We start from the raw sequence: 42,079 nt of genomic DNA on the forward strand, positions 1-42,079 counted from the left end.
CGCCAAATTGCTGCAACACGAGCCGGCCTCCGTCGTCCTGCAGAATGGCGAGGTCCGCGGCGTCAACGGCAGCGTCAGCCTGCAGGCGATCGCCCACACCTGGTATCGCCGCCCGCAGGATCTGCCTGTTGACGTCGATCCCGGCGGCCTGGAAGTGACGCAGGGCTACAAGCCCGTGCGCGACAGCGGCACGTTCAGCTATGCCGCGCATGCCGCTGTCGTCGCCGTCGACCCTGAAGTCGGCGAGGTCGAGATCCTCGATTACGTGATCGTCGAGGACGGCGGCGTGCTGGTCAATCCGATGGTCGTCGACGGCCAGATCTATGGCGGTCTCGCCCAAGGCATCGGCACGGCGCTCTACGAGGAAATGCCGTTCGACAATTCCGGCCAGCCGCTGGCGACGACGCTGGCCGATTATCTGCTGCCCGGCGCGACCGAGGTTCCCGCCGCGCGGCTCGATCACATGGAGACGCCGTCGCCCTATACGCAGTTTGGCGTGAAAGGCATCGGCGAGGGCGGTGCGATCGCGCCGCCCGCCGCAATCGCCAACGCCGTCAACGATGCGCTGCGCCCGCTCGGTGTCGAGCTGATGCAGTCACCGATCACGCCGCATCGCGTCGTCGCGGCCGTGCTGGCCGCGCGCACTTCCGGAAGGAGCGCGGCATGAAGCCAGTGCCTTTCAGCTACGAACGTCCACGCGACCTCAATTCGGCGCTGTCGATGCTCGCAGCAAGCCGCGGATCGGCGAAGATCATCGCGGGCGGCCAATCGCTCGGTCCCATGCTCAATCTGCGGCTGGTCCAGCCGGAGCTGGTGGTCGACATTTCCGGCCTTGCCGAGCTCAAGCGGGCGGAAATTCGCGGCGGCGAACTCGTGCTCGGGGCCCTCGTCACGCATGCCGACATCGAGGACGGGCGCACGGCCGATGTGACGCGCGGCGCCATGCCTGGAGTCGCGGCCAACATCGCCTATCGCGCGGTGCGCAACCGCGGCACGATCGGCGGCTCGCTCAGCCATGCCGATCCCGCGGCGGATTGGATTTCGGCACTTGCCGCGTTGGGCGCGCGGGTGACGCTGCGCAGCCTTGCCGGCGTACGCAGCATGGCCATCGAGGCCTTCGTCGTCGGTGCGCTGGAATCGGCGCTTGATGCCGGTGAGATCGTCGAGGCCGTCCATGTCCCGGCCCGTGCGACCTCGGCGCATTGGGGCTACGCCAAGAGCTGCCGCAAGACCGGCGAGTTCGCCCACGCGATCGGAGCCCTCCTGGTCGATCCGGCCGCTGCCGCTGCCCGCGTGGTGATCGGTGCGATCGACACGGCCCCGATCGTCGTGACCGATGCCGCCGAGCTGTTCGGCGGACGGATTGCGGCGGACTTCAAGCAGCGTTTCGACGCTCGTGCCGCCGACGCGCTGCTGGTAAAGGCCGGCATCGACGACGCCGCGCAGCGCCACATCCATGTCAGCGTGTTGAAGCGCGCCGTTTTCGAGGCCGCCGCATGACCGCGATCGTCCTCAACGTCAACCGCCGCGCGGTGGAGGTGCAGGCCGAGCCGCGCACCAGCCTTGCCGATTTCGTGCGCGACAAGCTCGACCTGACCGGCACGCATCTCGGCTGCGAGCACGGCGTCTGCGGTGCCTGCACCGTGCTGCTCGACGGCGTGCCGGCGCGGTCCTGCATCACTTATGCAGTGGCCTGCGAGGGCGCGGATGTCACCACGATCGAAGGGCTGGACGAGGACGAGGTCATGGCCGAGTTGCGCGCCGCCTTCACCCGGGAGCATGCGCTGCAATGCGGCTATTGCACGCCGGGAATGCTGGTCTCTGCGCGCGACCTCGTCCTGCGCCTGCCCGACGCAGACGAGCGCCGGATCCGTGTCGGTCTCAGCGGCAATCTCTGCCGCTGCACCGGCTATGTCGGGATCGTGCGGGCGGTGCAGTCGGTGATCGCGGCGCGACGAGGGCGCAATATCGGGCCACAGGCAGACGGTGGTCGGATCCACCTTGGGCCGGCTGGATCAGGGCGGGCCATGTCCGGCCACGACGACCAGCCGCTGCCGACTGCCGGGCTGGAGTTGGCGGCGGCATCGGACAGTGTCGCGCCGGACGTCATTCCGGACTTCACCCCTGCGAACGTTCTCGATCAGAGTTTCACGCTGCCATATATGCCGGCGAAAGTCTTTGCGATGTTCGCCGATATCAAGGGTATCGCAGCCTGCCTTCCCGGCGTGTCGCTGACGGCGCCGCCGAGCCCGGAGCGCGTCGAAGGTGCGATCCGCGTCAGGCTCGGGCCGATCGTGGCGGCCTTCGAGGGCGCCGCGCGCGTCGAGCGTGATCCCGCGGCGCTCACAGGCCGCATCATTGGCATCGGCACCGACCGGCGCAGCCACTCGGCGACGCAAGGCGATATCCGTTATCGTCTGGTCCCGCTCGATGGCGGCGAGGCGACCGCCGTCGAACTGTCGATTGGATACACGCTCACCGGGATGCTGGCCCAGATCGGCCGTCCCGGCCTGGTGCGAGATCTCGCCAAGCGGCTGGTCGCGGACTTCGCCGGCAATCTCGATCGCCAGATGTCGGGCGCGCCGCCACGAGAGGTGGCCCCGGCGGAACTCAGCGGCTTGTCGATCATCTCCGACGTGTTGCGCGCCCGGGTCGCGCGCATCCTGGGCCGCGTCTTCGCCGGACGAGGTGGAGCGGAATGATCGGCGCGCTCGCGCCGCAGAGTGACGAAGTCTGGACTGCCATGAAGATCAACCGCGTGGGATTTGGAGAGACAACATGAAACGCACATTCGGACTTGTTCCGGCCATCGCGCTGGCGACCGTCTTGTTCGGTGGCGCAGCAGAGGCGCAGACCATCAAGATCGGCGTCAACGAGCCGCTCACCGGCGCATTCGCGGCGTCCGGCACCTATGTCGTCAACGGCGCCAGGATCGCCGCCGACGAGATCAACGCGAAGGGCGGCATTCTGGGCAAGAAGATCGAGCTCGTGATCGAGGATAACAAGAGCAACCCGACGGAAGCTGCCGCCGTCGCCGAAAAACTCATTACCAGCGACAAGGTGCCGGTCCTGATGGGCGCCTGGGGCTCGAGCCTGACGCTCGCCGTGATGCCCAAGCTGATGGAATACGAGACGGCGATGGTGGTGGAGACCTCGTCCTCGGGCAAGATCACCACGACCGGCAATCCCTTCATCTTCCGCATCTCGCCGCCCTCGGCGGTCGAGGCCGCGGCGTTCAAGGGGATCGTCGACAAGCTCGCCTTGAAGAAGGTCGACTTCCTCGTCATCAACAACGACTGGGGCCGCGGCACCGCCGAGGATTTCAGCAAGATGATGAAGGACAAGGGGATCAGTGTCGGCCTGGTCGAGACCATGGACCAGGGCGCGCAGGACATGAGCGCACAGCTGTCCAAGATCAAGAGCTCCGAGTCCGAGACGGTCATCGTTACGACCGCGGTCGACCAGCTGACGCTGATCTTCAAGCAGGCCGCCGCGCTGGGGCTGAAGAAGCGCATCATCACCACCGGCGGTTCGCAAAACCCCGACCAGATCATCGCCCAGGCGGGAGCAGCCGCCAACGGCACCATGCATCTGACGACGTTCCTGCCGTGGTTTCCCGACAAGACGCCGAACCCGGAGGCGACCAACTATTTCATCTCGGAATGGAAGAAGCGCGGCTTCGAATTCGCCGGTTGCACCGAGAGCTTCCGCGGCTATGACGGCATCCGCACCGTCGCGGCCGCGATCGAGAAGGCGGGCAAGGCCGAACCCGCGGCGATCAAGGCGGCATTCTGGGACATCAAGGTGAAGGGGCTCAACGGCGACATCGTGTTCCGCAAATCCGGTCCCGAGGGCAAGGAAAGTGGACAGAGCCAGCCGAACGTCTATCTCATCGAGATCAACGACGGCAAGGTCGAGATGAAGACGCTCTGAGGTCGGTCAATCCTGGGCGAGGGCGGCGCTTCGCGGCCCTCGCCGACATCTGGGGCATTCGGGAATAGCTCTTGAACGAGTTTCTGCAGCATCTGGTCAACATGCTCGTGCTCGGTGGCACCTATGCGCTGCTGGGCATCGGGCTGACGCTGATCTTCGGCATCATGAACGTCGTGAATTTCACGCATGGCGTGCTTTACACGTTCGGCGCCTACGTGATGTTCATCGTGGTGCAGCAGCTCGGGCTGAACTTCTTTCTCGCGCTCCCCGTCGCCGTGCTGGCCGGATGGCTGCTTGGCGCGCTCATCGAGCTGACATTGCTGCGGCCGCTGCGCGGCTCCGACATCGACACGACGATGCTGGTGATGATCGGCGCCTGGATCGCGATGCAGTCGGGCACGCTGTGGATCTGGGGCGGCGTCGCCAAATCGGTGGCCACGCCGTTTCCCGACGCGCCGCTGGTGCTCGGGCCGGTGTCCGTGTCCTGGCTGCGCCTGTTCGTCCTCGCCGCCGCGGCGCTGCTGATCCTGGTGACGTACCTGCTGATCAACCGCACGAGCCTCGGCCGCGCGATGCGGGCAACGTTCCAGGACCAGGACACCGCGTCGCTGATGGGCGTCAATGTCGATCTGATCTACACCTCCACCTTCGCGATCGGCTCCAGCCTCGCGGCTGCCGCGGGCGCTCTGCTCGGGCCGGTCTACGTGATCTTCCCGCAGATGGGCGATCTCGCCGCCGTCAAGGCTTTTGCCATCGTCATTCTCGGCGGCCTCGGCAACATCACCGGCGCGGTGATCGGCGGTTTCATCCTGGCGCTCGCCGAGGAGCTAGGCGCCGGCTACGTCTCGTCCGGCTATCGCGACGCGATGGGCTTTCTGATCATCATCGCGGTTCTGATTTTTCGCCCGACCGGGCTGTTCGCGCGGGCGGAGCGTGTCGGATGAGAATAGTCGTCACCATTCTCGCGGTCGCAGCACTCGCCTCGGTGCCGCTCTGGCTCCGCGATCCCTATCTCCTCAACGCGTTGATCACGACCGGCATCTTCGTCATCGGCGCAATGAGCCTCAATCTCCTGCTCGGTTTCACGGGCCAGCTCAGCCTCGGTCACATCGCCTTCTTCGGCATCGGCGCCTATGTCAGCGCGCTGACATCGCTCGGCTTCGACATCGGCCTGCCCGGAGGCTGGCGCCTGGTTCACGAGCCCTGGCCGCCTATTGTGGGCCTGGCGCTCGCAATCCTCATCGCCGGATTATGCGGCTATTTCGTCGGGCTGCTCTCGTTCCGTGTACGCGGCGCCTATTTCGTCATCGTGACCATCTCCTTCGCCGAGGTGGTCCGGCTGGTTGCGCTGAACTGGGTCGAGCTGACGCAGGGGCCGCTGGCATTGACCAATATTCCGTCCATCGTGCTGCCGTTGCCCGGCTTCGGCGAGATGACGTTGCGCACCAAGCTGCAGAATTATTATCTCGTGCTGGTTGTGGCTTTCATCGCTTATCTGCTGATTGCGCGCCTCGTTCACTCGCATTTCGGCCGCGCGATGCGTGGGCTGATGGAGAACGAGACGCTTGCCGTCTCCGTCGGTATCGACGTCACCAAGACGCTGACGCTGGCGGCGGTGATCTCGGCTGCGATCGCCGGTGCGGCCGGCAGCCTCTATGCGCATTACATCCGGATCATCGACCCCGAAGTGTTTGCCTTCATCAACACCGTCACCATGGTGATCATGGTCATCAGCGGCGGCAAGGGCTCGCTCGCCGGACCCGTCGTCGGTGGCCTGATCTTCGGGCTGCTGCCGGTCGCGCTGCGTCCGATCATGGCGCCGGAGGCGCAGTGGATCGCCTATGGCGGTGTGCTGATCGCGATTCTGTTCGTGCTGCCGCGCGGCATCGTACCCTCGCTCGTGCAGCGATTTGTCCGACGGCGGAGCGGGACGAATTCGCTATCGCCCGTCGCTCTCGCCGAGACCGGCGCCAAGGAGCCGGCGTAGTGACGGCGCGCGCCATTGCCATGACGATCGAGCAGGTAGCGGTGCGTTTCGGCGGCTTGGTCGCGATCTCCGACATGAGTTTCACCGTGGGCGAGGGCGAGATCGTCAGCCTGATCGGTCCGAACGGCGCCGGCAAGACCACTGCCTTCAACGTCATGACCGGCTTCCTGGCGCCGAGCGCGGGCCGCGTCACCTATCAGGGCGCCACGCTGACCGGATTGAAGCCACATCAGATCGCCGATCTCGGCCTGATCCGCACGTTCCAGCGCACCAGCGTGTTTCCCAACGACACCGTCTACGACAATCTCCTGATCGGCCTGCACCGGCAGGGCCGGGTCCGTCTGCTTGACGCCATCCTGGGCCTGCCGGGGGCGCGCGCCTCGGAGCGCAAGCTGCGGCAGCGGGCGAGCGAGCTGGTCGAATGGGTCGGCCTTGGACGCCGTAGCCACGATGCAGCCGGTTCGCTCTCCTATGGCGAGCAGCGTCTGGTCGGCGTCGCGCTGGCGCTCGCGGCGGAGCCCTCGATGCTGCTGCTCGATGAGCCGGTCTCGGGCATGAACGCTTCGGAAACACACCGGTTCGTCGAGCTCATCCGCAGCATTCGTGACCGCGGCATCACGATACTGCTGGTCGAGCACGACATGCCGATGGTGATGACGGTCTCGGACCGCATCGTCGTGCTCAATTACGGCCGCATCATCGCGGAGGGAACGCCAGACGTGATCCGCAACGATCCGGCCGTGATCGAGGCCTATCTCGGACATGGGGCCCCGCGTGCTTGAGATCCGCGACATGGTGTGCGGCTATGGCGGCGTCACCGCGCTGCGCGGCATCTCGCTGGATGTGAAGGCCGGACAATTGGTCGCGCTGATCGGCGCCAACGGCGCCGGCAAGAGCACGACGCTGCGCGCCATTTCCGGACTGGTGCCACCGCGCTCCGGACAAATGCGGTTTGAGGGCGTCGACATCACCGGAGCGAAGCCGCCGCGCGTGCTGGCGAGCGGGATAGCGCATTGCCCGGAAGGGCGCCGGGTGTTTCCGCACATGAGCGTCGAGGAGAATCTCGACATGGGGGCTTACCTCCGGAGCGGTTCGGGTGAGATCGCGGCCGATCGCGACCGCATCTACACGGAATTTCCGCGGCTCGCCGAGCGGCGCAGGCAAGCGGCGGGCACGCTGTCCGGTGGCGAGCAGCAGATGCTCGCGATCGGGCGCGCGCTGATGTCGCGGCCGCGGCTGATCATGTTCGACGAACCGTCGCTCGGGCTCGCTCCGAACATCGTCGAGCGCACCTTTGCGATCATCCGTGGCATTCGCGATGCCGGCACCACGGTGCTGCTGGTCGAGCAGAACGCGTATGCGGCCCTCGACATGTGCGACCATGCCTATCTGCTCGAGAACGGCCGTATCGTGCTGTCCGGGGCCGGCGCCGAGCTGATCGAGAACGAGCACGTGCGGAAGGCCTATCTCGGTGGATGATGCGGATGTCCGCGCGGACGAGCCCGGATGGATTGCGGTCTGCGACCTCGCCCGGCTGAAGGCAGAGGGCATTGTCCGCGTCGCAGGTCGCGACGTGCTCGTGATCTGGAACGAGGGCGCTGTCGTCGCCTGCGAACGTGCGTGCCCGCACGAGCAGGCCGATCTCGGTCTTGGGCATGTCGCGGAGAAGCGCCTGTTCTGCCCACGCCATGCGGCATCGTTCGATTTGCGTAATGGGGCGATCACTGCGGGATGGCCGAGTCCACCGTTACGGCTTTATCCGGTGCTGATCAGGGAAGAGCAGGTGTGGATTGAGGCATCGGAGCGACGATCACCGCGATGATGGCATCATGCCCCCTGTGTTGCTCGAAGAGTCAAAGCCATCCGCAACGTGGATTTTGCCTTTAGAAACAAGGGCATTCTACTTTGCATGGGGTTGTTTTCGCGTTTTTAATTCAGCAACCGCCTGATGGCGTCGACCAGAACGCCGTCCGGCCGCCGCAATGCCTCGAGGATGGTGAAATGGTCGGCGCCTTCGACCGGAATGAGTTTGCCGGGCGCCTGCGCGGCCATGCGCTTGTCGTGGAAATCGATTGAATCGCACATGAGGGCCGGGAGCTCGCTGGTGCCATAGGCGATCTCGAGCCGCTTGGGCGTCACGGAGAGGCGAAGCGGCGAGAGAGCGGCAATCTCTTCGTCCGTCAGCTTCAGCGCGTTGTTCAGCCCTGTATCGCGGATCGGCGCGAGATCGTAGACGCCTGATATCGCCAGTCCCGCATGGACGCGCGGATGGCCCAGCGCCATCGCAACGAGGTGGGCGCCCGCGGACCAGCCCGACAGCACCACCCGACCGGCGACGCCATAGGACGCGCCGTGTGCGGCGAGCCAGTCGAGCGCACGTGGGATTTCGGCAACGATATCGGTCAGCGACACTTCGGGCGCCAGCGAATAGCCGGGAATGGCGACCGACCAGCCATGCGCGGCAACGCCTTCGACCAGCATGGCGAACAGCTCGCGCGAATTGCGCTGCCAATAGCCGCCATGCAAGAACACCAGGCAGGGAGCATCGGGCCTGGTGGCCGGGTAGAGATCGATCTTGTTGTTCGCCCGCTCGCCGTAAGGCAGATCGAGATGGGACTTCAACGTGCCTCGCAGTCGCCCCGACGCTTCGTTGCGCGCGGCGATCAGGGCCGCGCTGTTCTTGACGGCCGCGTTGTTGTCATAGGCGGCGTCACGTTCTGCCTGGGAAAGCTCGGACCACCTGGCACGGGGGGCAAGCGACCGAACTGTCGAATGAGCATTCTCAACCATAAACTCTCCGATCGGCTCCTGGATGGCACGCTCGTCAATTTGGGCCGGCTATTCACCGTCTATGGAGGCCTTGGATCAGCCGTGTCCAGATCGGACAAGGCTGCTGGGTCTTATGCCACGCGCGATCATTGTTACTTTCTCTTGTCCGCAGCACTTTTTATAGCGGTTGAACGAGACGCCATTCAGGCAAAGCCCTCGATCTGGATCTTGGCCGCCTTGGACTTTGACCCCGAAAGATGGTTGAGGACGCGAGGGCCGACGAGACCCAGGATAGCGGTCACGACGAGCGCAAAGCCGTCCTGCTGCAAACAAAAGGCGGTGCAGGGAGCGTTTTCGGCGATTGAAGCTATGCAGACGGTTGCGCAGCATTCAATCTGACATTGCGTTTCCTGTCGTATCTTCAAAACACGGAACGACCAAGATGCCATCTGTGCAATCCGGCCGATAGTTGTGGAAAAAGATAGGCCCAACCACGCGGTGTGATAGGGCTCAGCTATAGTTTCGTTGGACCAAACCCAAGCGCTATCGTTGCCTCTGGTTTTGTGTGGGCGGGAGCCGTTGACTTCAGTGATCGTCGCGAACGTTCGGAGCATCCCCTCTGCGCGCAACCGAGGACAGATCGCGAAGCCGCTGGCGTTTTTGGAGTCAGCGGAGTTGTCAGTGTCAGTATTCTGTCACAAACGTCTGGGTAGATTGGCCGCTCTCGGTCTTCTGGTGGGGCTTACCGCCTGTCAGACTGCCCAGATCGAAGATGCTTCGGAGAGTGTGAGGGAAGCCTGGAATGCGCCGCCGCCTGCGACGCGAACGGCCGCCGTCAGCAGCTACAGCAATCAGCCTATACCGTCTCCACTCGGGCCCAAAGCGGCGGGAGAGCCGGCTTTCTTCAACGGTTCCGGACGATTTCTCGGAAGCAAGCCCACCGGCTCAACGGGAGCGGCGCCGGAGGAGGCCGGGGATGGCGTCACACTGAACCTGCTCAATGCATCCGTAGCGCAGGCGGCGAAAACGGTGCTCGGTGACTTGCTTGCCGCAAAATATACGATCGATCCGGGCATCGACGGGAAGATCACGCTCCAGACCCCTGGTCCGGTCGCAAAGGCGGCCGCCCTCAATCTGTTCCAGACAGCGCTCCGGTCGAACAACGCCGCGATGATCTATTCGGGCGGTGCCTACAAGATCGTGTCGCTCGACCAGGCTGCGGTGGGTGCGAACATCCAGATCGACGGAGATATCGACAGCACCGGCGGCATCGCGTCCAGCTTGCGCGTCGTGCAGCTCAAATATGTCAGCGCCTCGGAGATCCGCCGTGTGCTGGAGCCGATCTCCCCGCGCGGTACGATCGTGCGCACCGATGATGCACGGAACACCATCACGCTGTCGGGCAACGATCGAGACATTGGCGGTGTTCTTGATGCCATCAGTGTTTTCGACGTCGACGTGATGAAGGGCATGTCCTTCGGCATCGTGCCTGTCAAAGCCAGCGATCCGGCCGCCATCAGCGATGAACTCCGCAAGGTCTTTGACTCGGACCGGGAGGGCCCGATGGGAGGCATGGTCCGATTTCTTCCCAACAAGCGAATGGGAGCCATTCTCGTCATCACGCCGCAAGCCCAATATCTGTCGCGGGCAACGACTTGGATCCGCCGGCTTGACAATCGCGGGGAGGGAACCGAGAAACAATTCTATACCTACGTCGTGCAAAATCGGCGTGCCTCGGAACTGGTCGGCGTCCTGCAAACGATGTTTGTCCAAGGCAAGGACGGCGGCAGCGACGCCGGCAGCAGTCGCAGCGTCGCGCCGCAATATTCCGAAGTTAGCGCCCAGACCTCGGGAATGAAGCAACAGTCGGGTACGTCCATGCAATCTGGCGGCATGGGCGGTTCTCAGTCCTCCACGCCGCCGGCCACAAAAGCTGCGGATACCGGGCCCGAAACAACATCTTCCATTCAGCTCGGTAAGGACGACAGCACGGGCGGACCGCGCATCAAGGTCGTTGCCGACGAGGCCAAGAATACGGTTCTGATCGAGGCATCGGCCGCCGACTATCGGCGTGTCGTCCGCGTGATCGGCACGCTCGATGTCATTCCGAACCAGGTCCTGATCGAGGCGATGATCGCCGAGGTCACCCTGAAGGACGAATTGCGCTTCGGCCTGCGCTGGTTCCTGAGCAACAAGAACCAGAGCGGCACATTTTCCGACGATCTTTCAGGCTCGATCGGCTCGGTATTCCCTGGCTTCTCGTATGCGCTGCGGGCCTCCAACATCTCTGCGACATTGACGGCGCTCAATCAGATCACCGATGTCAATGTGATCTCCTCTCCTTCGCTCACCGTCGCCGATAACAAGACCGCGGCCCTTCAGGTCGGTGACCAGGTGCCAATTACCACGCAATCGGCCGTCAGCGTGTTGACGCCGGGGGCTCCCGTCGTGAACTCGGTCAGCTACAAAGACACCGGCGTCATTCTCTCGATCACGCCGCGGATCAGCGAAAGCGGGCGGGTCATGCTGGATATCGAACAGGAGGTATCGACCGTTTCCGAGACGACCTCGTCATCGATCAATTCCCCGACCATCAGCCAACGGCGGGTGAGGACGACGGTTGTCGTCAACGACGGCGAGGCCTTCGCGTTGGGGGGGCTCATTCAGGACAAGCGAACCAAGACGAGGGCGCAGATCCCTGTGCTTGGGGATATCCCGATCCTCGGGAATGCGTTGAGAATGAAGGACGATCTGATCGGCAAGACGGAGCTCGTCATCATGATTGCTCCTCATGTCATCCGGAACCTGAACGAAGCCCGGCAGATGACCGATGAATTCAGGCGCGAGCTTGCGATCATCATGCCTTATGGCCCACGGCCGGTACCACCTCGAACGCCCGAACAGAAACTGCGTCGGACCCTGGAGTGAGGCGGCATGCCGTCGTTTCTCTATAAGGCTTACGGAAGCGGCGGGGAGCTCGCGGAAGGGCGTGTCCAGGCGCTCACCGCCGATGCGGCCGATGCCATTCTTGGCCGGCGCGGTCTGACGGCATTCAAGCTGATCGAAGTGTCACAGCATATGCAGCCTTGGTGGCAACGGGATTTGTTGTCGAAGGCCGGTCCAAATCCGACCTATCTGGCGGCGTTTGCCCGCGAATTTGCGGATCTTTACAAGTCAGGCGTGGCGCTGGACGATTGTCTGCGCATCCTTGCCGAACAATCGACTGCCCGGGAACTTCGGCAGGCCTGCGACGGCCTGCTGGAGGACATTCTGAACGGAGCAACGCTGTCGGGAGCGATGGCCGAGCGGCCGTCGACCTATCCCAGCGATTTCATCAATATCGTCCGAGCCGGCGAAACCAGCGGAACATTGGGTTCGGCATTCGACGAGCTCGCTCGCCTGCTCGAACGGCGGCAAGAACTTCGTGCCAAGATCAAGTCGGCTCTGACCTATCCGGCAATCCTGCTCGTGCTGGCGACGGTCTCGATCGGCATCGTCGTCGGAGCCCTGGTGCCGAGCATTGCGCCTATCTTTCAGGAGGGAGGCAAGCCCATGCCTGGAGCTCTTCTGTTGTTGGTGGCATTGGCTGACAACTGGGGCATCGTCGCGGTTGGGATGATTGCGCTGGCCGGCGCGGCTCTCGCGTTCTGGGCGAGCATTCGACGTTCGCCGGCGCGTCGCCTCATCTTCGATGCGTATCGGTTGAGATTGCCGGTTATCGGCATGATCTCGCTCAGCCAGGACACAGCCAACTTTCAACGGACACTCGGAACCCTGCTGCGGGCTGGCGTCTCGCTACTCGAGGCGTCCATGTCGGCGCAGGCCGTGATCCGCAACAGCCTGCTGGCAAGTAAGGTCGAAAGAGCCGTCGGCTTCATCCGCGAAGGAAGACCGCTCGCCGTCGCATTGCGGGATGAAGGCGTGTTTCCGCCCGCCGCGATCCGGATGATGGCGATCGGCGAGGAGACCGGCAAGCTCGATCAGATGCTGCTCCGGTCGGCAGCCGTCTTCGAGGATCGGGCGCTGAAGGGCATCGACCGTGCGATGGCACTCTTGACGCCGGCGCTCACCCTGAGCGTTGCTGTCGTCGTCGGCGGATTGGTGCTGACGGTCATGATGGCGATCCTCAGCATCAACGACGTTGTTGGACGCTGATGCGCTCATGGTCACATGAAGATGACGGCTTTACCATTTTGGAGCTGCTCGTCGTGCTGGCCATCATGGCGCTGGCGCTTGCGCTGGCCCAACCTCTCATCGGCAAGACGGCCGATCGCCTCCGGTTGGAGTCTGCCCAGACTGCGCTTCTCAACGCGCTCAAGACGACACGCGCAGCAGCCATCATCAGGGCCACGGAAGCATCATTGGTGATCGACCTGAACGCGCGGACGTTTCAATCGCCGGCGCTTCCCAAGACGATGCTGCCGGCAAAGGTCGAGCTCGCGCTGAAGGTGGCGGGACTTGAAACCACGGACCGGTCCCACGCCGAGATACGCTTCTATCCGGATGGCTCGTCGACCGGCGGCGACCTGACCCTCAAACTTGAAGATCAGATCGCGCGCCTCTGCGTTCACTGGCTAACGGGGCTTCCGCGTGATGACTGCGATTAGGCTGCCTGCCGCGATAGCGCGACGATGTCTGGCGAACGAGGGCTTCACCCTGCTCGAAGTCGTCGTGTCGTTGGCAATCCTATCTCTCTCGCTCGGTGCGATCTATCATGTCTTGACCAATGCACTCGGGAACGAAAGCTATGCCGAAACGGTCAATCGGGCTCGGCTGGTCGCGCAAGGATTGCTCGCGCGCGTAGGGGCCGACATCCCGGCGAATATCGGCGAAATGTCAGGCGTGGATGGTCATGACCTGCGCTGGCGTCTGAGCCGCAAGGCCTTCACGCGCGGACCCGATAACGGGCGCGCGGGGCTCACGGCGATCGAGGTCTCGGCCGAAGTTTTCTGGGGTGAGGGGCGAACCGAGAAGTCGATCCGTCTCACGACACTTCGTCTCGCCGAAGGCATTCGACCGCGATGACAGATGGTTTGCCGAGTGAGAGGAACGCCTCGGAGGCGGGGTTCACCCTGGTCGAAATGCTGGTCGGGCTTGTACTGACCAGTTTGCTAGCCGTCATGCTGCTCGGCGCGATCCGTTCCGGTCTGACTATTCGCGAGCGAACCGCGCTCCGGGCCACAGCCTTCGACAAGGTCGTCGCCGTTCAGGATTTCCTGCGCAACAGTCTCACGCTGGCCTATCCCCGGCTCATTGGTGAGGCCAACGGAACGGGACGTCTGGAGTTCGAAGGGACGCCGACCTCGGTCCGCTTTGTGGCACCCGCCATGCAGTCCGGCGGCCGCGGCGGCCGGTCCAACTTCACAATTGCAATGAGCAAGTCGAGCCCGCCGGCTTTTGTGGTCGATATCGACGATCCCCGTGCAGGCGCGAATGGCCGCAAGGACATGCTGCTCACAAACGTTGCCAACGTTTCGTTCTCCTACCTTCCGAAGGTCGTATCCGGTGAGGCCCGCTGGGCCGATCATTGGGACCCGGGGGCAACGCTGCCCGCGGCCATTCGAGTCAACGTTCAATTTCCGCCGGGTGACCAGCGTGTATGGCCGGAGTTGCTGATCGTGCCTCGCATCGACGTCGATGTGGGGTGCGTGCTCGACGACCTCACCAAGCGCTGCCGCGGCCGCTAGAAAAGGAGAGTTAAGGCATGCCTCTGCTCTCGGTCCTGTGGGGAATAGCGCTTCTCGCTGTCATCGCGACAACCGTCATGGATGCGACCGGAACATCACGGAAGCTTGCCGACAATGGCCTTTACGCTGCCCAGGCCGACGCCATGGCGGAGGCCGCAATCGTGTGGGCAGCTATCGGCCTGTCCGATCCTACGGGCAGGACCGGCTGGCGCGCCGATGGCCGCACCCTGCAATTCGAGCTTTCGAAATGGCACGCCGTCGTTCGGATCCAGGACGAGCTCGGCCGAATTGACCTCAATTTCGCGGATCAGGATCTGCTGTTCGGGCTCCTTCGTTCTGTCGGCACCGAGCCGCAGAAGGCCACCGCTCTTGCTCTATCGATCACGGAGTGGCGGATGACGCCGATCCCTGGCGCAAGCGCAAGCGGCCAGCCGCAACGGCGCCTGTTTCACGCCGTCAACGAATTGCTGCTGCTTCCCGGCATGTCGCAAGATCTGTTCACCAAGATTGAGCCGGCCCTTACGGTTTATTCGCAGCGCCCAACATTCGACCCTCAACTCGCGCCGCCCGAAGCCCTTCTCGCGTTGCCCGGCGCAACGAGCGATCAGGTAGCCCAAACTCTGGCCCGTCGTTCGCAGGATACGCTCGTGCCCCAGGGGCCATCCTTGAAAGGGCGCGCCTTCTCACTCGCGATCGAGGCCACCGACGGCATCCACAAGCGGGCTTATCGTGCGGCCATCCGTTTTACCGATGACCCGGTCAAGCCTTACTGGCTGCTGGATTACCAGATTGTGTCGAAAAGCTGAGCTGAACACGGGCGCCAATGCCGTGCTAGGGCGCCGGATACATCTTGACGTCCATTTTCGAGGTGTTCTGCCGCAGGGTCACACCGGCCGCCGTGATGGCTTCCACCTTCCAGCCCATGACCTGGTCGCCTTCGCTCAGCCACGTCCCGTTGTTATCGGTTGGGCTGAGCAGCAATGCTTTCTTGACGCGTTTGTCGATGACGATACCGGCGATAGTGACAGTGGGCGGCGGAGCGGCGGGAGCTACCGCCGCTGGAGCAACGATCGTGGGAGCCGGTGGCACGTAAGGAGAGCGCGACTTGAAGAACGCTGGTGTTGCCAAGGTCCGGTCAAGAGCCGCGACCCGCTTTATGGGGACTTCCGGCACCTTCTTCTCACCGGCGCCACCGAGAGCGCCGGTCGGCATCTCGGACCATTCGATGGGGCGTAGGCCGGACTTGATAATTGCGCCAAGAAGACTTGCGTCGAGGAGGCCAAAGACCAGCAGGCAGATCGCTGCAAGAGGTGGGGGCAGCCGCGGTTTCATGGCTGGCCGACATTCTTCGGCAAGGTGCCGGTGATGTCGAGATGCGCCTCGAGCACCGGTTCGGTGGAAGCGCCGTTCGCACCCGCTGTCAGCTTGAGACTCGCATTTCGTATGAAGAGATAGGGCTTGTCGGCTTCCATCTCAAAGATCACTCTTTGAAGCTGCTGATGAGTTCCAACGAGGGAGATTTTCGCACCGATATAGCGCAAGACATCATCCGCCGGGAGCGTCAGGCCCTGCATGGTCAGGACACGTGCGCCATTGCGGTCGGCTACGTTCTTGAGGCGGATCTGGAGTTCGGCTGCAATAACGCCCTCGTTGGCGCCTTTCAGGAAATCGCCCTCGGTCAATTGAGTCTTGATGCGGTCGTTGGCTGCGCGCACTTCACCTTCGCGGGCGAGGATCGCCTCCAGACGGCTGAGTATCTGCTGCTTTTGCGCGATTTCGTCGTCCTGGTTTTGGACTTGGTCGGCCAGCACAGCGGCCAGTCCAACGACGGCCAGAAGAGCCAACGCGTTGAAGCCTATGAAGAGCATCCGCCCGCCGTTGCGGGGCAGTTGGAAAAACCGCTTCATTGCGGCGCCCTCTTTTCGAATGGTTGAGTTCTCACCTTCATCTGCAGGGCGAACCGCTCCCGTTTTTCCGTCGGATCGACGCTGACTGGAGCCGTCAATGCCGCCTCCGCAAAACTGCCGGCGTTTTCAAACAACGTGACGAGCTCTGCCGCCGATGGGGAAAAACCTGTCAGTCGCAAAGTCTGCCCGTCGCCGCCGCTCGTGCCGGCCTGCGTCAGCTGGAGCTCGGTCAGCCAGGACTGGGTGGGCAAGGTCGTCGTGACCCTTTCCCAGACATCCGAGAGGGGAGGTCTCAGGATCTTGTCGCCGCGCACGCGCGTCACTGCGCCCTGGCGCTTGTCCAGATCATCCATCTGGGTCCGGATCAATTGCGCCTTGCCGCGGCTGGCCTCGATCCTGTCCGCAAGCTCGGTGATCATCGCCTGCTTGCGCCAGGTCGCAAGACCGAATGCAGCAGAAGCGAGCACCAGGGCTCCCAGTGCGAGCACGCGCACGGCGTTCCAATACCAGGGCCTTCGGCCCGCCGCTGCCGAATTGAGGACAAGACGCGGGTGGGAAGCCGAACCAAATCCCTCGATCCGTGCGACATCTGCCTGACCGAGATGCAGTTCGCTGAGCGATTCCGCGATGAAGGACCGGCGAATGATCCAGTGGTGGACCGTAATCTTGCCGGAAGCCGATCCGCGTTCGACCTCGTAACTATCGCGGACGTCTTCGGGCTTGAATGTTGTCTTTCGTGCCAGATCCTTGGCGATGATCTGCTCCAGATCCGACAGTGTCTGTTCAGGCAGGTGCAAAGTCCGGCCGAAAAACCTCTCTGTGGGCACCAGGACGACGATGTCGACGTCGTGTCTCGAAAGGAATTTTCCCGACAGAAACTGATTCAATGTCTCGGCGGCGTAACTGGAATAGCGTTCCGTCGTATCCGGCTCGCTCCCATCCCCGGTCATACGAAGCTCGATCGCGCCTCCACCGGTGTCCTTCAGATAGAGTGTCCGTCGGCGTGGACCGAGAAGCCGCCGGCCGACCGGATTCTCGAACAGGCCGAAGAATTCCCTTTGCCACCAGGCCCACAGCGAGTTGAACGATCTTGAGGCAACACGCCAGAACTGGGCCACGCGCCCCCGGCCGAGGAGGCTGCTGGTCGGGCTGGGGACGGCGAGGAGAGGCATCTCGTTAGTGGCTCCGGGTCGCGCGCACGACTTCTTCAAGCGTCGTCTGGCCGTGCCACACCTTCTCGAGACCATCCTCGTACATGGTGGTCATGCCAGCCTCCCGCGCTGCGGCTTCGATCTCCGTCTCGGGTGCGGTCGCCAGGACGAGACGTTGGATTGCCTGGTCGAGGAACAAAAATTCGGAAATTGTCGATCGTCCCCAGAAGCCCGTGCCGCCACATAGGTCGCAGCCATGTTTCTGGCGAATGTCGGGAACGGCGCCCGACGAAAGCCTTTTGAGCTTCCTTCGGATGTCATCAGCGAGGTAGCCGGCGTTGGGATGAGGGACCGAGCAGTGTGGGCAGAGACGCCGCGTCAGGCGTTGAGCGGTCACCGCTTTCACCGTCGACACCAGGAGGTAGTTCTCAATTCCCATATCCGTCAGTCGCGTCATTGTCGAAACGGCGCTGTTGGTATGAAGAGTTGAGAATACGAGATGCCCGGTGAGCGACGCCTGGACGGCAATACGCGCCGTCTCGAGGTCGCGGATTTCGCCGATCATGATGATGTCGGGGTCTTGCCGCAGGATCGAACGCAACGCCGTCGGAAAAGTGAGCCCGATGCTGGACTGAACCTGCACCTGGTTGATGCCCTTGAGCTGGTATTCGATCGGGTCCTCCACGGTGAACAGCTTGCGCTCGGCGGTGTTGAGCGTTTGAAGGGCCGTATAAAGCGTCGTCGTCTTGCCGCTGCCGGTCGGACCCGTGACGAGAATGACACCGTCGGGTTGCTTGAGAAGATCGTCAAAATAGCCGATGCGGGTCTGATCGAAGCCGAGTTCGGTGAAGTCCAGCCGGATGCGCGAGCGGTCGAGGATGCGCATGACCACGCTTTCGCCGAACGCCGTCGGGATCGTCGAGACGCGAAAGTCGATGTCGATGCCGCGGACGGCGACCTTGGTGCGTCCGTCCTGCGGAAGGCGGCGCTCGGCGATGTCGAGCCGCGACATGATCTTGATGCGGGACGTGACCGCAGCCCGGGTCTCCATGCCGAGGCTCTTTACGAGGCGCAGAACACCATCGATCCGGTAGCGGACGAGAACGGCGTCGGCCGTCGGCTCGACGTGAATGTCGCTGGCTCGCTGTTCCACGGCCTCGGTGATGATCTGGTTGACGAGACGGATCGTCGGCGCCTCGCTGGCGAGATCCCGCAGCCGTTGCAGATCGTGCTCGCTGGCATCGGTGCCGCCAACTTCCGCCGAACCGTCCGGCCTCGTCCCGCCATAGACGGCGTCCAGAGCTCGGTCGAAATCCGCCGGCAGGAACAGTTGCACCGAGACGGTGAGATCCGTGGCGTAACTGAGGGCGCGTAATGGCTCGTCGGACAGCGGGTCGGTTGTTCCGACCTCGAGACGGCTTCCATCCACTCTGAGCGGAAGAACCCTGTTGAAACGTACGAAATCCGCATCGATCACCTCAGGCAGGACGGGCGCCTGCGGAATCGAGGACAAATTGGCGATGGGAATATTTAGGAATGCCGCCAGCGAAAGGGCGAGGTCGGTGTCGGATAACAGGCCAAGCTTGCCAAGCACCCGGTCGATCCGGTCCCCGCTCGACATCGCCGCACGGCGCGCGCGCTCAAGCGCCTGGCTGTCGAGTTTCTTGCCTTCAAGAAGGAAGGCGCTGAAGGCATCAACGAAGCTGACGGCCGCCGGCTGATCGATTGGCTGCTTGGATCCTGCGACCGGTGGGACGGAATATGGTCTGATGGCTGATGCGGCTCGCATGGCTCAATACAAATGTCCTGAAACCCAACTCGCCAGAACGCCGGCGCTTGGAAACGGGCCAGAGGCCGTTCTCTCGAGCCTGTCGAGGCCGCGAAAATCGGCGATCAAGAGCGCAAGGAGAATTGCCGCGAGAACGAGGCCGCAAAAAACATCCTCAGGAACAAATCGCGGGATTGTCATTCGGGCACCTCGCACAGCCTGCCGCATGATCAATGCGCTACGGCGTTTCGACTTGCAAGGCGAAGGTCAACGACAGATTGCGCAGCTGTGGACAATCGCGCTGGACCATCGATGCTTCATGCGGTCTTCACGCCCGCGTCACGCTCAACGCGAACTCTGTCGACTCTTGCCGGGCATCTGGCAGCCGAAGGGATGCCTACGACAGGCGCTGCAATGACGAGTTTCCGTGCAGTCCGATACTTCGCGCACGAGGTTGTGGAGAAGTCGCTCATCGTATTGACGTTGACACAACTGAAAGTTTTATTTGCTGCGCTGGAATGGGAAATTTGGGGGCGATCGAATGGCTAGCTTGGAGAGACAATCCGCAACGGGTATCTCGGCGGCCTACTGTTCAGGACGGCTCGGCTACACAGGAAGCTCCTGAAAGTTGCTGGACGAGGTCTCCCGCCGTCGCATCCACAGGACCGCGCGCCGACCCGTCATAGACCCACAGCTCCACCGAAATGATTCAGGCCTGCGCGAGTGAGCGTCAGGGAGCGCGGACGTGTTCGCGCTCGTTCCCGATCAAGCCTTCCGTCTTGGAAGGAACGCACATGATCGAGAGCAACTGCTCGAACGTTGCGCCCTGATGCCTGGGAGTGGGCGCTAGCTTTGTTTGGGGGGCAGTGTTCGCGCAGCGTAATGTTAGTCCCAAGCAAGCTTCCTTGGATAACCTCGTCGCGCGGGCTTCACTTTGTCATGAAGATCAATTTAAGATCGTATACTCGTTGAAATGCACACCATGCGGGAATCGAACATGAGCCTCAAATTGTTGCAATGTCCGTCGCGGCCGTTTCGATGCGCATGGGTCGTGTTGCTCTCGATGGCGCTTGCAGGGGCGGGCTCGGGCCCCGCTTTTTCGGGGACGATGTCGCTGCCGGGAAGCTTTGCGGTCAGCCCGACGGGCGGCGCGACCTATTCGATTCCCATCGCATTGCCGCCGGGAACGGCCGGCATGGCGCCGAGCCTCTCGCTCGAATACGGCAGCCAGGGGCCGAATGGTCTCTTAGGAGTAGGGTGGTCGCTCTCGGGTCTGCCGGTGATCACGCGTTGTCCGCAAACGAAAGTGCAGGACGGCGTCGTGGGGGGTGTCAACTTCGACGCCAACGATCGCTATTGCATGGACGGCCAGCGACTCACTGCTCTGTCCGGTGCTTATGGTGCCGACGGTACGCAGTACCGGACCGAGGTTGAAAGCTACTCCAAGATCATTTCGCACGGCACGTCCGGCAATGGGCCGGCTTGGTTCGAGGTGCACACGAAGTCCGGGCAGACCATGGAGTTCGGCAACACGACCGATTCGCGCGTGCTGGCTCAGGGCAAGGCCTCTGCGCGGGTTTGGGCTCTCAATAAGGTCAGCGATACGAAGACGAATTACTACACGGTCAGCTACGTTCTCGATCCCACGAAGAGCGAGTTCTATCCCGTGCGGATCGACTATACGGGCAATGCCACGGCTGGCTTGAGCGCATACAATTCCGTGCAGTTTATTTACGCGAGCCGCTCCGACAACCCGCCACGATATGAAGCCGGCTCTCTGATTCAGACCGATGGGCGTCTGACGAATGTGAAGACCTACTCAGGCTCTTCGCTCGTCACGAATTATCAGCTTGCCTACCAATTGAGTTCCTCGACCGGCCGTTCCGAGATCATCTCCGTGACAGCTTGCGCTGCCGATGGTTCTTGCTTGCCAGCAACGACATTCCAATGGACCGGCAGCGGCTCCGTCGCATTTTCCGGAGGTGGTGGGCTCAATCCGAGCAGTTGGGATTTTGGGACGCCGCCCGCTTCGTTGCGCGCGCCTCTCTCCGGAGATTTCAATGGTGACGGCAAACTAGACGTCATGATGTTCAGCAACGACGGCTACTACCTCATGCTGGCAAATGGCGATGGAAGCTTTTCGGGCCAATTTAGTGGGATGCCGAACGGCTGGGATTTCGGCACGCCTCCGCAGTCGATGCGGACGCCGTTGACCGGTGATTTCAACGGCGACGGCAAGACCGACATCATCATGTTGAGCAACGATGCCTATTACATGATGTTGAACAATGGAAATGGCACATTTTCAGGCACGGTGGCCGCATATCCCACCGGCAGCAACTTCGGCAGCAAGATTCCCAATTCCAACTTTTTCATGTTTCCGGGTGACTATAATGGCGACGGCTGTGCGGATTTCTCAGTGATCGGAGGGACCAGCTTCTGGACGTTCCTCAGCAAGTGCGATGGAACGTTTACCGGGTCCATTGGAGCGCTCCCCAATAGCTGGAACTTCGGCGCTCCCGTTTTCCCCTCAAGTGGCTCGGTGGTCAGTAATGCGCTTCAGGGGATGTCCTATCGGCTTTACTCCTCGTCGCAATGGGCGAGCTTCCCCGGTGATTTCGACGGCGACGGGATCACCGACATCGCGTTCTTCGGTGGCACAGGTTATGCTGTGCTGCTGAGCAAGGGAGACGGTACCTTCAAGAGCGGTGTGAGCGGCACATACGCCCTGGGCTCGAATTTCGGCGCTCAGCCGACATCCACCTACACGCCGTTCATCGGGGATTTCAACGGAGACGGCAAAACTGACCTCGTCTTCATGAGCGGATCATACCAGTGGGTCTTCATGTGCAAGGGTGACGGGACGTTCGGAGAGAACGTCAATGCCACCCCGAACAGCTGGAATTTTGGAGCACCTGTCAGCAACAACTTTGTCATCGATGCGGGCGACTTCAATGGCGACGGAATGAGCGATCTCCTTCTGGCCGGCGATTCCTTCTATTACGTCTTGACCAGTAACGGGAATGGGACGTTCACCGCTGGTGCCTCCAACGCATATCCGTACGGGCAGATCTTCAGCGCTCCTCCGAGCCAGTCTTGGGCGGTCTTCTCCGGTGATTTCACGGGAAGCGGCAAGAGTGGTCTTGTCTTGTTTCGCGACCATTCGAATTCGGTGTTTACCGTCCCTGGACCGGCCGGAGACAAGATCACCTCGATAACGGCCGGCCTCGGTGCGACAGTGACCGTCACATATGACACGCTGACTCATTCGGCCGTCTACACTAAGGGCACCGGTGCGACCTATCCGGTGCAAGAGCTGCAAGCGCCGATCTACGTGGTCTCGCGAGTCGACACATCCAACGGCGTCGGCGGAGTTTACAGCTCGTCCTACACCTATTCGTCTGCAAGACTGCATGCGCAGGGCCGCGGCTTTCTCGGCTTTGCCCAGACGTCGGTGAAGGACCTTCAGACCGGCATCGCGGATACGACGACCTACCGGCAGGATTTCCCCTTCATCGGCTTGGTGTCGTCCACGAAACGCGCACTGGGGACCCAGACGCTCGGGCAATCGACCAATACGTATCAATCCTACGATACGGGCGGCACCGCGCCATATCACGTCTACCTGACGCAGAACGTCTCGAGCGGCGCCGATCTGGATGGCTCGGTGCTGCCGACGGTGACGACGTCGAACCAGTACGACGCCTATCTCAATGCGACGCAGGTGACGGTGTCGACGCCGGACGGGTTCAGCAAGACCACGAACAACACCTACACCAATGATCCGAGCCTTTGGTATCTCGGCCGGTTGACGCGAGCCACGGTGACGAATGTCGCACCATAGCAGTTGATCGGGGACGTGTGGGCGGAGGGGAGGGTCCTCCGTCCTGGACGAGGCGTTGTGTGCGTAAGTGCTTGTGTGGGTGCCGCTTCGCGCAACCGCGTTTGGTTTTCTCTGCGTGTTGCCGTTGCGTTGCGTCATCTGGCGTTGGTCCGCGTGCGTATCTGATCGACTTGACCTGTTGGAATCCGGGGCTTGGGGAATAAGCAATGTTGAAGATCGCGAAGTCGTCGGTTGCGGCTGCCGTCATCCTGCTGTCGTCGAGCCCGCTCTGGGCCGCCAGCACCATCACGCGAACCTCCTCGTTCGCCTATGACGCGCAAGGCGTGCTGAACCAGGAGGTGGTCGAGCCCGATACGCCGGCGCTGCGGCTCCAGACCGATTACGGCTATGACAGCTTCGGCAACAAGATTTCGGTGCAGGTCAGCGGCGCCGATATCGCGACGCGGTCATCGACCAGCGCCTTTGATGCCAAGGGCCAGTTCAACGGCGCCAACACCAACGCGATGAGCCAAAGCGAGAGCATCCAGTATGACGCCCGCTTCGGCAAGCCGACCAGCCACACCGGCCCCAACGGCCTGACCACGATTTTCAGCTATGACGGCTTCGGCCGCAAGATCCAGGAAGTCCGTGCCGATGGCACGATGACCAAATGGTTCTACCGGTTCTGCAGCGGATTCAACGGCGGCACCGACACTTGTCTCTCGGGTGCGGTTTATCTAGTCGTGGAGCGGCCCTATGCGGCCGACGGCAGCACTGCCATCGGGCCGACCGTCACCGTCTATATGGACGCGCTCGACCGCGAGCTCGGCCGTGAGACGCAAGGGTTTGACGGCTCGACGGTGCGCGCGACCCGGACCTATGACGCGCTCGGCCGCTTGGCGCAGACCAGCCGGCCATACTTTGCGAACGGTGGCACGCCGCAATACACCGCCTACACCTACGACACGCTCGGCCGCGTCCTGACCGAGACCAAACCCGACGGCAGCGTCTCGCAGACTGCCTATCACGGACTCACCGTCATCGCGACCAACGCGCTCAGCCAGACCCGCACGGTGACCAAGAACAGCCAGGGCAAGGTGGTCTCGATCACCGACGCCCTGAGCGGCGTCATGACCTACGCCTATGACGCGGTCGGCAATCTGCTTTCGACCACGGATGCCGCCGGCAACGTCGTGACCGCGACCTACGATCTGCGTGGTCGCAAGATCGCCAGCAACGATCCCGATCTCGGTCATTGGACCTATTCCTACAACACGCTCGGCCTCCTGGTCAGCCAGACCGACGCCAAGAGCCAGGTCACCACACTCACCTACGACAAGCTCGACCGCGTCGTGCAGCGGGTCGAAGCCGACGTCACCAGTGTCTGGACCTATGACACCGCCGCGCACGGCATCGGCAAGCTGGCCTCCTCGGGTATCACAGCAGGTCTTGGCAACGGCTTTGGCCGCAGCGTGACCTACGACACGCTCGGCCGAGCCTCGCAGGTCTCGACCATCGTCGACGGCGCGACCTATGTGATGGGAGCGACCTATGATGCCCAAAGCCGCATCAGCAAGGTCAGCTATCCCTCCGGCTTCACCGCGCGCTATGGCTACAACACGCTCGGCTTCGCCAATCAGCTCTCCGACGATGCGACCAGCCAGTCCTATTGGACCGCGAACGCGATGGATGCCGAGGGGCATCTGACCCAGCTCACCTCGGGCAACGGCCTCGTCACCAACCGCAGCTTCGAAGCGACGACCGGCCGCCTGAGCGGCCTCACCACCGGCAGCGGCGCCGGCACCGCGGTGCAGAACCTCGGCTACACCTATGATCGGCTCGGCAACCCGCTGTCGCGCACCGACGCCAACACCAATTTGTCCGAGACCTTCAGCTACGATACGCTCAACCGGCTGACCTCCTCGACGGTCAATTTGACGCCGACCCCGCTGGCCAAGACCTTCAGCTACAGCGCGATCGGCAACATGCTGACGAAGTCCGACGTCGGCACCTACAACTATCCGACGGCAGGCCAGGCGCTGCCGCATGCGGTCGCGAGCATCACCAACGGCCTGATCAGCACGACGTTCACCTACGACCTCAACGGCAACCAGACCTCGGGCCTCAACCGCACCATCGCCTGGACCTCCTACAACAAGCCGGCGTCGATCACGCAGGGCACCCGCACCATCAGCTTCCAGGACGATACCGAGCACCAGCGCTTCAAGCACGTGACGCCGGAGGGGACCACGCTCTATATCGCCGGCTTCGGTGTGCTGGCGGAGGTCACCAATCCCGGCACGGCCTCGCAAAAATGGACCGACTATCTCGGGGTCGGCAATGCCAAGGTCGGCATGCGCACGCTGCAGACCGCGTCCGCGACGCTGACAACACGCTACTTCCACGTCGACCATCTCGGCTCGATCTCTGTCGTCACCGACGAGAACGCGATGGTGGTCGAGCGCCTCAGCTACGACGCCTGGGGCAAGCGGCGCAACCCGAACGGGACCGACGACACCACGGGCAGCATCACCAGCCAGTCGACGCGCGGCTTCACCGGCGAGGAGCAACTCTCGATCGACGGCCTCGTCCATCTCAATGGGCGCGTCTACGATCCCCTGCTCGCCAGGTTCACATCGGCCGATCCGACGGTAACCGACCCCATGAACATGCAGGGTTGGAACCGGTACTCTTATGTCGGCAACGATCCGCTGGCGTTCACCGATCCCAACGGGTTCTCCTGGTTCTCCAACTGGTTCGGCTGGATCGGTAAAGCATTCACCGCGGTTGGAAACTTCATCAAGAACAACATCATGGCGATCGCGCAAATTGCGATCACCGTAGCCCTGACGCCACTGATTGGCCCATACTTTGCGGCCTTTGCCGGATCTGCGATCGTAACAGGCATATCGGGAGGCAGTCTAAGTCAGGCGCTCAAGGCGGGATTAATCGCTGGAGCGACGGCCTTTGCCTTCGCTGTGGTGGGCGGATTGACCAACGTTGTCGCGACCGGGAATCCGGACTCCTTCAGCCTCTTCGATCACGTTCAGCCAAAGTTTGGAACGGCCGAATACGCATTCAACGTGGCGGGTCACGCAGCAGTCGGATGCGGCTCTTCGGTTGCGTCTGGTGGAAGCTGTCAGTCGGGAGCATTGGCAGGCGGAGTCAGCGCTGCGGCTGCTCCGGCAATGATCGGTATGAGTGGTGCCCAGCGGCTGGTCGCGAGCACTGTGATCGGCGGTGCGGCCTCTGTCGCCGGTGGCGGCAAGTTCGCCAATGGCGCAGTCACCGGTGCATTCGGATATCTGTTTAATGAATGTGGCGGTCAGTGCTTCAGGCGCGCTCTTGGAACTATGAGCGGAATGTTTTTCGACTGGGTCGCGGGAACCGGACCATCCGATCGGTATTTTGGCCCAGGTACCGATCAGGTAAACGATCTGATGGACTCTCCAGGCGTAGAACGAGCACGCGAATTCTATTACAACAAGAATGGGGGAGGCGGCGCACCACAAGACGTAACAAACTATAGATCGTCATTTGGTTTGGCCGGCTTGTATGCAGCAGGTTCGTCACCGACTGCACAGTTTGCTGGAAGCTTTCGAGTAGACATCGCTACCATCCCATCTGAAGATGCCAATTATCTGCAATTCACGGTGACGAACAATACGAGTATGAAGTCCTTCGCTTATGGAATTGGACCAGCATACGAACGAAGTTTTATTGGCCCTGGAGGCAATATGCGCCAAACATATTCTTGGATCGAGAGAGCTAAGTGAAGTTGCCTCTTCTCGTGTTCATCCCGTTCTGTCTTGTTTGTTGCTCGGCAGCGGTGCCTGAGACAGAACTGATAGGCAATTACACGGCAAGTTATGGAAGCGAGACTGCGACCTTGTCACTCATGGCTGACCATACTTACAGTCACACAGTCTGGGTGGCGGGTCGACAAGTCGCCGGCGCGGCATCGACTTGGAAGGTATCGACGGTGACGGCTTCCGGAGTACAAGCAACAGCAGTCGATCTTGCGAAATTTGTTGCAATTCCTTCCTTTAGGAACGAGAGCGTCGGACCAGGGTGGGTTCCAGAGGTCGACAGAACTTGGCTTGGACGAATTCGGCTCTGCTTCGACTCAGATGTTGGTTATTGCTATGTAAAGCAGTAAGCTCGTCGAATTGCGGTGCCAGTGCATGGTGAACCGCCCCGGGTTTGCCGGAGGCTCCTGAGAGGATGGAGCGATGACAAGCAAGACGAACAAGTTTTCACACGAGGTCCGGGCCCGTGCGGTTCGGGTGGTTCTGGATCACGCGAGCGAGCATCCCTCGCGCTGGGCGGCAGTGACGTCGATCGCCACCAAGATCGGCTGCACGCCGCAGACGCTGCATGACTGGGTCAAGAAGGCCGAGATCGACAGCGGGCAGCGGGTCGAGTTAGGGCGACAGTTCTGGACTGCACCCCTCCAGTGAGACACGATAATTACAGTGACAATGGGGTTGCCACGATGCGTTACCGTGGCTTGTTTTGCGCGAACATGGTTTCGAGCTCAAGGTGATTGGTATCCAAGCGCCGAGTGCAGGTGCTCCTTGTTGTAGACCCGCGATGAAGCTAATGCCAGTCGCGAGGTATCGTCGATCGCGACGTGGACGAACTCGTGGCCGGCGCCGCGGCTTTGGCGCAAACTTTGAAGGCAGGATTGATCGCAGGCGTCACAGCCGCCGCGTTCTTTGGCGTCGGTGAAGCGACGAACGCGCTTGCGCACTACAACCCTGTTGGCGATATGCCTGCTCATATCCGACCGGCGTTCGGAACAGATGTTTGTGCGTTCAATGTAGCCGGTCACGCGGCCGCCGGGTGTCTCTCGTCGGTCGCGTCGGGAGGCGGATGTGGCACAGGAGCTTTGTCCGGTGCTGTTGGCTCGGCGCTGAGCCCGCTCACTACCAAAGTCTTTCAGAATCCGCAGGAGAATTTTGGGGATCGTATTGGCGGCACAATCGTCTCTGGAGTTGCTGGAGGCTTGGCTTCGGTTGCGGGGGGTGGAAAGTTTGCAAATGGAGCCGTAACTGTCGCCTTTGGCTATCTGTTTAACCAGTCAATTGGGGGGCAGAGACCGCGCTTTCCTCAGTCAGGTGATCCAGTCGGTGTTTTCAATGCTTGGCACCAAGCCTGGGTCGATTTTCAAGTCGCTGGCCTGACTGCTATGGGCTATGACGTATATACCCAAGTATATTTCTACAACTCGACCGTGACGGTCTATGCCATAATGGATATCGTAGCCTCCAAGGACGGGGTTCCCCATTTGGAATGGAAATCAAGACGTTACCGTTCGATACAAGCGTGGGCAATCCGAACTTCGACGAACTTTACACGTCCAATCAGAAGATCGTGTCCCCTCAGATTCGGTCCGGAACAGCAATTCCTTTCGGAATAAATGCTGCCGCTGCTGGCTTTCAGACTGGCCAACCGATGGGGAAAGGCATGCCGATTTTTGATGTTGCGGTAAAAGGAATGGGGATGCACTAAAGACAATGAGCGAGCGGAACATGCAGCGTAAGCTCAGGGAAACTTTCAAGGCTACGCTGAGCGATCAATTGACTGCAATCGGCTTCGACATGAGCTCGGAGACTGTGTTCGCCAAGAAAATATCCTCGGATGTGCTTGGGTGCATAGGGTATTTGGAATCGACAAATGCCGTTCGTCCATTTTTGGGCGTGCGGTTCGAGCAGGTAGAGAAAATCTATCGAGAGGTTGCCAGCGTCGATCTCGTTATTGCGCAGAGTGTTCCGCGCTATTTTCCGACATTGCTTCGGAGTCTCCATCACATCAAAGAAGATGACGCGTCCAATTCGGTGTTGGTCCGGAGAGACACGGGCTATTTGCACGTCGAGTACGATACGGTTTCTCATATCTGCGATCAGATACTTGCGGACGTGCGCGAAGTTGGCCTTAAGTTTATTGAAACGAATCTTTCTCTGAGCGCGGCCGCGAAAACCATGGCCGAGGGGCGGGGAGGAGGGATAGGATCGATTGCGTATCGTCTACCGATTATCTATTGGCTTCTCGGGCAGGAGGACGAAGCCCTTTCATACCTGGGTATGATCTCCTCCAAGGATTATCCGATAGGTGACTACGATAGCTATGCGCGGCGGCTAGTTCAGAGAATGAACTCGAAATCGCGGTGACGTGCCGAACTTTACCTCCTGACGCGAGAGTTATGCTGACACCCATGGACTGCACCCCTTAGCCGACCGGTCGTCAAGGGCGCAGAGCATTTTTTGGCAGGGCGTGAGCGGAGTTGTGGTGACAGTGCTGGACTGCACCCCCGAACGACGGTGACCGCACACCAAATATCGGATCATCCGTCGTTCTCCCCGGTGCAAGCCCTAACGCGAACCCGGCCCCTGGAGCCGTCCGCCGCCGTCGGCTCGGCGCTGTCGCCGCTCACTAATTCAATGTTTCCGAACGCGCAAACGAACCTTGGGGACCGGATTGGAGGAACAATTGTTTCGGCGGTCGCGGGTGGTCTTGGTTCTGTCGCTGGCGGCGGAAAAGCGCCGTTGGTCCGCACACGACCTGGAAGGAGGACGGAAGCGGCAAAATTACGCGCACTGAGACTTGGGTCCCGAATCCTCAAAATCCGAGTGGCTGGGATTCGCAGCAGGCCACCGATGTCACGGGAAGGGGTCACACGGTTAATGGCGTCAATATCCCAACTCCGTGTACACATATAGACGGATCTGTTCGGCCGGCGGCGCCTGATGAAATACCTGGAAGGTGAAGTCCGATGCAGGACGCAGAGATAGAGTTATTTAGACGATTGGAACGGTGGTACGCCGCCCAGTGCAACGGAGATTGGGAGCACACGTATGGCATTACCCTAGAAACCGTCGACAATCCCGGATGGAGCTTCAAAGTAGAGATCTCGGATACGTATCTGTCTGATCGCGCTTTTGAAGAAATCCATGAAAATCAGGGGAATGATCGGAACGAATTTCTATGCAGGGTCAAAGATCGCGTATTTATTGGTCAAAGCCCGCCTGACAGGCTCCATGAAATTATTTCGATCTTTTTGTGCTGGGCAGAGAGTCCTTGAACTGGGAGTTACGGTGATAGCGTGGACGGTACCTCCCTCGGCACCGGTTGTGCCATGATGTGTCGTTGTCAGAATTACGGTGACAGTGCACTAAATGCCGGATCATCCCCTCTGCGTAGGGTCCATAGCGCTTCCAACGGATTTTCCGAATGTTGATATAATGCCCCTGTTTTGCCCGACGAGTCAAACGGCACGTATCGCGCGCGTAAGTCATTGATCCCGCAAGCCGCGGCTACTGTGCATGGGGTTGTTTTCAACATTTTTTGCCGGACGCTCGCTCATCCTGCGCCTGGTAGCTGCTCGGGAGGAACGGCTCTCGCGGGATGGGGAGGACTGTGTCGCGAAGCCCATCATCTCGGCGGCGTGGTCGCAAGCTCGCAATTCCCGGTCCCAGTGTCAGCCATCCAGTCGCGAAGATCATTCCGCATCAGAGCTGCGACGCTGCTGCAAGAGCCAAGCGTGGCGGAAGATCTCAATCGTCTGCAAATCTCCGCGTCCATTCGCACCATCTTCCGTCTTCAAAACGTCACGTTGTGGAGAAGTAACACTTCACGTTGACGGTTGAGCTCATTCCACGTTTCCATGCTCTACCTGTGGGTGAACGCTTGGGGCGAGCGAATGTCGGGGAATGGGTTGGGAATTTGCGCGGAGCGTCGATCTGCGATCCGCATTGTTGCATCTGTTGCAAGCGTTGCATCTGTTCTTCTCATCGTTGGCGCGACGTCGACTTTCTCCGGGACGATGTCGCTGCCGGGGCAGTTTTCGGTGAGCGCGACGGGCGCGGCCACCTACGCGATCCCGATTGCGATCCCGCCGGGCACATCGGGCATGACGCCCTCGTTGTCGCTCGAGTACAGCAGCCAGGGCGGCGATGGCGTTCTCGGGATGGGCTGGACGCTGTCCGGCCTGCCGTCGATGGCGCGCTGTCCGCGAACCACCGTGCAGGATGGTGCTTCGGGCACTGTCAACTTCGACGCCAATGACCGCTTCTGCCTCGACGGGCAGCGATTGGTGCAGTTGAGCGGTGGCACTTACGGCGCGGACGGAATGCAGTACCGGACCGAGGTCGAGAGTTTTTCCAAGATCATCTCGCACGGCACGACCGGGACGGGTCCGGCGTGGTTCGAGGTGCACACGAAATCCGGCCAGACCATGGAGTTCGGCAATGGTGCGAACTCGCAAGTGCTCGCGCAGGGCAAGGGCTCGGTCCGGGTCTGGGCGCTGAACAAGATCAGCGACACCAAGAGCAACTATTACACGGTCACCTACACCAACGATGCGGCCAACGGCCAGTTCTATCCGGCCAGGATGGACTATACCGGCAACAGCGCGGCCTCGGTCGCTGCCTACAATTCGGTGCAGTTCACCTACGCGGCGCGGCCCGATGTCAGTCCGCAGTACCAGGCGGGCTCGCTCAGCAAGACCACCGTGCGGCTCACCAACATCAAGACGTTCACCGGCTCGACGGCGGTCTCCGATTATCGCCTGAGCTATCAGACCTCGCCGGGAACGGGCCGTTCCCGCCTGATCAATGTCCAGACCTGCGACGGTGCGGCCACGCCCAACTGCTTTCCCGCCACGAGTTTCAACTGGCAGGACACCGCTGTCGGTTTCAACCCCTCCTATTACGCGACGGGGCAGGGCTTCAACAGCACGTCCATCAGCACTGTGCCGGGCGGCTGCGGCCAAAGGTGCGGAACCTATGGCGTCGTAACAGGAGGGCCGGGCCTGATCGCCGCCGATTTCGACGGCGATGGAAGGACCGACCTGATCCAGCCATGGAATCACGCCGGCTATGTCAATCTGATGACCTACCGGTCGAACGGCGACGGCACCTTCACGTTCCGCAGTCAGGAGTTTTCCGGCTTCGGTTTCGACTCGATTGGAAGCGGGGGTGGACCAGGCCTAATTCCGCTGGACCTCAATGGCGACGGAAAGACGGACCTGATTCAACAATGGAATAATGGTCCAGGCACTCTCTATCTCTTCACGTATATCTCGAACGGAGACGGTACCTTCACGGCCGGGATTCAGAACATGGGCCAGGGGTTCAACTCCACCGGTCAAGGCGGGCCCGGGCTGATCGCGGTCGATTTGAACGGCGACGGAAGAACCGATCTCGTTCAGCAATACAACAACGGCGGGTATTTCGCTGTCTTCACCTATCTGTCCAATGGCGACGGCACCTTCTCGACCCACTATCAGACTTTTCCGGGTTACGGATACAACTCGACCGGAAACGGTCCTGGACTATTTCCGGCAGATCTGAACGGTGACGGCAAAGGCGACCTCATCGCACAGTGGAATAATGGTGGCGTACTCGCCCTCCTCACCTACATCTCCAACGGCGATGGCACGTTCACCGCCGGCTCTCAGAACCTCGGCCAAGGCTATGATTCAACGGGGCTCGGTGGACCCGGGCTCGTGCCTCTCGATGTCAATGGCGATGGCAAGACCGACCTCATTCAGCAGTACAACAACGGCGGCACTTTCGCCGCCTTCGTTCACATCTCTAAAGGAGATGGGACGTTCACGACGAGCTATCAGACCTTCCCCGGCTACGGCTTCAATTCGACGGGCACCGGCGGGCCGGACCTGATCGCGCTTGACCTGAACGGCGACGGGAAGGGCGACCTGATCGCGCAGTGGAATAACAGCGGAACGCTCGCCATCTTGACCTATCTCTCGAACGGTGACGGTACCTTCACGGTCGGCTCGCAAAGCATGGGCCAAGGCTACAACTCGAATGGTTCAGGCTCGCCCGGCCTGATCCCGGCCGATCTTGCGGGAGTCGGCAAGTCGGGCCTGATCCAGCAATATATGGATGGCAGCGGAAGGCTCGGCCTGCTCATCCACCAGCCAAGCACGCCTTATCCGGATCTGCTGACGAAGGTCACCGGCGGTCTCGGAACCACAACATCGATCACCTACGCCTCCTTGAGCAGCGGCGTCGCCTATACAAAGGACGCGTCGGCAGTCTTCCCGCAACTCGACGTGCAGTCGCCGTTGTACACGGCTTCGCGCGTCGACACTTCCAACGGTGTCGGCGGCACCTATAGCTCGACCTACAGCTACGCCGGTGCCAAGGTCGATCTGAGCGGCCGCGGCTTCCTCGGCTTCCGCAAGACCGGCATCACGGATGTGCAGACCGGAATCTCCGACACGACAAACTATCGTCAGGACTTTCCGTATCTCGGTCTGGTGGCCTCGACATCGCGGACGGTCGGATCGCAGACGCTCGGCCAGTCCACCAACACCTATCAGTTCAGCAATGCCGCTGGAGCTGCCAGCATCAGCACGCCAAGCCTCAATTCGGCGCCCTATCGCGTCTCGCTGTCCCAGAACGTGTCGAGCGGCGCCGACCTCGACGGCTCGGCTTTGCCGACGGTGACGACGTCGAACCAGTACGACAGCTTTCTGAACGCGACGCAGGTCGTGGTGTCGACGGCGGACGGCTTCAGCAAGACCACGAACAACACCTACACCAACGACATATCGAACTGGTATCTGGGCCGCCTGACGCGGGCCACGGTCACGTCGCAGGCGCCGGGAGAGGCCGGCCAATATTGCAGCGTTCCCTGGGGAAGCTCGATCGCGCTGGGCGAGAGCGTCACGGCCTATTCGGCGGCCAATCCGCCGGTCGGGCAGTCCTGCGCATCGATCGCCCAGACGCGCAGCTGCACGAACGGCGTTCTCAGCGGCAGCTACTGGACCCAGACTTGCTCGGCGATTTGTGCGCTTCCGTGGGGCGGGACGATCGCGCAGGGACAGAGCGTGACTGCCTATTCGTCGGCGGCGATACCCGCACCCAACACTTGCAGCGCTGCATCCGAAACCCGCACCTGTGGCGCGAGCGGCCTGTTGAGCGGAAGCTTCACCAGTCAGAGCTGCGTGGTCAGGCAACCCAAGACGATCTTCCTGTTATCGGGCAGCGCCTGGACCGTCCCGGCCGACTGGAATAATGCGATCAACAAGATCGAGCTGATCGGCGGCGGCGGCGAGGGCGCTGTCGGGTACAATTGCGGCGGCGGCGCCGGCGGTGGCGGTGCGTATTCGTCGGTCAGCAATCTTGCGCTCACGCCAGGTACATCGGTCGCTTATCACGTCGGCACCGGTGGTTCATCCGGCGGCTACGGTGCTGTGGGCGGCGACAGCTGGTTCGGGGCTGCGTCTTTCGCGGCCGCGCCGGTCGCCGCAAAGGGTGGCAGCGGAGGGACCAACGACACCGTCGGCGCCGCCTGCGCTGCCCATGCGGGCGGCGCGGGTGGCCCGGCCGCTAGCGGAATCGGCACTGTCAAATATTCCGGTGGTGCCGGCGGCACGAGCGCGCCGGGTGGCGGCGGCGGCGGCGGTGCCGCGGGGCGGCTCGGCCCCGGCGCCGCTGGCGGCGCTTATGGCGGTGGTAATTATTCGAGCGGTGCGGGTGGTGGTGGCGGCGACAACGGCACCGTGGGCGGAAGCAACAGCAACTATGTCGGAGGCACCGGCGGAAACAGCGGCTATAGCGGCACTGGTGGTGCTGCGAGCAGCTATAACAGCTGCGCGCCAGGCACGAATGGCGGTGGCGGTTCGGGTGGCTACACCGGGGTTTGCGGCGGAGGAAGCGGCGGAGCCGGCACGGAGTGGACCGCTTCCAACGTCTGGAACGGCTCTGCCTATACGGGAAGCGCGGCCGTCGGCGGTTCAGGCGGCGGCGGCGGCGGCGGCGGCGCAGGTACGCTGTGGCCCTCGACGTCTGTCGGACGCCCCGGCGGCGCTGGTGGTCTTTATGGTGCCGGCGGTGGCGGTTCGGCGAGCGTGAACGACACCGGCGGCGCCGGCGCGCAGGGCATTATCGTCATCACCTACACACCTGGAATCTGACCGCTTCGAAGGGAGGACGGCAGATGAACATGGGCGCGCGGTTGCATCATCTTGCGGCGCTGAAACGAGGTGCGGTCTCACTGGCTTCGGCGGCCCTGCTGCTGGCCGCCGGCGTCACATCCGGCGTGACGGGCATCATGTCGCTGCCGGGAGGTTTCGGCGTGAGCCCGATGGGCGCGGCGACCTACTCGCTGCCGATCGCCGTGCCGCCCGGCACTGCGGGCATGATGCCGTCGCTCTCGCTCGACTACAGCAGTCAGGGCGGCAACGGATTTTTGGGTATAGGCTGGACGCTCTCGGGCCTGCCTTCGATTGCACGCTGTCCCAGAACCACGGCACAGGACGGATCCGGGGGGCGAGTCAATGACGATGCCAATGACCGTTTCTGTCTCGAGGGGCAGCGGCTGGTCGCCGTCAGCGGCGCCTATGGAGCCGACGGTTCGGAATATCGCACGGAGGTAGAGACCTTCTCGCGCGTGATCGCGCATGGCAATTCCGGCGCGGGCCCGATCTGGTTCGAAGTTCGTACGAAGTCCGGCCAGATCATTCAGATCGGCAACAGCGCGGATTCGCGCATCTCGGCGCAGGGCAAGAGCGCGGTCCGCACGTGGTACGTCAACAAGGTCTCCGATATCAAGGCAAACTATTTCAAGATCACCTACACGAACGATGCGGCGAACGGTCTGGCCTATCCGAGCCGGATCGACTACACGGCGAACGATTCCGCCGGTCTTGCGGCCTACAATTCAGTGCAATTCGTCTATGCGAGCCGTCCCGATGCCGTGCCGGTCTATGCGGCCGGCTTGCTCGTCCGGCCGGCGGTGCGCCTCACCAATGTCCAGACCTATGCTGGCAGCACGCTCATCAGCGATTATCAGCTCACATATCAGCAGAGCTCCGCGACCAACCGATCGCAGTTGAGCTCCGTGAAGGCTTGCGCTGGCGGCGCCTGCCTGCCGAGCACGAATTTCGCATGGTCGAGCAGCGATAATGCCCAGTTCAATTCGCATACCTCCGCCTTCGTCAGCGGCAATTGGAGCGGATTTACTTTCGCGACAGCCGACGTCAATGGAGACGGAAAGGCCGACATCCTGGCCTATTTCATCGGAACGAGCGGCTGGTCGGTCGCGATCTCCCTGGCGCAGGGGAACGGCGCGTTCGCCGCGCCCACGCTCTGGTCGACAACCGGCAACTGGAGCGGATTCACGTTCTTTACCGGCGACGTCAACGGCGACGGGAAGGATGACCTGATCGCAAATTATATCGGGGTGAACGGCTGGAGCGTCGCCACCGCCTTGTCGACAGGCACCGGCTTCTCGGCGGTGAGCGCGTCGGCTTCGGCCGGCAACTGGAGCGGCTTCTCCGCCGCGGTCGGAGATGTCGACAGTGATGGAAGGGCCGACGTCGTCGCATCCTATGTCGATGTCAATGGCTGGTCGGTCGGTTTCCGGCATTCGGTTGGCGACGGCACGCTTGCTGCGCCGACGGCGTCGTTCACGTCAGGCAATTGGAGCGGCTTCACCTTCTCCGCGGCCGATGTCAACGGCGACGGCCGTCCCGACCTCATCGCGTCGTATATCGGCGTCAATGGCTGGTCCGTGGCAGTCAAGCTTGCCAATGGCGACGGCACCTTTGCGGTCCCCGTGCTCTGGTCTCTGACGGGGAATTGGAGCGGCTTCAGTTTTTCGACGGCAGACATCAATGGTGACGGCCGTGCGGACCTCGTTGCGTCCTATATCGGCGTGAACGGCTGGAGCGTTGCGTTTGCCGTGTCTCGCGGCGACGGCGGCTTCGCGTCGGCCAATACCTGGTTCAGCGCCGGCAACTGGAGCGGTTTCACCTTCGCTGTGGCTGACGTCAATGGCGACGGAGCAGCCGACCTGATCGCGTCCTACATCGGCGTCAACGGCTGGACGTTCGATGTCGCGTTGTCCAGGGCGGATGGCACGTTTGCGGCGATCGCGCCCTGGAACATCACCGGGAACTGGAGCGGCTTTGCGGTGACGATAGCCGACACCAGCGGCAAGGGACGCAAGGACGTGATCGGCTACTACGTCGGCGTGAACGGTTGGTCGACGGTGACGCAGCTTTCCTCGGCGCTTCCCATGACCCTGTCGAGCGTCACCAGCGGATTGGGAGCATCGACCGCGATCAGTTATCTTCCACTGACGGATAGCTCGGCATACGCAAAGGATGCGACCGCGGTCTATCCGCAGATGGACGTCCAGGCGCCACTCTACGTCGTCTCGCGGGTGGATAGCTCGAACGGCCTCGGAGGCAATTACAGTTCGTCCTACATCTACGCCGGGGCCAAGACGGACCTGAGCGGCCGCGGCTTTCTCGGTTTTCGGCAGACGACGATCAAGGATCTCCAGACCAACATCGTCGACACCACGAATTATCGTCAGGACTTTCCTCATATTGGTCTCGTCGCGTCGACGACGCGGGCCGTCGGTCCGCAGACGCTCGGCCAATCCAGCAATACCTACCAGTTCGGCAATGCGAGCGGAGCGGGCAGCGTGACTGCGGCGAGTGTCACGGCCGCACCATACCGGGTCTGGCTCACTCAGAACGTCTCGGGTGGTGCGGACCTGGACGGATCGAGCTTGCCCACGGTGACGACCTCGAATCAGTACGACGCCTATCTCAACGCGACGCAGGTGGTGGTGTCGACGCCGGATGGCTTCAGCAAGACGAGCAACAGCACCTATGCCAATGATCCGACCAACTGGTATCTCGGCCGGCTGACGCGGGCGACCGTGACGAATGTTGCACCTTAGCGAATCCACGCGCGACGAAAGCGGAATGCGACCACGCAGTGACAGCGTGAAAGTTCAAAAAAAGCTCTGGATAAATCCTGTCGCGGGCGCGTTGTACTTTCGCGGACAATTACAGAATGTATTAATAGGCAGAGGCATCTTAAGCGGGAATGAAAAATGAGCAGAAACTCGGGGCGGCCGGCGTTGCGCAGGAACTGCATTGAGCTCGTCTCGGCGTTGGTCGCGCTCGTTTTGGGAAGCTGCCCGAGCTATTCGGGCGTCATGTCGCTGCCCGGCAATGCTGCGGTGAGTCCAACGGGAGCGGGGACGTATTCGATTCCGATCGCGTTGCCGCCCGGGACCTCCGGCTTGGCGCCGTCGCTGTCGTTGGAATACACGAGCCAAGGTGCGAACGGCCTGCTCGGAGTCGGTTGGTCGCTTTCCGGATTGCCCCAGATGACGCGCTGTCTGCGCACCAAGGCGCAGGATGGGACGGTCGGCGCGATGAGCTATGACCAGAACGACCGGTACTGCATGGATGGGCAACGGCTCGTCGCGGTCAGTGGCGCTTACGGTGCCGATGGCACGGAGTACCGGACGGAAGTCGAGGCATACTCGAAGATCATCGCGCACGGTTCCGGCAGTGGACCGGATTGGTTCGAGGTGCACACCAAATCGGGTCAGCTCCTGGAGTTTGGCCACTCGGCTGATTCACAATTCAGGGCACCGGGCCGGGTCGCGATCCTGGTCTGGGGAGTCAGCAAGGTCAGCGATACCAAGGGCAACTACTTCACGGTCACGCACCAGAACAGCGCCACCGAATTCTATCCCCTCAGAATCGACTATACGGGCAACGCTGCCGCTTCGCTCAGCCCCTACAACTCCGTGCAGTTCGTCTATGAGACGCGGCCGGATGTCGTGCCTCAGTACCGGGGCGGGGGATTTGTTCAGACCACCAAGCGGCTGACCGACGTCAAGACCTTCTCCGGCAGCTCGCAGATCACCGACTACAAGCTGACGTATCAGTTGAGCGCGTCGAGTGGGCGCTCGGAGGTGACTTCGGTGGCCGCCTGCGGGGCCGGCAATTCCTGCTTGCCGGCGACGACATTCCAATGGACCGGCAGCGGCTCTCCCGCATTCGCGCAAGTAAACCAGGCCAATCCCAACAACTGGGATTTTGGCACGCCGCCGCAGTCGATCCGCGACCCGATATCGGCAGACGTCAACGGCGACGGCAAGACCGACATTCTGATGCTCAGCAACGACGCCTATTATGTCTGGCTTGCAAATGGCGACGGAACGTTCGCCGGCTCGGCCTACAAATACCCGAACAACTGGAATTTCGGCGGGATGCCCTCGTCGGTCACGACGCCGATTACGGGGGACTTCAACGGCGATGGCAAGGTCGACCTGGGTATGCTCAGCAACGATGGCTACTATACCCTCATCAGCAATGGCGACGGGACGTTCACCGGCGGAAACTATAAATACCCGCTGGGAAGCAATTTCGGCGCACAACCCGGCCTGCATTATTTCGTCCTTTCCGGGGACTACAACGCCGACGGCTGCACCGATGTCGCCATTATCGGAAGCTCCAACGTCTGGACGTTGTTCAGCAAGTGCGACGGAACATTCACGCAGACCTCGGTCGCGATTCCGAACGGCTGGAGTTTCGGCGGTCCCAATGGAATGCAGGATACCTGGTTGCAGGGTGGTCCGCGGGGATCCTTCTATACATCGGGCAACTATGCCGCCTTCGCCGGTGACTTCAACGGCGACGGCCGGACCGATTTCACTTTCTTTGGTTCGACCCGCTATTATACGCTGCTGAGCAACGGCGACGGCACTTTCGGGACCGTCGACAATGCCTACGAAGCGGGAACGAACTTTGGCACGACGCCGACGGCGTACAACACTCCGTTCGTCGGCGACTACAACGGCGATGGGCAGACCGACATCCTCCTCATGAACGGCGGGACCAGCCACGTTTTCCTGAGCCTGGGCAACGGCGCCTTCACCGAGATCGTCTCGGCCAATCCGAACGGCTACAACTTCGGAACTCCCGTTAGCGGCGGCTACATCACCTTCACCGGCGACTTCAACGGCGACGGGATGAGCGATCTCGTGCTGGCGGACGATTGTTGCTACTACATCCTCACCAGCAAAGGGAACGGCTCGTTCGCGGCGGGCGCGTACGCGGGTTACCTGAACGGCCAGATGTTCAGCCTTCCGCCCAACAAGTCCTGGGCGGTGCTTATGGGCGACTTCATCGGGACCGGCAAGTCGGGCATGGCCTTCATCCGCGACCATTCCACCGCCTTGTTCACCGTCCCGGGGCCGGTCGGCGACACGATCACGTCGGTGACAAATGGTCTCGGCGCCACGACGACCTTCACTTACGACGTGCTGACGCACGCGGCGGTCTACACCAAGGGCACCGGCTCGACATACCCCGTGCAGGATGTGCAGCTGCCGATGTACGTCGTTTCTCGGGTCAATGCGTCCAACGGCGTCGGTGGAGTTTACAGCTCGTCCTACACCTACTCCGCCGCAAGGCTCCATGCGCAAGGTCGCGGCTTTCTCGGCTTTAGCCAGACGTCGGTGAAGGACCTTCAGACCGGCATCGCGGATACGACGACCTACCGGCAGGATTTCCCCTTCATCGGCCTGGTGTCGTCCACGAAACGCGCACTGGGGACCCAGACGCTCGGGCAATCGACCAACACGTATCAATCCTACGATACGGGCGGCACCGCGCCATATCACGTCTACCTGACGCAGAACGTCTCGAGCGGCGCCGATCTGGATGGCTCGGCGCTGCCGACGGTGACGACGTCGAACCAGTACGACGCCTATCTCAATGCGACACAGGTCGTGGTCTCGACGCCAGATGGCTTCAGCAAGACGACCAACAACACCTACACCAACAATCCGAGCCTCTGGTATCTCGGCCGGTTGACGCGGGCGACGGTCAGCAACGTCGCGCCATAGCGGGTGAGGGGGTGGCGGAGACCATCCGCCTCTTGCGGGGATTTGCGTGTCAGCGTTTTGCGTGAGTGCGTTGTTTTCGACCATCTGGATGATTGGCACTCTGGGGCTTGGGGAATAAGCAATGTTGAAGATCGCGAAGTCGTCGGTTGCGGCTGCCGTTGTCCTGCTATCGTCTAGCCCGCTCTGGGCCGCAAGCACCATCACGCGAACCTCCTCCTTCGCCTATGACGCGCAAGGGGTGCTGAACCAGGAGGTGGTCGAGCCCGACACCCCGGCGCTGCGGCTCCAGACCGATTACGGCTACGACAGCTTTGGCAACAAGGTTTCGGTGACGGTGAGCGGAGCCGATATCACGACGCGCTCCTCGAGCAGCGCCTTCGATGCCAAAGGCCAGTTCAACACCACCAACACCAACGCCCTCAGCCAAAGCGAGAGCTTCCAGTACGACGCCCGGTTTGGCAAGCCGACCAGCCACACCGGGCCGAACGGGCTGACCACGACGTGGGCCTACGACAGCTTCGGCCGCAAGATCCAGGAGGTCCGCGCCGACGGCACCCAGTCCAAGTGGAGCTATTCCTTTTGCAACGGCGTGAACGGCGGTACCGCGACCTGCTTGTCGGGTGCGAGCTATCTGGTCACCGAGACGCCCTATGCCGCCGACGGCGCGACGGTCATCGGGCCAAAGACGACGGTCTATTTCGATCAGCTCGAGCGCGAGCTCGGCCGCGAGACGCTGGGTTTTGACGGCTCGACGGTGCGTGCGACCCGCACCTATGACGCGCTCGGCCGCCTGACCCAGGCCAGCCGTCCCTACTTCGTGAGCGGCGGCACGCCGCAATACACCACCTACACCTATGACACGCTCGGCCGGATCCTGACCGAGACCAAGCCTGATGGCAATGTCTCGCAAAGCGCTTATCACGGCCTGACCTTGGTCGAGACCAATGCGCTCAGCCAGACCCGCACGGTGACCAAGAACAGCCAGGGCAAGGTGGTCTCGGTCACCGACGCCCAGAGCAACACCCAGACGTTCGCCTATGATGCGGTCGGCAACATGCTGACCACGACAGACTCGGCCGGCAATTTGGTGAGCGCGACCTTCGACCTGCGTGGCCGCAAGATCGCGAGCTCCGATCCCGATCTCGGCCATTGGACCTACTCTTACAACACGCTCGGGCTTCTGATCAGCCAGACCGATGCCAAGAGCCAGGTGACGACGCTGACCTACGACAAGCTCGACCGCATGGTGCAGCGGGTCGAGGCTGACGTGACCAGCATCTGGACCTATGACACCGCCGCCAACGGCATCGGCAAGCCGGCCTCCTCCGGCATTACGGCGGGCGCCGGCAATGGCTTT

The 42,079-nt window shown here is 61.7% G+C and carries 29 protein-coding genes and 2 pseudogenes; 25 read left to right on the plus strand and 6 right to left on the minus strand.

Features of this window, described 5'->3' with window-relative positions; all coding sequences use genetic code 11:
• The 9 genes from IVB31_RS03325 to IVB31_RS03365 all read left to right on the plus strand — a co-directional run.
• Nucleotides 1-667: molybdopterin cofactor-binding domain-containing protein (locus IVB31_RS03325; protein WP_247318487.1), on the plus strand; the 667-nt coding region annotated here is incomplete at its 5' end.
• Nucleotides 664-1,500: an FAD binding domain-containing protein gene (locus IVB31_RS03330; protein ID WP_247318489.1), complete on the plus strand. Its 837-nt coding sequence runs from the start codon at nucleotides 664-666 to the stop codon at nucleotides 1,498-1,500. The genes IVB31_RS03325 and IVB31_RS03330, both read left to right, overlap by 4 nt.
• Nucleotides 1,497-2,702: a 2Fe-2S iron-sulfur cluster-binding protein gene (locus IVB31_RS03335; protein ID WP_247318491.1), complete on the plus strand. Its 1,206-nt coding sequence runs from the start codon at nucleotides 1,497-1,499 to the stop codon at nucleotides 2,700-2,702. The genes IVB31_RS03330 and IVB31_RS03335 overlap by 4 nt, the downstream gene beginning before the upstream one ends.
• A 76-nt stretch (nucleotides 2,703-2,778) precedes the next feature.
• The gene (locus tag IVB31_RS03340; RefSeq protein WP_247318493.1) at nucleotides 2,779-3,933 is read left to right on the plus strand and encodes an ABC transporter substrate-binding protein; all 1,155 of its coding nucleotides are present in this window, start codon (nucleotides 2,779-2,781) and stop codon (nucleotides 3,931-3,933) included.
• 71 nt (nucleotides 3,934-4,004) lie between these two features.
• The gene (locus IVB31_RS03345; RefSeq protein WP_247318496.1) at nucleotides 4,005-4,877 is read left to right on the plus strand and encodes a branched-chain amino acid ABC transporter permease; all 873 of its coding nucleotides are present in this window, start codon (nucleotides 4,005-4,007) and stop codon (nucleotides 4,875-4,877) included.
• On the plus strand, nucleotides 4,874-5,920 hold the full coding sequence (locus IVB31_RS03350) for a branched-chain amino acid ABC transporter permease (RefSeq protein WP_247318499.1): 1,047 nt from the start codon (nucleotides 4,874-4,876) through the stop codon (nucleotides 5,918-5,920). Before IVB31_RS03345 ends, IVB31_RS03350 begins: the two co-directional genes overlap by 4 nt.
• A gap of 20 nt (nucleotides 5,921-5,940) precedes the next feature.
• The gene (locus tag IVB31_RS03355) at nucleotides 5,941-6,702 is read left to right on the plus strand and encodes an ABC transporter ATP-binding protein (RefSeq protein WP_247319407.1); all 762 of its coding nucleotides are present in this window, start codon (nucleotides 5,941-5,943) and stop codon (nucleotides 6,700-6,702) included.
• Entirely contained in the window at nucleotides 6,695-7,399 is a 705-nt protein-coding gene (locus IVB31_RS03360) for an ABC transporter ATP-binding protein (protein ID WP_247318501.1), read from the plus strand. Before IVB31_RS03355 ends, IVB31_RS03360 begins: the two co-directional genes overlap by 8 nt.
• Nucleotides 7,392-7,742: a Rieske (2Fe-2S) protein gene (locus IVB31_RS03365; RefSeq protein WP_247318504.1), complete on the plus strand. Its 351-nt coding sequence runs from the start codon at nucleotides 7,392-7,394 to the stop codon at nucleotides 7,740-7,742. The genes IVB31_RS03360 and IVB31_RS03365 overlap by 8 nt, the downstream gene beginning before the upstream one ends.
• A gap of 107 nt (nucleotides 7,743-7,849) precedes the next feature.
• Here the strand turns inward: IVB31_RS03365 and IVB31_RS03370 are convergent, their stop codons facing one another.
• A complete protein-coding gene (locus tag IVB31_RS03370; RefSeq protein ID WP_247318507.1) occupies nucleotides 7,850-8,710 on the minus strand; it encodes an alpha/beta hydrolase in 861 nt (286 codons plus the stop codon).
• A gap of 182 nt (nucleotides 8,711-8,892) precedes the next feature.
• The gene (locus IVB31_RS03375) at nucleotides 8,893-9,138 is read right to left on the minus strand and encodes a hypothetical protein (protein ID WP_247318511.1); all 246 of its coding nucleotides are present in this window, start codon (nucleotides 9,136-9,138) and stop codon (nucleotides 8,893-8,895) included.
• 139 nt (nucleotides 9,139-9,277) lie between these two features.
• Here IVB31_RS03375 and gspD point away from each other — a divergent pair, with 139 nt between their 5' ends.
• The 6 genes from gspD to IVB31_RS03405 are packed head-to-tail and all read left to right on the plus strand — an operon-like array spanning nucleotide 9,278 to nucleotide 15,182.
• A complete protein-coding gene (gene gspD, locus IVB31_RS03380; RefSeq protein WP_247319410.1) occupies nucleotides 9,278-11,617 on the plus strand; it encodes a type II secretion system secretin GspD in 2,340 nt (779 codons plus the stop codon).
• 6 nt (nucleotides 11,618-11,623) lie between these two features.
• Nucleotides 11,624-12,844, plus strand: coding sequence for a type II secretion system F family protein (locus IVB31_RS03385; protein WP_247318513.1), 1,221 nt, complete (start codon nucleotides 11,624-11,626; stop codon nucleotides 12,842-12,844).
• Complete coding sequence (locus IVB31_RS03390; RefSeq protein WP_247318515.1) at nucleotides 12,844-13,296, plus strand: GspH/FimT family pseudopilin; 453 nt, start codon at nucleotides 12,844-12,846, stop codon at nucleotides 13,294-13,296. The genes IVB31_RS03385 and IVB31_RS03390 overlap by 1 nt, the downstream gene beginning before the upstream one ends.
• Nucleotides 13,283-13,714 carry a prepilin-type N-terminal cleavage/methylation domain-containing protein gene (locus IVB31_RS03395; RefSeq protein ID WP_247318517.1) on the plus strand — a complete coding sequence of 144 codons (432 nt, stop codon included), beginning with the start codon at nucleotides 13,283-13,285 and terminating at the stop codon, nucleotides 13,712-13,714. Before IVB31_RS03390 ends, IVB31_RS03395 begins: the two co-directional genes overlap by 14 nt.
• On the plus strand, nucleotides 13,711-14,376 hold the full coding sequence (locus IVB31_RS03400) for a prepilin-type N-terminal cleavage/methylation domain-containing protein (RefSeq protein ID WP_247318519.1): 666 nt from the start codon (nucleotides 13,711-13,713) through the stop codon (nucleotides 14,374-14,376). Before IVB31_RS03395 ends, IVB31_RS03400 begins: the two co-directional genes overlap by 4 nt.
• Before the next feature lie 17 nt (nucleotides 14,377-14,393).
• Complete coding sequence (locus tag IVB31_RS03405; RefSeq protein ID WP_247318520.1) at nucleotides 14,394-15,182, plus strand: type II secretion system protein GspK; 789 nt, start codon at nucleotides 14,394-14,396, stop codon at nucleotides 15,180-15,182.
• A 25-nt stretch (nucleotides 15,183-15,207) separates the two neighbouring features.
• Here IVB31_RS03405 and IVB31_RS03410 read toward each other — a convergent pair whose 3' ends face one another.
• From IVB31_RS03410 to IVB31_RS03425, 4 genes are read right to left on the minus strand one after another with little or no spacing between them, the layout of a single operon-like run.
• Nucleotides 15,208-15,708, minus strand: coding sequence for a hypothetical protein (locus tag IVB31_RS03410; RefSeq protein ID WP_247318522.1), 501 nt, complete (start codon nucleotides 15,706-15,708; stop codon nucleotides 15,208-15,210).
• Nucleotides 15,705-16,283 carry a type II secretion system protein GspM gene (gspM, locus tag IVB31_RS03415; protein WP_247318525.1) on the minus strand — a complete coding sequence of 193 codons (579 nt, stop codon included), beginning with the start codon at nucleotides 16,281-16,283 and terminating at the stop codon, nucleotides 15,705-15,707. The genes IVB31_RS03410 and gspM overlap by 4 nt, the downstream gene beginning before the upstream one ends.
• Nucleotides 16,280-17,455, minus strand: a complete 1,176-nt coding sequence (locus IVB31_RS03420; RefSeq protein ID WP_247318528.1) for a PilN domain-containing protein — start codon at nucleotides 17,453-17,455, stop codon at nucleotides 16,280-16,282. Before IVB31_RS03420 ends, gspM begins: the two co-directional genes overlap by 4 nt.
• 4 nt (nucleotides 17,456-17,459) lie before the next feature.
• Entirely contained in the window at nucleotides 17,460-19,223 is a 1,764-nt protein-coding gene (locus tag IVB31_RS03425; protein ID WP_247318531.1) for an ATPase, T2SS/T4P/T4SS family, read from the minus strand.
• Nucleotides 19,224-20,199: 976 nt separating this feature from the next.
• Here IVB31_RS03425 and IVB31_RS03430 point away from each other — a divergent pair.
• From IVB31_RS03430 to IVB31_RS03475, 10 genes and pseudogenes are all read left to right on the plus strand, one after another.
• On the plus strand, nucleotides 20,200-23,046 hold the full coding sequence (locus IVB31_RS03430; protein ID WP_247318533.1) for an FG-GAP-like repeat-containing protein: 2,847 nt from the start codon (nucleotides 20,200-20,202) through the stop codon (nucleotides 23,044-23,046).
• Nucleotides 23,047-23,252: 206 nt separating this feature from the next.
• Complete coding sequence (locus tag IVB31_RS03435; protein ID WP_247318534.1) at nucleotides 23,253-26,801, plus strand: RHS repeat domain-containing protein; 3,549 nt, start codon at nucleotides 23,253-23,255, stop codon at nucleotides 26,799-26,801.
• A 456-nt stretch (nucleotides 26,802-27,257) separates the two neighbouring features.
• Nucleotides 27,258-27,443, plus strand: a pseudogene (locus tag IVB31_RS03440) (IS3 family transposase); the annotation flags it as partial.
• A 215-nt stretch (nucleotides 27,444-27,658) separates the two neighbouring features.
• The gene (locus tag IVB31_RS03445; RefSeq protein WP_247318536.1) at nucleotides 27,659-28,447 is read left to right on the plus strand and encodes a hypothetical protein; all 789 of its coding nucleotides are present in this window, start codon (nucleotides 27,659-27,661) and stop codon (nucleotides 28,445-28,447) included.
• A gap of 112 nt (nucleotides 28,448-28,559) precedes the next feature.
• Nucleotides 28,560-29,198, plus strand: coding sequence for a hypothetical protein (locus IVB31_RS03450; RefSeq protein ID WP_247318538.1), 639 nt, complete (start codon nucleotides 28,560-28,562; stop codon nucleotides 29,196-29,198).
• A gap of 602 nt (nucleotides 29,199-29,800) precedes the next feature.
• Nucleotides 29,801-30,109 carry an Imm53 family immunity protein gene (locus IVB31_RS03455; protein WP_247318540.1) on the plus strand — a complete coding sequence of 103 codons (309 nt, stop codon included), beginning with the start codon at nucleotides 29,801-29,803 and terminating at the stop codon, nucleotides 30,107-30,109.
• Between the two features lie 765 nt (nucleotides 30,110-30,874).
• Nucleotides 30,875-34,972, plus strand: a complete 4,098-nt coding sequence (locus IVB31_RS33610) for an FG-GAP-like repeat-containing protein (RefSeq protein WP_346730846.1) — start codon at nucleotides 30,875-30,877, stop codon at nucleotides 34,970-34,972.
• Nucleotides 34,973-34,995: 23 nt separating this feature from the next.
• Entirely contained in the window at nucleotides 34,996-37,752 is a 2,757-nt protein-coding gene (locus IVB31_RS03465) for an FG-GAP-like repeat-containing protein (RefSeq protein ID WP_247318542.1), read from the plus strand.
• A gap of 261 nt (nucleotides 37,753-38,013) precedes the next feature.
• Complete coding sequence (locus tag IVB31_RS03470; protein WP_247318544.1) at nucleotides 38,014-40,722, plus strand: FG-GAP-like repeat-containing protein; 2,709 nt, start codon at nucleotides 38,014-38,016, stop codon at nucleotides 40,720-40,722.
• A 121-nt stretch (nucleotides 40,723-40,843) separates the two neighbouring features.
• Nucleotides 40,844-42,079 (plus strand): annotated as a pseudogene (locus IVB31_RS03475) (hypothetical protein); the annotation flags it as partial.

The sequence above is a fragment of the Bradyrhizobium sp. 21 genome (assembly GCF_023073335.1).
GTDB lineage: Bacteria > Pseudomonadota > Alphaproteobacteria > Rhizobiales > Xanthobacteraceae > Bradyrhizobium.

Coding starts and splice junctions, on each gene's coding strand:
- IVB31_RS03435 (WP_247318534.1), top strand. CDS start 23,253: ATGTTGAAGATCGCGAAGTCGTCGGTTGCGGCTGCCGTCATCCTGCTG.
- IVB31_RS03420 (WP_247318528.1), bottom strand. CDS start 17,455: ATGCCTCTCCTCGCCGTCCCCAGCCCGACCAGCAGCCTCCTCGGCCGG.
- IVB31_RS03400 (WP_247318519.1), top strand. CDS start 13,711: ATGACAGATGGTTTGCCGAGTGAGAGGAACGCCTCGGAGGCGGGGTTC.
- IVB31_RS03470 (WP_247318544.1), top strand. CDS start 38,014: ATGTCGCTGCCCGGCAATGCTGCGGTGAGTCCAACGGGAGCGGGGACG.
- IVB31_RS03375 (WP_247318511.1), bottom strand. CDS start 9,138: ATGGCATCTTGGTCGTTCCGTGTTTTGAAGATACGACAGGAAACGCAA.
- IVB31_RS03335 (WP_247318491.1), top strand. CDS start 1,497: ATGACCGCGATCGTCCTCAACGTCAACCGCCGCGCGGTGGAGGTGCAG.
- IVB31_RS03410 (WP_247318522.1), bottom strand. CDS start 15,708: ATGAAACCGCGGCTGCCCCCACCTCTTGCAGCGATCTGCCTGCTGGTC.
- IVB31_RS03425 (WP_247318531.1), bottom strand. CDS start 19,223: ATGCGAGCCGCATCAGCCATCAGACCATATTCCGTCCCACCGGTCGCA.
- IVB31_RS03405 (WP_247318520.1), top strand. CDS start 14,394: ATGCCTCTGCTCTCGGTCCTGTGGGGAATAGCGCTTCTCGCTGTCATC.
- IVB31_RS03330 (WP_247318489.1), top strand. CDS start 664: ATGAAGCCAGTGCCTTTCAGCTACGAACGTCCACGCGACCTCAATTCG.
- gspM (WP_247318525.1), bottom strand. CDS start 16,283: ATGAAGCGGTTTTTCCAACTGCCCCGCAACGGCGGGCGGATGCTCTTC.
- IVB31_RS03385 (WP_247318513.1), top strand. CDS start 11,624: ATGCCGTCGTTTCTCTATAAGGCTTACGGAAGCGGCGGGGAGCTCGCG.
- IVB31_RS03455 (WP_247318540.1), top strand. CDS start 29,801: ATGCAGGACGCAGAGATAGAGTTATTTAGACGATTGGAACGGTGGTAC.
- IVB31_RS03340 (WP_247318493.1), top strand. CDS start 2,779: ATGAAACGCACATTCGGACTTGTTCCGGCCATCGCGCTGGCGACCGTC.
- IVB31_RS03395 (WP_247318517.1), top strand. CDS start 13,283: ATGACTGCGATTAGGCTGCCTGCCGCGATAGCGCGACGATGTCTGGCG.
- IVB31_RS03390 (WP_247318515.1), top strand. CDS start 12,844: ATGCGCTCATGGTCACATGAAGATGACGGCTTTACCATTTTGGAGCTG.
- IVB31_RS03350 (WP_247318499.1), top strand. CDS start 4,874: ATGAGAATAGTCGTCACCATTCTCGCGGTCGCAGCACTCGCCTCGGTG.
- IVB31_RS03430 (WP_247318533.1), top strand. CDS start 20,200: ATGAGCCTCAAATTGTTGCAATGTCCGTCGCGGCCGTTTCGATGCGCA.
- IVB31_RS03355 (WP_247319407.1), top strand. CDS start 5,941: ATGACGATCGAGCAGGTAGCGGTGCGTTTCGGCGGCTTGGTCGCGATC.
- IVB31_RS03450 (WP_247318538.1), top strand. CDS start 28,560: ATGCAGCGTAAGCTCAGGGAAACTTTCAAGGCTACGCTGAGCGATCAA.
- IVB31_RS03465 (WP_247318542.1), top strand. CDS start 34,996: ATGAACATGGGCGCGCGGTTGCATCATCTTGCGGCGCTGAAACGAGGT.
- IVB31_RS03370 (WP_247318507.1), bottom strand. CDS start 8,710: ATGGTTGAGAATGCTCATTCGACAGTTCGGTCGCTTGCCCCCCGTGCC.